The sequence below is a fragment of the Stenotrophomonas sp. GW821-FHT01H02A genome (assembly GCF_059422145.1).
On sequence record NZ_JBWKWI010000007.1, the window covers coordinates 1 to 55,955 of the forward strand.

Here is a 55,955-nt window from a genome sequence, read left to right on the forward strand (position 1 = left end):
GCACAGAGACCGCGATGTTCGGCGCATTGATGCGGAAGATCGGCAGAAAGCCTGCCTGGGTTCCCGCGTTGACGAAGTGAGTCGCCATTCCCCAGAGACACACGTACAGCACGCCGACGATGATCGCGAACCGGTACTGCCTTGCGATCAGCCCGCCAAACAGCGCGAACCACATGCCGGCAGCCGAGGACAGCACGTCGCTCGTGTCGAATGCAACATCGCTTCGAGCCACTACTGAGATGCCCAAGAAGTGCGCGGCCCCGAATACCAGTGCCAGCACCAGAAGCCCTGCCATGCCCCTGGTCCCCGCCTATCGAAGAAACGCGTGCCGCTCTATGAAGAGGTGGCCGAGCAGCTGCGCCAGAAGATCTACGACTACGAACTGCCGCCGGGCGAGTGGATCGACGAGCCGATGCTCGCCGAGGAACTGGGCATCAGCCGTACCCCGCTGCGCGAGAGCCTGAAGCTGCTCGCGGCCGAGGGCCTGGTGCAGCTCGATGCCGACCGCGGCAGTCGTGTCACCCGGCTCACCCTGGAAGACCTCAACCAGCTGTTCCCGGTGATGACCATGCTGGAAGGCCGCTGCGTGCACGAGGCGGTCAAGCGCATCGATGATGAGGGCGTGGTCCAGTTGCAGGCGCTGCACGATGCGATGGAATTGGCCGCAGCCGCGGGCGATCTGGCCGAGTACTACCGCAACAACTACCTCATTCACGAGAGCCTGCAGACGCACGCCGGCAACCCGCGGCTGATCCGTGTCACGCACGATCTGCACCGCATCCTGAAGATGCACCGCGGCCGTCAACTGCTGACGCCGGGCCGCATGGCGCAATCGCTGGCCGAGCATCGTGCCTTGATGGACTGCATCCGCAACCGCGATGCCGAAGCGGCCGAGCAGATGATGAACCGCCATCTGCTCAGCCAGGGCGAGGCATTGGCCGCTTATGTGGCGGCCGGCGGCCAATTGAATGTGCCCGCCCCGCTGCCACGGCAAGGCGGGATCTGAACCGCTAGGCCAGTTCCACCGTCAGCCGGGTCAGCGATTGCCCCAGCAGGTGCAGCCGGATCTGGTCCAGGCTGGTGAAGTAACACGCCGTGTCCGCGCCGGCCAGGCGATAGATGCCACGCTTGCCGCCGAGCAGAACGAATTTTTCCTGATCCACCAGGTACTGGGCGACCGGCGGCACGCCCTGTGCCTTGAGCCCATCGATATCGATGGGTTCAAGGGCATCCAGATCATGTAGTGCTGTGGTCATGGGGTGGGAAACGTCGTGACGGGAGCTCCAGCTTAGGGGTCGGCTGGACAGCAGCGCGTGGAACGATCGTGAGGACGGTGCGAGTGCGGGTCGCCTGCCGGTCAGCCGCGCAGCGTGGCGCCGCCGTCCACGTAGAGGTCGCTCATGGCGATATGTCCGGCCTGATCGGAGAGCAGGAACAGCACCGCCTGGGCAATGTCGTCCGGGGTGGCCAGCTTGCGCAGCGGTATTCCCGCCTTGTACGTGTCCGGGTTGCCATCAATGACGCGCTGGCCGCCATCCGCATCGACCCACATGCCGGTCTGCATCGGTGTCAGCGTGGAGCCCGGGGCCACGATGTTGCAGCGGATGCCAAGCGGCGCGAGTTCCAGTCCAAGGCAGCGGGTGAACATCGTCGCGGCGGCTTTGGAAGCGGCATAGGCGGCCATGCCGTGGCGGGGCACGCCAGCGGCGTTGGAACTGACGGTGACGATGGCACCGGCGCGCCGCGGCCCCATCACCCGCGCCAGTGCGCGCGAAAGATGGAATACACCATCGGTGTTGACGGCGAAGACGTGGCGCCACTGTGCGTCATCGATCTCGGTGACGGCGCCGACCTGCAGCACGCCGGCGACGTTGACGCCGAAGCCGACCGGGCCGATCTCCGCCTCGATCCAATGGACGAGTGCATCCACTGCCTGGGGATCGGTCACATCCAGGGCGCGCGCATGCGCCGGGGCCTGTCCGCCCCCCTGCTGCAACGCAGGCGCGGTGGTATCGGTGGCGATGACGATGCTGCCACTGTCACGCAACAGCTTGACCACTGCTGCCCCGATGCCGCCGCCGGCCCCGGTGACCAGTGCGATGGTGCCGTCGAATCCCGTGAGTTTCATGCGGATGTCCTGGGGGTGTCATGACGTTGAAGCAGTGCATCGAGCCAGGGCGCGATCTGCGCCACCGCATCGCGGCCGGTGAGTTCAGCGTGCAGGTAAGGAAGCTCCACCGACTCGACGCTGGCCGCATGCGCGTGCCACAGGGCAGACTGCAAGTGCGGGCGGGAAGCGTGATCGCGGCCGGCGCGGAGATGCAGCAGCGGACCGTCGTAACGTGCGTGGTGGTGACCACGGATCAGGCGGTTGGTACCGGTGACCGCGCGCACCACGCCATCGAGTACGACATCGGGCAGGTTGCCCAGTGCGCTCTCGCCGCGGCGCAGGAAGGACAGGATGCGCTCGCGGCTGTCCAGCTCGGGATGCGCGTCCGGATCGTGGCCGGCGATGGCAAGCAAGGCACGCAGTGCGGCAATCGGGTCCGGCTCGGGCTCTGCGCGCCAACACTCGCTGGGATACGCATCCAGCAGCGCCAGTACGCCGACCTCGTGGCCGAGCGCGCGCAGGTGCACGGCGATCGCCTGGGCGAGGATGCCGCCGACCGACCAGCCCAGCAGATGCACCGGGCCCGGCCGACCCAGCGCGAGGATGCGCCGGGCGTAGCTGGCTGCCAGGGCCTCGATGCTGGCCGGCAGTGGCTCGGCCGCATCGAGCACCGGTGATTGCAGGCCCTGCACATCGCGTGCGGGCGACAACGCCCGGGCCAGGTCGCGGTAGTTCCAGGCGATGCCACCGGCCGGATGGATCACGAACAGCGGCGCGAGCGCCGGGTCGCCGCTGGAGAGCTGGATCATCGGCGCCAGCCCGTGATCGGTCGCCGCCGGCGGTGCGTCGATCCGGGCGGCGAGCGCAGCCACGGTGGGTGCGGTGAATACCGCGCCGAGGCCAAGATCGCAGCGCCAGCGCTGCTGGATCGCCAGCAATAGATGGACGGCGCTGAGCGAGTCCCCGCCCAGGGCGAAGAAGTCGGCGTCGCCCCCGACGGGGCTGCCCAGCCCCAGCGCTCCGGCGAAAAGATGTGCCACGGCCTTTTCGGTATCGGTGCGCAGTGCCACGCCGGCGGATATCGCCTGCGCGGGTGCCGGCAATGCGGCGCGGTCCAGCTTGCCGTTGGCGGTGACCGGCCAGTGGTCCAGTTCCATGAAGGCGCCGGGCACCATGTAATCCGGCAGTCGGTTGGCCAGGTGGCTGCGGAGCGCCTGCAGCCGCGGTCCGCCCGCGTTGAGGTAGGCCACCAGCCGCGGCTCGCCCGGGCGATCCTCGCGCAGCAGCACCTCGGCCCGGGTGACGCCCGGTGCCGACTGCAGGGCGGCATCGATTTCACCGAGCTCGACGCGCAGACCCCGCAGCTTGACCTGATGATCATTGCGGCCGAGGTACTCCACCGCCCCGTCCTCGCGCCAGCGCGCAACGTCGCCGGTGCGATACAGGCGGTTGCCGGGTACGAACGGATCGCTCAGGAAACGCTCCGCGGTCAGATCGTCACGGCCGAGGTAGCCCCGCGCCAACTGCACCCCGCCCAGGTACAGATCGCCGGCAACACCGGGCGGCAGCGGCTGCATGCCGGCATCCAGCACGTACAGCCGGGTGTTCCAGACCGGGAAGCCGATCGGTACCGGCCGTGAGGTGTCGGTGCAGCTGGCCGGCCAGAAACTGACATCCACCGCGGCCTCGGTCGGTCCATACAGATTGTGCAGCTCGGCGTGGACCGTGGCATGGAAACGGTCACGCAGTGCGGCATCCAGCGCTTCGCCACTGGTGAACACCCGGCGCAGCTGCAGCCCCCGAGCCGCCGGTGCGGCAAGGAAGGCGGCCAGCATCGACGGCACGAAATGCAGCGTGGTGATCGCGTGGTCGCGGATCAATGCGGCCAGTGCCAGTGGATCGCGGTGCGCCTCGGGGGGCGCCACCACCAGTGTTGCGCCGGTGATCAACGGCAGGAAAAACTCCCAGACCGAGACATCGAAGGTGGCCGGGGTTTTCTGCAGGATGCGCTCGTCAGGCTGGAAGCTGTACTGCGTGCGCATCCATTCCAGGCGATTGACGATGGCGCGGTGCTCGATCAGCACGCCCTTGGGCTCACCGGTCGAGCCGGAGGTATAGATGACATACGCGGCATCGTCCGGCTGCGGCGCGTTGCCGAGCGCGGCGTCGCTGGTGGGCTGCCACTGCGTCGGGGTAAGCACGGCAATCCCGGGGAACCGGTCGCGGTCCTGCGCCAGCGTCAGCACGCAGACCGGTTCGGCCGAGCGCAGGATCCTCGCCAGGCGCTCATCCGGGTGGGCCAGGTCCACCGGCAGGTATGCGCCGCCCGCGCGCAGCACGGCGACCAGCGCGATGATCAGCTCCAGCGAGCGCGGCAGCGCCACCACCACCCTCGCCTCGCGGCAAACCCCCTGCGCCTGCAGCTGCAGCGCCAGCGCCCGGCTTCGCTGCTCAAGCTCCGCGAAGGTGAGCTGCTGCACGCCGTAGACCACCGCGACCGCCTCGGGCGTGCGGTCCATGCACGCGGTGATCAGCGCGGCGAGGCTGAGCTCCGGCACCGGGTGTGCGGTGGCGTTGACGTCATGCAGATAGCGTTGCGTTTCCTCTGGTGTGCACAACGGTACCGAGCCGATGTCGCCCCCAGCGGCCTGCACCTCGAGTGCGGCCGACACGAAATGCAGCAGGCGCGCCGCATGGGCCTGCACCTGGGCAGGCGTATACAGGGTCGGATTGGCCTCGATCTCCAGATCGAGCACGGCGCTGCCGTCGCCACGGAAGCCCAGCGTCACGTCGTCGACCGGACCGGTGGACAGCACCTCCAGTGACGCGCGTGCGTCACCCAGCTGCGGCGGTCGATAGAACGGCTGCACGTTGACCAGCGGCCCATGCAGGCGACGCTGGCCCCCGATCAAGCCGAGATCGCGACGCAGCTGCTCGCCACGGTAACGCCCGTGGCGGCGGCCGCGCATCAACCGCAGGGCGACATCGCGCACGTACGCATCCACGCTGCCCTGCGCGGCCGTGACCCGCAGCGGCAGCACGTTCATCACCATCGCCGGAACGCGGGCAGAGACGCTGCCAAGCCGACCCATGAACGGGACCCCGATCACCGCCTCCGTTTCACCACTGATCCGGCGGCAGTACTCGGCACCGAGCGCGGTAAGCACATCCGGCCAAGGCTGGCCGATGGCGGCGGCCGCGGTGTGCAGGCGTGCACGCAGTGCGGGATCGATCGGCTGGACGTATCGCAGGGCCTCGGGCGCGGCGGCGCCGAGTCCGGCCTGCAGGCCGGTGGCGGCCGGCGCGTCGGCCATCAGCTCGCGCCAGTACGCGGCGTCGCGTGTGCGGCGCTCGCTGCCACGATACTGCGCATCTTCGTCGAGCACCGGCGCCAGTGACGCGAGGCCGGCATGCTGCGCATTGCGCTCGTACAGCGCGCAGACGCGCTCGGTGAGCAGGCCCATGCCATAGCCATCGGTGGCCAGGTGATGCACGCGCAGGTACCAGACGCTGCGGGCCGGGCCGAGCAGGAACAGGCGCTGCTGGCTGAGGCGGTCGCGGGCGGGATCGACCGGGGTGAGCCGGTCGCGCTGCATCGCCTCGCGGGCGGCAGCGGCCGGCTCCGGATGGCCGGACAGATCCACCACCTGCAGCGTTGGCGTGTGCTGCCGATCCACCCACTGCCCGGGCAGCCCCCGGGGGTTTTCGACGATGCGCAACGCCAGCGCGTCGGATTCATGTGCGGCCTGATCCGCAGCGCGCACGAATGCAGCCACGTCCAGTTCGCCCTCGATCCACACCGCATGGGCGGTATTGAAGGCGGGATTGTCCGGCGCCAGGCGCTGGGCGTACCACAACCCGGCCTGGGCCTCGCTCAGCCCGCGAACGACGGCCGCGTCCGGACCCGGCACCGCACGCACGTTCATGCGCTGGCCGTGGCCTGGGCCTGCAGGCGCTGCACGACCGTCCACCAGCCGCCCAGCGTGGCGTGCTCGGCCAGATGGCTGAACTCCAGCGGGATGCCGGTGTTGCCCCAGGCCAGCACCAGGCCCAGCACCCGCATCGAATCCAGCCCGAGGTCCATCAGGTTCTCATCGTTGCCGATCGCCTCGGGCGCTTCGCCGATCGTCTCGGCTAGATCGGCGCGCATGCGCTCCAGGGTGAGTGCGGTCATGCGAGCGTCTCCAGCAGGTGATCGGTGGTCATCGGAACGCCGCAGGTGCGGGCGATCCAATGCAGGGCCAGGTCGTGGTCGGCGCGCGAGAAATCGGCGACGCCATCGGCAGCGATGAAGCTCTCGATGTCGCGCTGGAAGCCTTCGGCCACGGTGGCGGTGCAGCCGATGTGCGCGTACACACCGGTGACCAGCAGCTGGTCGCGGCCACGGGCGCGCATCATCGTCTCCAGGTTGCTGCGCTGGAAGGCGCTGTAGCGATGCTTGACCAGCACGTGGTCGCCCGGCGCGGGCGCCAGTGCCTCGATGATGGCTTCATGTTCGTCGGTGGCGGACATGCCTGGCCCCCACAGATCGGCCTGCAGGCCGCGATCGCGGCGGTCCTGGTTGCCGCGCTGGGCGGTGTAGAACACCGGAATGCCGCGTGCGCGGCAATGCGTGAGCAGGCGTGCGATGTTGGCCACGGCCGGCGCCAGGGGGGCAGCATCCGCCGCGAACGCGGCCAGGAAGTAACGCTGCATGTCATGCACCAGCAGCGCCAGGCGCTCGGTTCGTGGCTGCCACGCGCCACGCGGGCTGGGCAGCTCGGCGCGGGTCGGCAGCGGATACGGTTGGATCCTGGGCAGCGCCATCAGCGCGGTTCTCCTGTCTGTTGCATGAAACGTTCGCGCAGCTGGGCACGCAGCTCGCGGCGGCTGATCTTGCCGACCGCGGTGGTGCCGAAGGCATCGACGAACACGATCTGGTCGGGCACTTTGAATGCGGCCAGGCCGCGGCTGCGCACCCAGGCCTTGAGGCTGGCAGCCGTGGTCGGCTCGCCCTGGGCGATGATGAAGGCGCAGCTGCGCTCGCCCAGGTAGGCATCGGGAATCGAGACCACGGCCGCATCGAACACGCTGGGATGTGCCAGCAGATGGTCTTCGATCTCTTCGGCCGAGATTTTCTCACCGGCACGGTTGATGTGATCGCTCGCCCTGCCCTGCACCACCAGATAGCCGCCCGGCAGGCGCTGCACTACATCGCCGGTGCGGTAGAAGCCGTCTTCGGTGAAGGCGCGCGCATTCGCGGCCGGATCATTGTGGTAACCGCGGATGGTGTACGGGCCGCGGGTCAGTAGATGGCCGGTCTCACCTTCTGCGACCGGGTTGCCATGGTCATCCACCACCAGCACTTCGTCGTCCTCGCTGATCGGGCGCCCCTGGGTGGAGACGATGGTGTCTTCACTGTCATGCAGGCGGGTGTAGTTGACCAGCCCTTCGGCCATGCCGAACACCTGCTGAAGGGTGCAGCCCAACCCGGCGATCACGCGGCGCGCGGCTTCGGGCACCAGCTTGGCACCCCCGACCTGCACGACCTGCAGGCTGGACAGATCGTGCGGCGTCGTCGAGGCTGCCTGCGCCCACAGCAGCGCCAAGGGTGGCACCAGGCCGACACAAGTGACGCGCTCGCGTGCGATCAGAGCGAAGGCGGTCTCCGGGCCGGCGCCAGGACTGAGCACCACGCGTCCACCGGCGTACAGCGTGCCGAAAAACCCTGGCGAACTCATCGGGAAGTTGTGCGCGGCCGGCAGCGCGACCAGGTAGACGCTGTCCTGGGAGATGCCGCAGATCGCGTTGCTGGCGCGGAACGAGTACAGATAGTCGTCATGCGTGCGCGGGATCAGCTTGGACAGGCCGGTGCTGCCGCCGGAGATCTGCAGGAACGCGACCGACTGCGGGTCCGGATCCGGTGGCAACTGCTCAGGATCGCCGGCCAGCGTGTCCAGCGCGGTGAACCCGGCCGCATCACCGCTGATGATGACGTGCTGCACCTCGGGCACCTGCGCCTGTAGTTCGCGCGCGAGGGTGCGGTAATCGAAACTCTCGTAGCTGGAGGCGGCGATATAGGCACTGGCCTCGGCCTTGCGGGCGAAATGCGCGACTTCGGTGATGCGGTGCGCGGGCAAGGCGTAGACTGGGATCAGCCCGGCGCGGAACAGACCGCAGACCACGGTGACGAATTCGGGCACGTTGCCAAGCTGGACCACGACGCGGTCGCCCGGGATCAGCCCCTGGGCCAACAGACCGGCACCGATGCGACCGGCTTCCTGCCACAGCTGGGCGTAGCTCAGGCGGGCATCACCGCCGACCACGGCGATATCCCCGGCAAAGCGTTCGGCACGCTCGCGCAGGAAGCCCGGGAAGGTCTCGCCACACCAATGGCCGGCGGCGCGATAGCGCGCGACCAGGGCCGGCGGCCAGAACTGGCGCAGCGGCACCCGCGCGGAAGAGAAGGATGCGTTCATGGACAGCTCCCACACATCAGAAAGGACGAACGTCATGGACGCCGAGCGCGGTCAGCAGGGCCATGAACTTGGCGGCCGTTTCGGCCACCTCGAGATCGGGTTGCGAGTGCGCGACGATGCCGGCACCGGCGTACAGGCGCACCTCGGTGCCCTGCACCCGTGCGCAGCGGATCGCCACGTACCAGTCGCCATCACCCTGGGCATCGGTCCAGCCGACGGCGCCAGCATAGAAGCCGCGGGCGACCGGTTCGGCCTGGCGGATCAGGTCCAGCGCCTGCTGGCGCGGCGTGCCGCACACCGCCGGGGTGGGATGCAGCAATGCCACCAACGCGGCCGACGACACCGATGCATCCTTCAGCGCGCCGTGGATGCGCGTGCCCAGGTGCCACATGGTGGCGGTGGCATGCAGCGTCGGGCGCGGCTGTGCTTCGACGTGATGGCACAGCGGTGCCAGCGCTGCCACGATGGCCTCGACCACGTGGCGGTGCTCGTCGTGATCCTTGGCCGAGGCCAGCAGCGTTTCCGCGGCGCGTGCATCCTCGGCAGGATCGACTGATCGACGCGCCGACCCTGCGAGGGGATGGGAGAGCACGCGGTCACCTCGCTTGGAGACCAGCAGCTCCGGCGTCGCGCCGACCAGCCAGGCCGGTTCGGTCGCGCCCGTTGCCGCAACCGGCACCACGTAGGTGGCTACGCTGGGGTCCTTGCCCAGGCGCGCGGCCAACACGCGCGGGTGCAGCGGCTGCGCGGTGCTGACCCGCAGGCTGCGCGCCAGTACGACTTTTTCCAGCGCGTTGTCGGTGCGCTGCAACTGCGCGACTGCCGTCGCTACGGCCTGTGCATACGCATCGGCGGACGGCTCGGCGAGCACATCACCGACCAGCGTCGGTGTTTCCACACGCACCACGGCAGGCTGGCCGGAGACCTGATCCGGCTGGTACAGCGCATCGCCCTGCCCGGGATCGAACGGCACCGCGCCGACCAGCAGGCGCGGCCCGGAGCGCGGCGCGGCGAAGAACGCAGCTACACGTTCGGCCAGGGTGGCGGTGGCGCCGGATGGCAAGTGCGCGCGCACGCCCTGCGCTTCCAGTGCCTGCTGCGGGCTGCGCAGCAGGAAGTACGGGGCGTCGGCCGCATCAGGGGTGGAGGTGCCGGTCATCTCGTCGGCCACACGATGGATCAGCATCTCGTTCATGCCGCACCCCGCTCGCGTTGGATCGCGGCGGACATCGCCAGGACCAGCAGCACCACGCCGACCAGCAGATACGGTGCACTCGGTGACCACCGGTACAGCAGCGTGCCGATCATCGGCCCGACCACCATGCCCATGCCCTGTACCGAGGCCACGGTGCCCGCGGCGGCGCCCTGCTCGTGCGCCTGCACCGAATCGGCGGCCAGCGCCTGGAAGTTGGGGAACACGAAGCCCATGCCGAACGCCGCGAATGCATAGCTGGCCAGCAGCTGCCACGGCACGCTGACCAGCGCGACCGACGCAAAGCCAAGACCGGAGATCAGCGCGCCGACCAGGATCCAGCGCGTGGGGCGGATGTCCTTGAGCTTCATCACCAGGCCCTGGGCGAAGATCAGGCCCACCCCCACCGCGGTCAGCGCCAGCCCGGCCATGCGTGCGCCGTCTGCCGGTGAGAGCTGCAGGCGATCAATCGCGAAGAAGCCCACCGTCACCTGCGCGATGGTCACTGAAATCATCGCCGTGAACACCGCCAGCAACGGCAGCCGCAGGCGCGCATCGCCCAGCCCGAGGGTCGGCTTGGGGCCGGTATGCGTTGGCGCGACGGGAGGCGTATCGGGCAACCGCCACCAGATCATCAGCAACGACAGCAGCGGCAGCAACGCGGCCACATACAGAGTGAGCGAGAGATTCTGGTACGCGATCCAACCCGCGGCGGCGGGGCCCAGCACCATGCCAAGTGCATTGGCGGTGCCGAGCTTGGCCATCACGCTGCCGCGCTGCCCCGGGGCGGCCTGGTCGGCGATGATGGCGGCGGCGGTCGGCGGCACGGCAGCGTAGAACAGCCCGACCAGGGCGCGCGTGCCGACCAGGACCAGCACGGAGATCCAGATCGCCGGGGGCGAGGTCAGCGCGACATCCACGAACACCGCCAGCGTCACGTAGATCGCCGCGTAGGCGCCGAGTGCGATCAGCAACACGGGCTTGCGACCGATCCGATCGCTGAGCGCGCCCCAACGTCGCGCCGAGAGCATCCACAGCACACCCGCCGCGGTGACCGACAGGCCGGCGTGCCACTCGGCCAGGCCCAGCACCCGCACCACCGGGCCGATCACGGACACGAACGCCATCATCGCCATGATGCCGAGCAACGCGGCGGAAACGAGGGCGGGCAAACCGGAAACGACAGGACGTGCAGACATTGAACACCACAGCCAATAAGAAGTTGAACCACGCGGTGCGCCTTGGCGCGCGCGGTTCTGCCATCCGGTTGCGAACGCATCACCGCCCTGTGATCCATCAAATGATAACGGCTCGCATTTGCGTTTGATAGTGCAGCCTGTACGGGATGTTCATGTCCGCGACGTCCCGCCCTGCGACAAAAAAGCACTACATCTTCGGTTGACGACCCAATCAGACCACATTATGTTGTGCCCATCGGCTCCCCGCTTCCGCCAGGCCCGGTGCACCGTCGCAACGCCGCGTTGCCGTTGAACGCCCCGTTGCCCCACCTGACCGGCGCCTGGAAGCACGGCCCGTCGCCACCGATGTGAGCCTCTGGCGACGTATTCCTGCACACGCAGGGCCTGCCCACCAATCACGCCTTCTGTCCGGCTGCCGCACGGCTCTGCCGCGCCGCCTGCCGGCCACTGCGCCATGCATGGAGAACGCATGAACACCGACGACACCATCGCTTCCACCGTCACCCCGCCCATCGATGCCGTTGTTGATGCGGCAACCGCTACCGAAACGCTGTGGATCACCAAGGAGGGCGGCAACCGCCGCATGCCGTTCGACCGGGCGCGGCTCGAGCGCACCGTGCACAGCGTGCATGCCGAGTTCCCCCAGCTGGATGTGGCCGACTACCTGCGCAGCGTGCTCGGGCAGATCGCGCGGCGGCAGCAGCTCAGCGCCGATGAGATGGTGGACCTGCTGATCCGCGAGGCGGAATCGCGGATCGACCTGACCGCACCGGACTGGGAGCACTTCGCTGCCCGGCTCTACCTGCGCCGGCTGTACAAGCGCGCCAGCAAGAACCGCTTCTACGATGCTACGCTGAAGTACGGCTCCTACGTCGGACTGCAGGAGAGCCTGGCCGACCGCAACGTCTATTCCATCGACATCCTCAAGGCCTATTCCAAGGACGAACTGGAGGAAGCCGGGCAGATGATCGAGCCCGAGCGCGACACGCTGCTCGCCTACAACGGGCTGTACCTGCTGGCCACCCGCTACCTCGCCACCGATCACTCACGTGCGGTGTACGAACTGCCGCAGGAGCGCTGGCTGACCATCGCGCTGTACCTGATGCAGCACGAACATGAACATGGCGAACGCTCGCGCCGGCGACGCATGCTGCTGGTGCGCGAGGCCTACTGGGCGCTGTCCAACCTGTACATGACGGTGGCGACGCCGACCCTGGCCAATGCCGGCAAGGTCGGCGGCCAGCTGTCATCGTGCTTCATCGACACGGTGGACGACAGCCTGCAGGGGATCTACGACTCCAACACCGATGTGGCGCGCGTTTCCAAGCACGGCGGCGGCGTGGGCGCGTACCTGGGCTATGTGCGCTCGGCCGGCTCCTCCATCCGCGGCGTAGCCAATTCCTCCGGTGGCGTGGTGCCGTGGATCAAGCAGCTCAACAACACCGCGGTAAGCGTGGACCAGCTCGGCCAGCGCAAGGGCGCGATCGCGGTGTACCTGGACGTCTGGCACCGCGACATCGAAGCCTTCCTCGATCTGCGGCTGAACAACGGCGACCAGCGCCTGCGCGCGCACGATGTGTTCACCTCGGTGTGCCTGCCGGACCTGTTCATGGAAACGGTCGAACGGCGCGGCGACTGGTACCTGTTCGACCCGTATGAAGTGAAGCGGATCAAGGGCTGGTACCTGCAGGATTTCCACGATGAGCAGCGCGGCCAGGGCAGCTTCCGCGAAAAGTACGAGGAGGTCGTCGCCGACGAGCGCATCAGCGGGCGCACCCTCAAGGCCATCGACCTGTTCAAGCGGATCATGGTCAGCCAGCTGGAGACCGGCAATCCCTTCATGTTCTACCGGGACGAAGTGAACCGGATGAACCCGAACAAGCATGCCGGCACCATCTACTCCAGCAATCTCTGCACCGAAATCCTGCAGAACATGAGCCCCACCCGCATGATCCAGGAGATGATCAGCGGCGATCAGATCGTCACGACCAGGCAGGCCGGCGATTTCGTGGTGTGCAACCTGTCCTCGATCAACCTCGGCCGCGCGGTCACCGCCGCACCGGACCTGCTGACCAGTGACGTGCTGGAGCGACTGGTGCCGATCCAGGTGCGGATGCTGGACAACGTGATCGACCTCAACCAGCTGCCGGTGCCGCAGGCGACCATCACCAACCGCAAGTACCGCGCGATCGGGCTGGGCACCTTCGGCTGGCATCACCTGTTGGCCCTGCAGCAGATCGAGTGGAACTCCGCCCAGGCCGAGGACTATGCCGACACCCTGTACGAGCGCATCAACTACCTGACCATCCAGGCCAGCATGCGCCTGGCCAGGGAAAAGGGACGCTACAGCGCGTTCGTCGGCAGCGAGTGGCAGAACGGCGAGTACTTCCGCGCCCGTGGCTATGACAGCCCGGCCTGGCGCGAACTGGCCGCGCAGGTCGGCGTCAATGGACTGCGCAATGGCTGGCTGGTGGCGGTCGCGCCGAACATGAGTACCGCCCAGATCGCCGGCTCCACGGCTTCGATCGACCCGGTCTACGGTGCCTTCTACTACGAGGAAAAGAAGGACTTCCGCCGCCCGGTCGCCGCGCCGGGCCTGTCGCTGGAGACCTACCCGTACTACGAGAAGGGCGCCTACCGGGTGGACCAGTTCGCCAGCATCCGCCAGAACGCCCGCCGCCAGCGCCACGTGGACCAGTCGATCAGCTTCAACCTGTACGTGCCCAGCACCATCCGCGCCAGCACCCTGCTCGCGCTGCACATGAGCGCCTGGCGCGAAGGGCTGAAGACGACCTATTACGTGCGCTCGAACGACATCGACATAAGCGAGTGCGAATGGTGCAGCAGCTGAGCCGGTCAGCCCCTTGACCGGTAGTGCCGGCCGCTGGCCGGCAACCCCACACATGCCCCGGTAGTGCCGGCCGCTGGCCGGCAACTCGCACTGCCCGAAGAGAACCAAGGACACACCCCATGGCCATCCCCCTCGAACGCATCAAGATCCTCGAACCGCGGCACCCCAACCGCTCCACCGGCATCATCAATGGCCGCACCAGCGGCATCCTCAACTGGAACGACATCCCCTACCCGTCCTTCTACCGGGCGTACAAGGAGCTCTCGACCAACTTCTGGATTCCCGACGAAGTCGACATGAAGGGCGACGCCCGCCAGTACGGCGAGCTCAATGCCCGCGAGAAGAACGCCTATGATTCGATCATCGGCCTGCTGGCCACGCTGGATTCGCCGCAGACGCGCTTCATCTACAACGTCGCCGAGTACATCACCGACCCGGCCGCGCACGCCAACGCGGCGATCATCGGCCAGCAGGAGGTGATCCACAACGAAAGCTACAGCTATGTGCTGGCCTCGATCGCCGGCCTGGCCGACCAGAACCGCGTGTTCGAGATCGCCCGCACGCACCCGACCATCCTCGCCCGCAATGCGCCGATCATGCAGTCCTACGACGACTTCATGCGCGAGAAGACCGCCGAGACGCTGATCCGCGCCTTGATCCAGTCCTCGATCCTGGAGGGCATCAACTTCTACTCCGGCTTCGCGTTCTTCTACAACCTGGTCCGCCAGAACCGCATGACCGGCACCGGCAAGATCATCAGCTTCATCAACCGCGACGAGCTGGCCCACACCAAGTTCATCAGCGAGCTGATCCGCGCCATCATCGGCGAGAACCCGGCCCTGCAGGGCGAGCAGCTGACCGCCTACGTGCACGAGGCCTTCGAGCACGCCATCCAGCTGGAGACGCGCTGGACCGGTGAAGTGCTCGATGGCATCGACGGCATCGACGTGGACGAGATGATCCGCTACGTGAAGTATCGCGCCAACAAAATGGCCGGCATGCTCGGCATCGAGAAGCTGTACAGCGAGACCAACGTCAACGTGATGCCGTGGATCAAGGCGTACGCCGACAATTTCACCGAGACCAAGACCGACTTCTTCGAGATGCGTAATGCCAGCTACAAGAAGACCAATTCGGACAATGGTTTCGACGATCTGTAAGGCGCACGGGCAGATGAACATCCTGCTGGCTTTCGCCTCGCTGAGCGGCAATACCCGCGAGGTGGCGACGCTGATCCGGGCGCGCTGCGAAGCGCTGGGGCATCACGTTGACTGGCTCGACGTCGATGCCGGCGACGTGGCCTTGCCGCTGCCCGGTGAGGCACCGGCGCTGTGCCTGCTTGGCTCGTGGACCGACAACGCCGGGCGCACGCCGGCGGAGATGAAAGACTGCGTGGCCGCGCTGCGGGACCGTTTCGGCTTGCCCTTGCCGTTCCCGGTCGCGGTGTTCGGCACTGGCGAGACCCAATGGGGCGAGGAGTATTACTGCGGTGCCGCGCACCGCTTGGCGCGGTTCTTCGGCTCCCCCTGCGCGGTGCTGGAGATCGAGCAGATGCCGCACGGCGCCGAAGACACCCATGCCATCCACCACTGGACCGACACCGTGTCGGCCTTTATCGAGACATCAACGACATGCTGACGCTGCACGCACAGACCGCTGAGGATTACCACGCCGCCCTGCGCGAACACCCGGTCCTGCTGGTGGATTTCTACAAAGACGACTGCCCCGGGTGCCGGATGCTGGAGATGTCGCTGGCCAGCGTCTCTGCTGCCGTGGCGGACGCGGGGATGACGTTGTTGAAGGTCAAGCTGGAAACGGTGGGTGAAGGTCTGTTCCGGCAGCTCGGGCTGCGACAGACGCCGACGCTGATGGTGGTGCGCGACGGTCACGAAACAGCGCGGCTGGCCGGGTTCCAGTCGCCGAAGCAGATCCTGGCGGTGCTGGGGGCTGGGTGAAGGACCTCGAGTACGTCACCGCACCGGCGTGGACAGCAACCCGCGCCGCTTGAACCCCCCCTCCAGCGGCAGGGTCACCAGCGGCGGTACCGCCGCGGCCAGCGCCAGCAACGCCGCCCACCACGGCCAACGCAGCCGGATCGCCGCCAGCACGGAGACGACCACGTAGACCATGAAGGCGACCCCGTGCATCGGTCCGAAGATCCTGACGCCGAGCGGCGTCGGGTCGGCCGCCTGGTACTTGAAGTACATGCCGATCAACAGGCCTGCCCAGGTCAAGGCTTCAATGAAGGCCACCGTGGCGAACACGCGGCCCATGGGGCTGATTGGCAGTGCACTCTTCAAGGCGGGGCTCAAGCTCGTAACGGAAAGGACCCGCATCATAGCCAGCCAACGTACTTGCTGCGAATCATTCTCAGCCATGCACGATGGCGTCACGAGGGATGGCGTCACGAGGGAAGGCGTCGCGACCAACGGTCGCGACTTACCGTTGGCCGAGCGGCCACCAGCCCCTCAGACGAACATGCCGCCGGATGCTTCCACCCGTTGTGCATTGATCCACGCCGTCTGCGGCGACAGCAACGCCACCGCCACCGGGCCGATGTCATCCGGCTTGCCCGGGCGACCCATCGCGGTCACCGACGACACCATCGCGTTGACCTGCGCATCGTCGCGCACGCGGCCGCCGCCGAAGTCGGTCTCGATCGCGCCCGGAGCCAGCGTGTTGGCACTGATGCCGCGTGCGCCCAGCTCCTTGGCCAGGTAACGGGTAAACACTTCGATGCCGCCTTTCATCATCGCGTAGGCCGAACTGCCCGGCAGCGAGAACCGCGCCAGTCCGCTGGACACGTTGAGGATGCGCCCGCCGTCGGCCATCAGCGGCAACAGAGCCTGGGTCAGGAAGTACGGCCCCTTCAGATGCACGGCGACCAGTGCATCGAACTGCTCGACCGTGGTGTCGGCAATCATCGCGTGCAGGCCTTCGCCGGCGTTGTTGAGCAGCCCCTGCAGATGGGTCTCGCCCCAGCCCTCCAGCACGCTGCGGACGTCGCCGGCGAACGCCGCGAAGCCGGCGCTGGCGGCCATGTCCAGCGGAAGGGCCGCAGCGCGACGACCCAGGGCTTCGACCTGGGCGACCACCTCCTGGGCGGCCTCGGCCTGGCTGCGGTAGGTGAGGATGATGTCGGCGCCATCGGCCGCCAGTGCGAGGGCGGCGTTGCGGCCGAGGCCGCGGCTGCCGCCGGTGATCAGAACGACTCGGGTTGCCTTGCTCATGTCAGTGCACCTGCTTGGGAGTGGGAGACCAGCGTATTGGTGTTGCAGGGCTGCATAAATCGGCGGATGCTGATTTGACTGTCCATACATTACGAACAATCGATGGATCGCCTCGATCAACTGCGCCGCTTCCTGCGGGTCGCCGAACTGGGCTCGTTCACCGGCGCGGCCAACAGCCTCGGCCTGCCCAAGGCCAGCGTCTCGCTGGCGGTGCAGCGCCTGGAGGCCGAGGTTGGCGTGCAGCTGCTGCACCGGACCACGCGCCGGGTGCAGCTCACCGCCGATGGTGCCCAGTTCCAGGCCCGCGCCCACGATCTGCTGCAGGAGATGGATGACCTGCAGGGCATGTTCCGGGTCGATACCAGCCAGTTGAAGGGCCGCCTGCGCGTGGACATGTCCAGTGGACTGGCCCGGCAGCTGGTGATCCCACAGCTGCCTGGCTTCCTCGCCCAGCATCCCGGGGTGGAGATCGAGCTGAGCGGTACCGACCGCCGCGTCGATCTGATCCGCGAGGGGTTCGACTGCGTGCTGCGGGTCGGCCCGCTGGACGACAACACCCTGGTCGCCCGCCCGCTGGGGCAGCTGCCCATCATCAATTGCGCCAGTCCCGCCTATCTGGCAGCGCGCGGGACGCCGGTCACCCTGGATGATCTGCCCGGCCACGCGCTGATCCACTACGTCGGCACCCTGGGCCAGCGCTCGCCGGGATTTGAATACCGCGACGGCGAGGGGTATCGCAGCCTGCCGATGGGCGGCGCGGTGACCGTCAACAGCGGCGATGGGTATACCGCTGCTGCACTGGCCGGGTTGGGCATCATCCAGGTGCCCCGGCTAGGGGTCCGCCAGGCGCTGGCCAGCGGCGCCTTGGTGGAGATCCTGCCGGACTGCGTGGCCGAACCCATGCCGGTGACGCTCCTGTACGCCCAGCGCCGCCATCTGCCGCGCCGGGTCGCCGCTTTCATGGACTGGGCGGCAGCGGTGATCCGGCCGGAGCTGTTGCAGCGGACGTGACCGCATCGGCGACGTGATGTCGACTGAAACCGCACCTTCACGCTCATATCGGCATATATGCGCACGCAATCACTCACAATCTGGTACAGTCAGCGACCCATTCGGGCGCATCCGCGCAACTTCGTGCACTTCCTTGCATGTTGCGCCCTGCCTTTCCGCTCCAGACGTGAGGTTTCCCATGACGATCCAGGACGCCCTGCCGGGCGAGCGCCAACAGACCATCCTGCGCCTGCTGCGCGAACACGGCCGCGTCATGTCGGCCCAGTTGGCCGTCGAGTTGCAGGTCTCGGAGGACTCGATCCGCCGCGACCTGCGGGAACTGGCGGCGCAGGGCCTCTGCCGCAAGGTACATGGCGGCGCGCTGCCCGCCGCGCCTGCCTTTCCGGCACTGGCCGAGCGCCATGAGAAGGATCACGACCGCAAGCTCGCCCTGGCCAGGGTCGCAGCAACCCAGGTGTTGCCGGATGAACTGGTCTTTCTCGATGCCGGCTCCACCAATACCGTGATCGCGCGCTGCCTGCCCGAGCACCAAGGCCTGCGCGTGGTGACCAACGCCCCGGATATCGCCCTCGCGCTGATGGCCCGCCCGGGCATCGAAGTCAGCCTGGTCGGCGGTCGCATGGACCCACGCATCGGCGCGACCGTGGGCGCGCAGGCGCTGGAGGCGATCCGCGCGCTGCGGGTGGATGTCTGTTTCGTGGGTACGTGCGCGGTGGACGCCGAGGCCGGCATCTGGGCCGTGGACGGTGAGGAGGCAACGCTCAAGCGCGCGCTGCTCGCGGCGAGCAGCCGCTGCGTGGTGGTCGCCACGAACGACAAGCTGGGTGCGCAGGCCTCACACCGGATCGGTGATGTGGACCAGATCGATGTGCTGGTGGTCGAGGCCGACGCGCCGGCCGCACAGGTCGCGGCGTTCGAGCGTCGTGGTGTCGCTGTCCAGCGCACCGCCCAGCACTGAGGTCCCGATCCATGTCGACCGTTTCCGCCCCCTCGCCCTTCCTCGCCCGCGGCCAGCAGCACGCCACCCGCGCGGCCTTTTTCCTGCCCGGCTTCGCTACCGCCGCCTGGGCGCCATTGGTTCCGTTCGCCAAGAACCGCACCGGCCTGGATGAGGGCTCACTGGGCCTGGTGCTGCTGTGCCTGGGCGCCGGTTCGCTGCTGGCGATGCCGATCGCGGGCATGCTCGCCGCACGTCACGGCTGCCGTGCGGTCATGATCGCCACGCTGCTGATGGTGATCGCCAGCCTGCCCCTGCTGGCGATCGCGCCCTCGCCGCTGACCCTGGGCCTGGTGCTGTTCGTGTTCGGTGCCGGCGTGGGTGCCTGCGATTGTGTGATGAACATGCAGGCGATCATGGTGGAGCGCGATAGCAGCCGGCCGATGATGTCCGGCTTCCACGCCTTCTACAGCATCGGCGGCGCGGTGGGCGCCGGCGCGATGACCGGCCTGCTGGCGTTCCACCTGCCGCCATGGCTGGTGTGCCTGCTGGCCTCGGCGGTGATGGCCGCGCTGCTGGCGATCTCGCTGCCGTACTGGCGGACCGACAAGGCGCCCAGCGATGCGCCGATGTTCGCGGTGCCGCACGGCGTGGTGCTGGCGATCGGCGTGTTGTGTTTCGTGGCGTTCCTGGCCGAAGGCTCGGTGCTGGACTGGAGCGCGGTGTTCCTGCATGAAGTGCAGCAGGTCGATCCCTCGCGCGCCGGCCTGGGCTACCTGGCCTTCGCCATTGCGATGACCGTGACCCGGCTGGTCGGCGATGGCGTGGTGGCCAGGCTCGGCCGCCATCGCTCCATCCTGATCGGCAGCCTGGTCGCCGCGTCCGGTTTCGCTCTGGCCACCTTCGCGAGCTGGATGCCGCTGGCACTGTGCGGCTATGCCCTGGTCGGCCTGGGCTGCGCCAACATCGTCCCGGCCCTGTTCTCGATGGCCGGCAACCAGAAAGTCATGCCGGAGAGCCTGGCCATCCCGGCGATCACCACGCTTGGCTATGCCGGTGTGCTGGCCGGCCCGGCGCTGATCGGCTTCGTGGCGCAGGCCAGCAGCCTGGTGTTCGCCTTCAGCGCGGTGGCGGTGACGCTGGTGCTGGTGGGGCTGTGCGCGCGGTGGGTGCGGGCCTGAGGCAACACAGTGCAGCCCAGCCCCGCACTCCCTAGACTGTCGCCTTGCGCCATCCATGGAGTCCCCGCATGTCTGCCTCGCCCGTCGTCCCGCTTGTCCCATTCCGGCTGGCCAGTTGGCCCTCGCCACTGGAGCCGATGCCGCGTCTGGCCCGGCACCTTGGGCTGGCCGACGACGCGCTGTGGATCAAGCGCGACGATATCGGCGGGGTGGGCGGTGGCGGCAACAAACTGCGCAAGCTGGAGTACTCGTTGGCCGCCGCGCGCGCCCAAGGCGCACAGGCCCTGGTCACCGTCGGCGCCGCGCAGAGCAACCACGCACGGCTGACGGCCGCCGCCGGCGCGCGCGTGGGGTTGCCGGTCGTGCTGGTGCTGGCCGGCAACCCCGAGCCGGCCCCCGAGGGCAATCTGGTGCTGGATGCATTGTTCGGCGCGCGCCTGGTCTGGGCCGGTGACGCCGACGCCGCCACGCTGGAAGCGCGCGCGCTGGCGGAAGTGCAAGCGCTCGGCAACGAGGGGATCACCGCCGCCCTCATTCCCTTCGGCGGCTCCAGCGTGATCGCTGCACAGGGTTACGTGGAGGCCGGGCAGGAACTGCTCACGCAGGCACCGGACCTGGCCCAGGTCGTCGTCGCCGTCGGCTCGGGCGGCACCATGGCCGGGCTGGTGCATGCGCTGGGCGCGCCGCGGGTGCTGGGTGTGGATACCGGTGCGGTGCCCGATCCCGATGCCGCCGTGCGCGCGCTGCTGGACGGGCTGGGCGGCACCGCGTTCACCGCTCCGCTGCAGATCCGTCACGATCAGGTCGGAGCGGGCTACAGCCATCTCACGGAACCGGTCCGACGGGCACTGCAACTGATCGCACGCCAGGAAGGCATCGTGCTCGATCCGGTCTACACCGGTCGTGCCTTCGCCGGCCTGCTCGCGGCACTCGACGACGGCAGCCTGGCACGCGACCAACGCATCGTCTTCCTGCATTCGGGTGGCCTGCCAGGGCTGTTCGGCCACCCGCAACGGCGCACCTTGGGCGACTGAACCCGTCCATCGACCTCGCGCATGCCGCCTGCAGGGGCGCGTCGGTGATCGGCGAGGGCCAGACCTGCGCGCGGCAAGGCGTCCGGGTCATCGCCTCACCCTCGATAATGAATATGATTCGTATTTGCTGTACGATCCGCCGGCTTTTTCCCAGGCGCGCACGCGCGACCTGCCCTTGCCCGACCCGGACCGCCGTACGCATGCACACCCTCCCCGCACGCCCCACCCTCGCCGCGATCGCGGCCGCCATCGGCCTGGTTCTGGCCAGCGCCCCGCCCTTGGCGGCAGCCCAGACCGCCGCGCCCAGCGCCACGGACCTGGACACGGTCAAGGTCACCGGCAACTGGCTGGACAACCCCACCGAAGCCAAGTTGCTCGAGCACCCCGGTGCGCGCAGCATCGTGGAGGCGCAGCGCATCGCCGAGAGTGGCTCGACCAGCGTGCGTGACGTGCTGCGCCAGATTCCCGGTGTGCAGGTGCAGGAAAGCAATGGCACCGGCGGCAGCGATGTGTCGCTCAATGTGGGCGTGCGCGGCCTGACCTCGCGCCTGTCGCCCCGCTCCTACGTGTTGATGGACGGCGTGCCGATGTCGTATGCCCCGTATGGCCAGCCGCAGCTGTCGCTGGCCCCGGTCGCGCTGGGCAACCTGGAATCGGTGGACGTGGTGCGCGGTGCCGGCTCGGTCCGGTACGGGCCGCAGAACGTGGGCGGCATCATCAACTTCGTGACCCGCGCGATTCCGAAGGACTTCGCCGGCTCGCTGGGCTTCGCCTCGGAGATGTACGGCCAGGGTGGCAACGTCAAGACCGTCCCCAGCCTGTTCCTGGGCGGCACCAGCGACGGTGGGCTCGGCGCGGCGCTGCTGTACTCCGGCACCCACGGCGACGGTTGGCGCAGCAGCAACGACAAGACCGATATCGACGACGTCCTGCTCAAGGCGTCGTATGCGCTGGGCAGCGCGGGCGACCTGGCGATGTCGCTGCACCACTTCGAAGGCAGCGGGCGCATGCCCGGTGGCCTGACCACCGCCGAATACGCCGCCGATCCGTTCCAGTCCACCCGCCCGTATGACGTGTTCAACGGGCGCCGCAGCGATGGCTCGCTGAAATACAGCTACAGCGACGGCACCAACAATATCGAGGTGCTGGGCTACTACGTGGACTCCTTCCGCGGCAGCTACATCGAGCAGGACGGCACCGGCGCCACCAGCGGCCAGCGCCGCCTCACCGCCGCGCCGCGCAGCTACCACTACCTGGGCGTGGAGCCGCGCTATTCGCGCCTGTTCACCACCGGCACCGTGGTGCAGGAAGTGAGCGTGGGCTACCGCTACCTGAAGGAAGCCAGCAGCGAGATGGCCTCGCGCACCAGCTACTACCGCCCGGACGCTGCGGTGGCCGGCTTCGATCTGCCGCTGCTGCCGTACCAGACCAGCCGCGGTGGCACGACCGCGAATGCGTTCTACATCGATGACCGCATCGATATCGGCAACTGGACCATCACCCCCGGCGTGCGTGTGGAGGACATCCGCACCTTCAACACCGTGACCAACCTGGCCACCAGTGGCGCGGTCACCAGCGTGCTGACCCCGAGCATCGACTCGCGCGAGACCCTGCCCACGCTGTCGGTGCTGTACCGCCTGAGCGATCACTGGTCCCTGTTCGCCAATGGCGGCAAGTCGTTCGGCCCGCAGCAGTACAGCCAGCTGGCCTCGACCACCGAGGGCCTGCACCCGGAATCGGCGACCACCTATGAGCTGGGCACGCACTACAACGGCAGCGGTCTGAGCGGTGAGTTCACCCTGTTCAACGTCGACTTCGACAAGGAACTGCAGCTGGCCCGCTCGATCGTCGGCGAAGGCATGTGGACCGACCTGGGCGCGACCCGGCACCGCGGCGCGGAATCGGCGCTGCGTTACGACATGGGCCAGCTCAGCGACACACTCACCGGCCTGCAGCTGTCGATGACCTACACCTGGACCGAAGCCACCGCCCGCGCCGGTGCGTTCGCCGGCAAGGATCTGCCGCTGTACTCGCGCAATGTCGGCTCGTTCGGCGCGCGCTATGCGATCGACCGCTGGACCTTCAACGCCGATGTGTTCGCCCAGTCCGGCCAGCGCTCGCCGGGCACCCCGAACCCGAGCGCGACCTATGTGACCGAGGAAGACCCGACCGGTCGCCTCGGCGACATCCCCGGGTACTCCACCGTCGCCGTGCGCGCCGGCTACGACTTCGGGCCAGAGCTGCACGATCTGAAGCTGGCGATCGGGGTCAAGAACCTGTTCGACCGCCGCTACTACACGCGTTCCACCGACAACAACGGCGGCAAGTTCGTCGGTCAGCCACGCACGCTGTACCTGCAGGGCACCCTCGCGTTCTGAGAGACCTGACCTGCTGCGCGGACCGCACGGCCGCGCAGTCGCGCGGCGGCTGGCGTTACCATCGGGTGACTGCCTTGCCGGATGCGCACCATGACGGACCTGTCTTTCGACCCCCGCCCCCGCCGTGCGGCCTTCCGCGCGCTGCATGAAGACGGCTGCTTCGTGCTGCCCAATCCATGGGATACCGGCAGCGCACGCTACCTGCACAGCCTCGGCTTCCAGGCACTGGCCTCGACCAGCTCGGGCCATGCATGGAGCCAGGCCCAGGCCGATGGCACGCTGACGCTGGATGAGACGCTTGCGCACCTGCGCAGCCTCGCCGGCGCGACCCCACTGCCGTTGAATGCCGATTTCGGCGATGGCTTCGGGCTCCTGGAGGAGGTTGGCCGCAACGTCACGCTCGCCATCGACACCGGCGTGGCCGGCATCTCGATCGAAGATGCCAGCCCCGACCCGGCCCATCCGCTGCGCACGCTGGACGATGCCGTGGCCCGGGTGCGCGCCGCGCGCCGCGCGATCGACGACTCCGGTGAGGACGTGCTGCTGATCGGCCGCGCCGAGAACTTCTTCGTCGGCCGCCCCGACCTGGACGATGCGATCACCCGCCTGCGCGCCTATGCCGAGGCCGGCGCGGACTGTCTGTACGCACCGGGGATCAGCACCCGCGAGCAGATCGAGGCGGTCGTGGCGGCGGTGGCACCGCGGCCGGTCAACCTGCTGGTCGGCAGCGCGCTGCCGTTCACGCTGCAGGACATCGCGGCGATGGGGGTGCGCCGGGTCAGCGTCGGCGGTGCGATGGCGCGCACTGCCTGGGGCGGGATGATGCGCGCGGCGCAACTGTTGAGGGACGAAGGCCGCTTCGACGGTTTCGCCGATGCGGCCTCCGGGGCAGCGCTGAATCAACTGTTCCGCTGACCGCGGTCAGTGGCTGGACAGCACCACCACCGCGCCGGTGACCAGCGCGATGCCCACCCAGCCGATCGGGCGCAGGCGGTTGCCGAACAGCACGCGCCCACAGAGGGCGGTACCGATCACCCCGATGGCGCCCCACATCGCATAGGCCGTGGCCAGATCCAGGGTCTTGACCGCCTGGCCGAGCATTGCGAAGGCGATCCAGACCAGCACGATCGCGGCGACGCCCCAGGCCGGCTTACGGAAACCATCGGACCTGGCAACCATCATGTTGGCCGCGATGTCGATCAGGGCCGAGCAGACCACGAACAGGAAGGCGGTGAGATTCATGACGTGTGCTCCTCGCCGAGGGTGACGCAGACGATGCCGACCGCCGCCATCGCCAGCCCGATCATCTGCTGCACCGAGAAACTGTCCTTGAACACGAAAACACCGACCAGGGTCAGCAGGGTCAGGCCGAGGCCTTCCCAGACCGCGTAGGCGACCCCGACCGCGATGCCGCGCACCGACAGCGCCAGGAAGTAGTACGAAATGGCCAGGGCCGCGGCCATCACCGCATAGCCGAGGTAGCCGCCATGACGGGCGGCATCGGCCATGAACGAAGTGCCGACCACCTCGGCGACGATCGCCACGGTCAGGCAGGCCCAGGCGATCAGGCCGCCGCGGGCACGGGGTTGCGAATGCACCTGTGTGTGCATGGAAAGCTCCTTGATTGCGGCCGGTGCGCGCCGACGGAACGCCGGGCACCGGGGCATCGGCCGGGATGGCGGATGCGCGTGCGTCGCTGCACCCAAGCGACGCGCCCATTATCATCGTCGTTTCCATCATTCCCAAGATGGAATCCATCGACAAAGGCGATACATCCATGCGCTATGGCCCGGAATCCCTGCACGCCTTCGTCGAAGCTGCGGCACTTGGCTCATTTTCCGCCGCGGCACGCCGCCTGAAGAAAACCCAGTCGACGATCAGTACGGCGATCGCCACGCTGGAGGCCGACCTGGGCCTGCCCCTGTTCGACCGCAGCGGCCGTTATCCGGTGCTGACCGAAGACGGCCGCAAAGTGCTCGGCCATGCCCAGGAGATCCTGGCCGCCGCCGACCGCCTGGAGCAGCTCAGCATCCGCCTGGCCGATGAGGTGGAGCCGCGCCTGAGCCTGGTGTTCTCGGACATCTACCAGCTCAACCCCGACCAGCACCTGCTGCGTCGGTTCGAACAGCGCTTTCCGGATATCGAACTGGAGTGGCTGGATGCCGAAGGCAGCGATGTGCTTGATGTCGTGCAGCGCGGGCGCGCACATCTCGGGCTGATCCCGCATCAGTCCTCCTACCCGTCCGGACTGGCGGTGCGCGCCCTGCCCCTGCGTGCGGAAATGGCGGTGTTCGTTGCCGGCGATCACCCGCTGGCGGCGCTGGCCGCGCCGGAGGAATCACACCTGGCCAGCCACCGGCAGATCTGCCTGAGCGGCGATGCCTGCCGTGAGGGCCACGCGCGCGGGCGTACCTGGTCAGCCTCGGACTATCTGATGGTGCTGGAGATGACCGAAGACGGCTTCGGCTGGGCCGAACTGCCGCGCGCCCTGGTGCAGCGGTACGGCAGGGGCATGCTGGTGGAGCTGCCCCTGCCCGGCTGGCCGCGGCTGGTCTCCACCGATGCGGTGTGGCGCAAGGGCGCGCCGCTGGGCCCAGCGGCGCTGTGGTTGCTGGATCAGTTCCTGGGTGCCGCCAACGCGTAATCGATCGCCGCGCAGATCGCCGCTACCTGGGCGTCATTGCACTGCTGCGGGGTGGCGCGCGGGCTGTCCGGATACACCTCGGTGGTGGTGGTGTACGTGGCACCGCTGACGCTGGCGCACAGGCCGAGCTTTTCCAGTGGATATTCGATCACGCCCGGGGCCACCACCGGCGAGCCGATGATCTCGCCCTTGTCGTCGGCCGGGGCGATGTGGGTCACCCGCTCGACGGCCGCGTTCACCGCGGTCTGGAACGCCGGCTGCGGATTTTCGGTGTCATCCACCAGATAGAAGCCATCCGGAATCAGACCCGGTTCGAACGGCTTGCCGTCGCGCGCGGCCAAGGCCGGGCGGAACTCGGTTTCATCGGTGTCGGTGGTTTCGTGCAGATCGATATGCATCACGATGCTGCCGCGCAGCGGCGCGACCAGGGCGATCAGCGCGGCCGATTCGGCGGCGGGGCTGTTGGCCATGAAGGAACGGTTCGGATCGATGGCATCGGCGTTCCAGCGCTGGATGCGCTCATAACCCCACGGGCTGACGCAGGGCACGACCAGCAGATTCGCACGGCCGGCATAGTCGGCCGCGCGGGTCTGCAGGAACTGCAGCGCGCCCTGCACGCCGCTGGTTTCGTAGCCGTGGATGCCACCGGTGACCAGCATCGTCGGCAGCGCCGGGTTCCAGTCGCGACTGCGCACGGCGAACAGCGGGTACTGGTCCGGGGCGTAATCGAGCGTGCCGTACTGGCTCACATCGAAGCGGCTGCGCAATGCCTCCAGCACCGGCAGCACGTCATCGGCATAGCGCCGCTGCGGCACCTGTCGCGCACGCCACTGCACCTTCTCCGCAGCGCCCCAGGGCTGGCCAGGGATACCGATGGGATAGAAGGAGGCGTCGTTCATGGCGTGCTCGTCTGTGTTGCGGTGTGGAAGCGCGATTTTACCACTGCCGCACCGGGCGGCCCCGCTTACGCGTGGGCAAGCGCTGCGATCGCTTCATCGACACGCTGATTGCCTTCGGTCAGCTCGATGATCGTGCGCCGCACCTCCGGCTGCTCCACCAGCGCGACCAGCGTGGCGGCGACATCGGCGCGCGGGATGTCGCCGTAGGCGATCGCCGGGCCTGCGGCGACGCGGCCGGTGCCTGCTGCATCGTTCAAGGTGCCCGGGCGCAGGATCACCCAGTCCAGATCGGTCGCGGCCAGATACACATCGGCGCGCTTCTTGACCGTCATGTAGTTCTCGAAGCCCTCGCCCATCGCCTTGTCGCGGCCGGCTTCCGGGAATGCCGAGACCAGCAGGAAACGACGCACGCCTGCCTGCCGGGCGGCATCCACGGCCAGCGCCAGGCCACGACCATCGATGGCGTTGGTCACCTCCACACCGGCGCCGCCCGCACCAGCGGTGAAGACCACCACATCGCTGCCCGCCATGCTGCGGGCGAGCGTATCCACGTCGATGGCGCTGAGGTCGCCAGAGATCGGCGCAGCCCCCAGCGCGCTGAGCTCATCGCCCTGCCCGGCGCGGCGATGCAGCGCGAGCACGCGATGCTGTCTGTCGGCCAGCTGCGTGACGAGATGACGGCCAACCTTGCCGGCGGCGCCGACGATGAAGACATTGCTCAAGACGGTTCTCCTCTTACGCGCGGACAGGTAGAGCCGACCGTTGGTCGGCTATCGCGATATCCGATCAACGGCAGCCGACCACCGGTCGGCTCTACCGTGTACATCAGGGGCGCAGCAGCACCTTGCCGTTACGGCCCGGCTCCAGGCTGGCCTTGGCGGCATCGGCCACCTCATCCAGCCCGAACACACCGTCCACCGGCAGGCTGAGCCCACCACGCGCGGCCAGCTGCAGCAGTTCCCCGACCAGGCGGCGCTTGTCGTCCGGCGCCATGGCCTGGCTGACCTTGCTGCCCCAGAAGCCTTTCACCGTGGCCTGCTTGAAGATCACATCGCCCGAACTGAGCTGCATCGGCTCGCCGGTCATCGAGCCGAACGACACCAGCGTGCCGCCGTCGCCCAGCAGCGTCATCAACTCGCTGCTGGCGCGCCCGCCGACCGAATCCACGGCCGCGGCGATCGATGCCTTGCCGACCGTGGCCTGCACCTGTGCCATCCAGTCGGACTGCGCGGTGGACAGGGTGTGGTCGATGCCGAGTCCGGCCATCTCGGCCACACCGGCGTCGCGCCGCACCAGGTTGATGCAGTGCACGTCACGCGCCTTGGCCAGCATCGCCAGCGCTTTGCCGACCGCGCCATTGGCGGCGTTCTGGAGGATCCACTGGCCTTCCTTCACCTGCAGGAACTCCAGCAGCATCAGGGCACTGAGCGGCATCGCGATCAGCTGCGCGGCGGTGTTGTCATCGATGCTGTCCGGCATCGGGATGACCATGCGCGCCGGCGCGATGAAGTACTCAGCCCAGGTGCCATGCACCGAGGCAGCGCTGACCCGCTGGCCGACCTTCAGGCCGTCGACACCCTCGCCCAGTGCATCGATCACGCCGGTGCCTTCGCTGCCACCGACCGCGGGCAGCTCGGGCTTGTAGCCGTACTGACCGCGCACGGTCCACAGGTCGTGGTTGTGGATGGGCGCCAGCACGGTGCGGATACGCACCTCGCCGGCTGCCGGGGCCGGCTGCGGCACGTCGCCGCCGTGCAGGACCTGGGTCGGGTCACCGAAGGTGGTGTGTATTGCAGCGCGCATCAGCCGCGCTCCTTCATCAACATGTTCATGAGGGGTCTCCTACAAAAAAGAATCAACGGCGATGACGGTGCGCGGCAACGATGGCGCGCGGCTGGCGCCAGGCGCGCACGCGCAGCCACACGGTCTGGATCACCACGATGATGATCAGCACCAGCGCCAGGGTGGCGATGTTGGCTGCGCCGGGCAGATCCCAGCCGGACTGCTTGACGTACATGCCGGCCAGCGCCCAGATGACCGCGGCCGGATACGCGAAGTGCCCGCGCAGCAGCTGGTTGACCACCAGCACCAGCAGCGTGGCCAGGACCAGCAGCACCAGGCTCCAGCCGAGCATGTTGTCGGTCGGCAGCCAGCCGTAGGCGACGATGACCTGGGCGGTGTTGAGGTAGGCCGCCAACGACAGCCAGCCAGCGTGGAGGCCCAGCGGGTACGCGGCCCACGCTCGCTGGCCGCCCGGGGCGGTGACCGGCGAGGCGCGGTAGGCGGCCACGATCAGGCAGAGCAAGGCCGCCCAGATGATCGCCAGCGCGGGCAGGAACCACTGGTTGGAGAACACCGGCATCCAGGCGGCGGTCAGCGCGAAGCCGGCGGCAGCCCACGGGCGAACCCGGGTGATGTCCGGCTTGCGCAGGCGCAGCTGCCAGAACCCGAACAGCACATCCCACAGGAAGATCAGGCCCCAGATCGCGAAGGCGTACCCGGCGGCGACCAGCAGCGTCGGGTACTGGTCGGAGACTGCACCGTTGGTCGGGCCGAACATGCCGGACTGGGACAACCACGCCACCACGGGCATGGCCAATGCGGCCAACAACACGATCCAACGCATGCACCCACTCCATCTGAAAAGAGCGGTGACGATACGCGGTTCAGGGTTAAGGCGTTGGGAGGCCGCAGATTGCAAAGCCTTACTAACATAGCCTCTGCTATATTGTGCCCGTGGACATCCAACGCCGCCCCGAGAATTCCCCCGCCTGGCCGTCCTCGGCCGGGCACACGCCCAGCCTGGGCGAGATGAACGCCAGCGTCGCGGTCCCGAGCGGCGGCCACTGGTGGTTCCGCTTGCTGGCCTTCCTTGGCCCGGGCTACATGATCTCGGTCGGCTACATGGACCCGGGCAACTGGGCCACCGACATCGCCGGCGGCGCGCAGTTCGGTTATCTGCTGCTCTCGGTGATCCTGCTCTCCAACCTGATGGCGATCGTGCTGCAGGGGCTGTCGGCGCGGCTGGGCATCGCGACCGGGCGCGATCTGGCCCAGGCCTGCCGCGACCACTATTCGCGTCCGGTGAACCTCGGCCTGTGGCTGCTGTGCGAGATCGCGATCATTGCCTGCGACCTGGCCGAGGTGATCGGCACGGCGATCGCCCTGAAGCTGCTGTTCGGCATCCCGCTGCTGGCCGGCGCGATCATCACCGCGGTGGACGTGGTGCTGGTCCTGCTGCTGATGAACCGTGGGTTCCGCGCGCTGGAGGCGTTCGTGATCGCGTTGCTGCTGGTGATCTTCGGCTGCTTCGCGATCCAGATCTTGATCGCCGCACCGCCGCTGCAGGCGGTGCTGGCCGGTTTCATACCGCACGCGCAGGTGGTGACCGATCCGAAGGCGCTGTACCTGGCGATCGGCATCATCGGCGCCACCGTGATGCCACACAATCTGTACCTTCACTCCTCCATCGTGCAGACCCGCGCCTACCCGCGCACGGATGCCGGGCGCCGCAGTGCGCTGCGCTGGGCGGTGACCGACAGCACCATCGCGCTGATGCTGGCGTTGTTCATCAACGCCTCGATCCTGATCCTGGCCGCTGCGGTATTCCATGCGCACGGCCGTACCGACGTGCAGGAGATCGAACAGGCCTACGAGCTGCTGGCACCGATGCTGGGCGTTGGCCTGGCCTCGACGTTGTTCGCGGTCGCCCTGCTCGCCTCGGGCATCAATTCCACCGTGACCGCGACGCTGGCTGGCCAGATCGTGATGGAAGGCTTCCTGCGTCTGCGGATCGCGCCATGGGCGCGGCGGCTGATTACCCGCGGCATCGCGATCGTGCCGGTGGTGGTAGTCACGGCCATCTATGGCGAGCAAGGCACCGCACGCTTGCTGGTGTTGAGCCAGGTGCTGCTCTCGATGCAGCTGCCGTTCGCGGTGGTGCCGCTGGTGCGGTTCGTCTCGGACAAGGCCAAGATGGGCGCGCTGGTGGCGCCGCGCTGGCTGATCGTGCTGTCGTGGCTGATCGGCGGGCTGATCATCGTGTTGAACGTGAAGCTGCTGGTGGATGTGTGGCGGGGCTGAGCCCTGCGCACTTGACCTCAACGTTGGTTGAGGTGGCACAGTGCATCCTCCCTCTCCCACTGGCAAGCCCAGACCGAGCCATGCAATGACCGACACCTCGCAGCACGCGTTATGGAATGGCCCGGCCGGTGAGGCCTGGGTGGACGCGCAGCGGATTCTCGACCAGATGTTCGCGCCGCTGACCACCCACCTGCTCGACAGCCTCGTGCCGGCCCTCAGCGCGCAGGTGCTGGATGTGGGCTGCGGCACCGGCGCGGTCGCGCTGGGCATGGCCGGACGGCTGGGTCCGGATGCACACGTCACCGGCATCGACATCTCCGCCCCGATGATCGCGCTGGCGCGTGAGCGCGCGCAGCGTGCCGGACTGGCCGTGGAGTTCATCGTCGCCGACGCGCAGCAGCACGTGTTCGCCCCGGGAAGCCTGGACCGGATCGTGTCGCGCTTCGGGGTGATGTTCTTCGATGACCCGGTGCAGGCGTTCGGCCAGCTGCAGCGCGCCGCCAGACGCGGCGGGGTGCTGCAGGCGCTGGCCTGGCGCGGGCAGGACGAGAACGCCTTCATGACCACGGCCGAGCGCGCCGCGGCCCCCTGGCTGAGCTTGCCACCGCGCCAGCCGGGCGCACCGGGTCAGTTTGCGTTTGCCGACCAGGCCCGGGTCGAGCAGATCCTGAGGGCGGGCGGCTGGGAGGAGATCGAAGTGCTGCCGCTGGATGCCGTGTGCCGCATCGACCGCGCGGATCTGGCGACGTACGTCTCCCTGCTGGGCCCGGTCGGGAGCGCACTGCGCAACGGCGACCTTGCTGCGGACGTCCGAACGAAGGTGCTCGACGCAGTGCTGCATGCCTTCGAGCCGTTCGTCGAGGGCGATTCGGTGACGTTTACCGCCGCCTGCTGGGACGTGCGCGCCCGCGCGTGGTGACCGCCGGCCGGCTCCGCGCCATGCGCGGACGTCGACTTTGGGCCTTCTAGCGCCTGGCCATCAGCGTGCGGGTCAGCAGCATCGCCACCAGTGCCATCGCCGCCGCGGTCACGAACGCATACCCGGCGCCGTCTGCGTAGGCCTGCCGCGCCAGCAGCGTCAGGCTGTCGTGGGCCGCCCCCGGCACCGACAGTTCACCGACCACCACGCGCTCGATCAGTGCGGGCGAGCCTGCCTGCCCAGCCTCGCTGAGCGCGCCGCGGGCGGCCTCGCGCACATGGCTGGACAGCACCGCGCCCAGCGTGGCGAAGCCGATCAGGATGCCGGAGAAGCGCGCGGTGGTGCTGATGCCCGAGGCCATGCCGGCGCGGTCCGGCGGGATCACGCTCATGATCGCCTTCTGGGTTTCGCCATTGAGCAGGCCGCCCCCACTGCCGAGCACCGCCATCGCCAGCAGCAGGCCGAGCTGACTGTGCTGCCACAGCGCCGCCGCGATGCCGAGATTGCCGATCACGGCAACGCCCAGCCCCAGCGCCAGGATCCGACCGGACGCCCATCGCGTGCCGAGCCGGCGGCCCACGAACGGCAGCAGCAGCATCGCCAGCGCGAACGGCAGCATGTGCACGCCGGCCTGCAGCACGCTGTCACCGCGGGCGTTCTGCAGCAGCAACGGCAGCAACGAGGCCATCACCTGTACGCAGGCGGCGTAGGCGAACATTGCCAGCACCGCACCGACCAATGCCGGCGCGCGGAACAGGCGCAGATCCAGCATGGGCTGGGCACGGCGCTGCTCGACCCCGGTGAAGCCGGCGCCCAATGCGGTGCCGGCCAACAGCCACGGCAGCACCGCGGCGCTGCCCCAGCCCTCCACCGGCCCGCGGATCAAAGCCCAGGTCCAGCACAGCATGCTGCCGGCGAACAGCAACACGCCCGGCACATCGATGCGGCGGCTGACCGGATCGCGTGATTCGGGCACGAAGACCACGCTCAGGCCGGCCAGCAACAGGCACAGGGGAAGATTGATATGGAACGCCCAACGCCACCCTGCCCAGGTGGCGATGGCACCGCCGATCAGTGGCGCGAGCACCATGGTCAGCCCCATGATCGCGCCCCAGATCGCCCAGGCACGCGCGCGCGATGCCGGGCTCTGGTGTGCGTGGCCGATCAGCGACAGCGCCGGTGCCAGCATGAAGGCGGCCGCCGCGCCCTGCCCGGCCCGTGCCAGGTACAGGGCCATGGCGGTGCCGGCGAGCCCGCAGGCCACCGAGGTCAGTGCGAACAGGCTCAAGCCGATCAGGAACAGGCGGCGACGCCCGATCCGGTCGGCCAGGGTGCCGGCGGGCAACAGCAGCGAGGCGAAGCACAGGACGTAAGCGCTGACCACCCACTCGATGTCCGCGAAGGTGGCCGACAGATCGCGGGCGATGGTCGGCAACACCACGCCGACCACATTGGTATCGAGCACGGTCAGTGCACACCCGGCCGAACCGAGCAGCAGGACAGCGTCCGCGCGGTGCGCGCCTGCACGGTTCATGGCAGCGCAATCCCCCGGGTCGTGGCGGTCAGCCAGCTCATCCGCCGGCCACCGCCAGCCGCATCCGCAGTTTCTCAACGATGGCCTGCTCGCTCATCGCATAGCCATAGACGTCCTGCAGCTGCCCGTCGGCACCGAGCAGGAACCACGAGGCGGTGTGCTCGAAGGTTGCCGTGTCGCCCTCGCCGACCCGGCGATAGCTCACGCCCAGGCTCTCGGCAATGGCGCGGGTACCCGCCTCGTCGCCGGCCAGGCCCAGGAACGTCGTATCGAAAGCCGCCAGGTACTCGCGCAGGTGCGCGGGCGTATCGCGCTGCGGGTCGACGGTGACGAAAGCCACCTGCAGCTGCCCTGCCGCTGGACCCAGCAGCCGCTTGATCTGCACCGCCTTGACCAGGCTCAGCGGGCACACTTCGGGGCAATGAGTGAAGCCGAAGAACAGCAGCGTGGGCTTGCCCTGCAGATCACGAATCGCCAGCGTGCGGCCGTCGCTGCTCTCCAGTCTGACGGCGCCGAGCGCTGCCTGGCCCATCACCGGCGCCTGATCGTCGGTGCAGCCGGCCAGCAACGCCAGGATGACGATGCCGGCGCCCAACCAGCGGGTCACTTCGCTGCTCCGTGCGGCGCCAGGCGATCACGCACGCTGAAGTCCACCACCTGTGGTGCGCTGCGGGCGAACTGCAGCGTCACCCGCACGGTCTGCCCGGCCGACAGCGGCCGCTTCGGCTTGAGCAGCATCAGGTGGTAGCCGCCGGGCTGCAGCCCGACGGTCTGGCCCTCCGGCAAGGCCAGGCCATCGGGCAGCGCCTGCATGCGCATCACGTCACCGTCCGTGCGCATGGCATGGATCTGCACGTCGGCAAATGCCGAGGACGCGGCCGAGAGCAGCCGGTCCGCCCCGCCGCCGTTATGCAGCTGTACATACCCGGCCGCCACGCTTGCCGCCGGCGGTGGCACGCGGACCCACGCCTCGCTGACCGACACCGTTGCCGCGGTGTGGCCCTGCGGGGCCGCAGCCACCACCGGCATCACGGGAGAGGACAGCAGCAGCCCGACCAGCATGGCAGCGCAGGATGACCGGCTCATGGCGTGCCCGACATCTGCATCGGCATCATGTTGAGGTTGGCGTTGTGCATCACCCACAGCGAACCGGCCACCACGATGGCGATCAGGAACGCGGTGCACAGGAAAATGCCGGTGTTCTCACGCTGGCTGCGCCCTGCCCCGATATGCAGGAACAGCACCAGCTGGGCAACCAGCTGCACCACGCACAGCACCACGATGGCGGTCAGCCGCAGTGGCTGCGGCACCAGATCGGTCATGACCACGCCGAACGAGGCGCCGGTCAGGACCAGGCACAGCAGCAGGCCGAGGATGTAGCCCGTCAGGGTGGCGTGGCTGCCACCGTGATCGGCATCAGGCGCGTTCGCGCTCATACAAACTCCCTCAGGTAGACGAAGGTGAACACACAGATCCAGATCAGATCCAGGAAGTGCCAGAACAGGCTCAGGCACGCCAGGCGGCGGCGCACGATGCCGTCCAGGCCGAACTTCAGTACCTGGTGGATCATGATCGCCAGCCACAGCAGGCCGAAGGTGACGTGCAGGCCGTGGGTGGCCACCAGCGTGAAGTACGCCGAGAGGTAGGCACTCACATCCGGCGTCGCGCCTTCATGGATCAGCTCGGCGAACTCATACAGCTCCATGCCGATGAAGACCGCACCGAGCACGCCGGTCACGGCCAGCCAGCCCACCACCTGGTTGCGCCTGCCGGCCTGCATGCCGAGCATCGCCAGGCCGAAGGTGAAGCTGCTCAGCAGCAGCACCACCGTTTCGGAGAGCACGAAACCGAGCTTGAACAGTTCCTTGCCGCTGGGGCCGTCGGCCGTTCCGTTGAGCAGCACGCCGAAGGTGGCGAACAGCACCGCGAAGATCAGGCAGTCGCCCATCAGGTACATCCAAAACCCGACGACGGTCTTGCTGCCATCGTCGTGGTGCGCGTGGGCGGGGTCGTGATGACCGGCCGCGAGCTGCCCGTGCTGCGTGGCAGCGGTCAGGGTATCGCCGCTCATGCCTTGGCTCCTTCCATCTGCGCGAAGTGCGCGTCTTCAATGCGCTTCACCTCGGCGGCGGGCACGTAGTAGTCCACATCACGGTCGTACGAGCGCAGCACGAAGGTCGCGATCACGCCGATCAGGCCGATGCCGGCCAGCACCCACATGTGCCAGACCAGAGCGAAGCACAGCACCAGGCTGAACACCGAGATCACCACGCCCGAGGCGGTGTTGCGCGGCATGTGGATGTCCTCGTAGCTGTCCTGGCGCTGCCAGGCCCGGCCGTGCTGCTTGTCGTCCCAGTGCTGTTCCAGCGAGGTGATCGCAGGCAGCGTGGCGAAGTTGTAGAACGGCGGCGGCGAAGAGGTGGCCCACTCCAGGCTGCGCGCGTTCCACGGGTCGCCGGTGCGGTCCATGTTGGCCTTGCGGTCACGCACGCTGACATAAAACTGGATGAACATCGCGGCGATGCCGGCCGCGATCACCAGCGCACCGATGGCGGCCACGATCAGCCACGGCTGGTAACCTTCCACGCCGTAGTGGTTCATGCGACGGGTCATGCCCTTGAAGCCGAGCACGTACAGCGGCATGAAGGCCAGGTAGAAGCCGACCAGCCAGCACCAGAACGAAATCTTGCCCCAGCGCTCGTTGAGGGTGAAACCAAAGGCCTTCGGGAACCAGAAGCTGATGCCGGCCAGGCAGCCGAACACCACGCCACCGATGATCACGTTGTGGAAGTGCGCGATCAGGAACAGGCTGTTGTGCAGCACGAAATCCGCGCCCGGGATCGCCAGCATCACGCCGGTCATGCCGCCCAGGGCGAAGGTGACCATGAAGCCGATCGTCCACATCGTCGAGGAGTGGTAGCGGATCCGCCCGCGGTACATGGTGAACAGCCAGTTGAACAGCTTCACGCCGGTGGGGATCGAGATGATCGAGGTCATGATGCCGAAGAAGGCATTCACGTTTGCACCCGAGCCCATGGTGAAGAAGTGGTGCAGCCATACGAAGAACGACAGGATGCCGATCGACGAGGTCGCATAGACCATCGAGCGGTAGCCGAACAGCGGCTTGCCCGAGAACGTGGCGATGATCTCCGAGAACGCACCGAAGCACGGCAGGATCAGCACGTAGACTTCCGGATGGCCCCAGATCCAGATCAGGTTGACGTACATCATGGCGTTGCCGCCGGCGTCGTTGGTGAAGAAGTGCATCCCGAAATAGCGATCCATGGTCAACAGCGCCAGGGTCGCGGTCAGCACCGGGAAGATCGCCACGATCAGGATGTTGGTGATCAGCGCGGTCCAGGTGAACACCGGCATCTTCATCAGGTCCATGCCCGGTGCACGCATCTTGAGGATGGTGACGATGAAGTTCAGGCCGGTCAGCGTGGTGCCGATGCCGGAGACCTGCAGTGACCAGATGTAGTAGTCCACGCCCACCGTGGGGCTGTACTCGATCCCGGACAGTGGCGGATACGCCACCCAGCCGGTCGCCGCGAAGTCACCGACGAACATCGACAGCATCACCAGCACCGCGCCCACCGCCGACAGCCAGAAGCTGAGCGAGTTGACGAACGGGAAGGCGACGTCGCGCGCGCCGATCTGCAGCGGCACCACGATGTTCATCAGGCCCACGATGAGCGGGGTGGCCACGAAGAAGATCATGATCACGCCATGCGCGGTGAAGATCTGGTCGTAGTGTTCCGGCGGCAGGTAGCCGGCGCTGTCATTGGCGGCGATGGCCTGCTGGGCACGCATCATCAGCGCATCGGCGAAGCCGCGCACCAGCATGACCAGGGCCAGGATGATGTACATCACGCCGATCTTCTTGTGGTCCACCGAGGTGATCCACTCGGTCCAGATATAGCCCCACTTCCTGTAGTACGTGATGGCCGCGACGATCGCCACGCCCAGCAGCAGCGAGCCCACCAGCGCCGACATGATGATCGGGTCGTGGTAGGGAATCGCTTCGAGGTTCAACTTTCCAAGCACAATCAGTTCTCCGCGGTACGGCTGGCAGACGCGGCCAGGCTTACGAGTTGGGATGTCGCGCCGGGTTCTTCGCCGGGCAGGCAGATTTCGTCGTCGGGCATGCCGCCGTAGCGGCGCAGGATGCTGTCGAACAGGCCGGTATCCACGCTGGCGAAGCGCTGCATCGGCGCGCCGTGGGTCGGCTTCTCCAGCTCGGCCAGGCGGGCCTGGTCCAGATGGACGGCAGTGCCACGCGACTGCGCCAGCCACTGGTCGAAGTCCGCCGCCGTCACCACCCGCGCATCGAACTTCATGTCCGAGAAGCCCGAGCCGCTGTACGCCGAAGACATGCCGGCGTAGGTGCCGGGCGTATGCCCGATCAGGTGCAGGCGGGTCTGCATCGCCGGCATGGTGTAGACCATGCTGCCCAGCTGGGGCACGAAGAAGGCATTCATCATCGACTCGGAAGTCAGCTTGAAGGCGACCGGCGTATCGACCGGCATCACCAGCTCATTGACCGTGGCTACGTTGTGGTCCGGGTAGATGAACAGCCATTTCCAGTTGAGCGAGACCACTTCCACGCGCAGCGGTGCCTTGTCCGATTCGATCGGCCGGTACGGGTCCAGCGCGTGGGTGCTCTTCCAGATCAGCACGCCGAGCACGACCACGATCAGGCACGGAATCGTCCACACCACCACTTCGATCGCGGTGGAGTGCGACCAAGTGGGTGCGTAGGTGGCTTTCTTGTTGGACTCGCGGTAGTGCCACGCGAAGTACAGCGTGAGGATGATCACCGGGATCACCACCAGCAGCATCAGGCCCGTGCAGACCAGGATCAGCTGCATTTCCTGCTCGGCGATGCTGCCCATGGGATTGAACAGTTCCAGGTTCCTGCACCCGGCGAGCAGTGGCAGCAGCGCTGCAAGGCCGAACCAGCGTCCGGCGCGGGCTCGACCGGCCAGCGTGGCGCGGCGAGCGGAGTGTGTAGCGGGGTTCATGCGTGACGGCCCTTCCAACGCAGTGCCGGGCCGGGCGGCCCGGATCATGAAAAGTGGCGAACACCCCCCTGCATGACCGATATGCATGGGGGGTGCCCGCCGCAGCCGCGTACGTTAGGCAACGACATGATCCATACATGATGCGACACACTGTCGCAGCCCTGTCCCGCCGCGCGCGTACCATGCGCGCATGGAATGGAACGCCCTCATCGCCGACGGCCACGGGCCGGTCTACCTGCGCATCGTGCAGGGCCTGGAACGGGCGGTCTGGTCGGGTGCGCTTCGCCCCGGTCAACGCCTGCCTGCGCAGCGCGCGCTGGCCAGCGGACTCGGGGTGGACCTGACCACGATCACCCGTGCCTTCACCGAAGCCCGCAAGCGCGGGCTGATCGATGCACGCGGCCCGCTGGGTACGTTCGTCGCACCGCCACAGGTGGAGCTCACCCAGCTGGTGGACCTGAGCATGAACCTGCCGCCCAGCCCCGGCGGCGGCGAGGTCGCGGACATGCTGCAGCGTGGCTTGTCATCGGTACTGACCCGCAGCGACGTCGGCAACCTGATGACGTATCACGTGGGCGGCGGAAGCCGGGCGGATCATCGGGCCGCGCAACAGTGGCTCAAGCCGATCCTCGGCAAGGTCGATGCCGGCACATTGATCGTCACGGAAGGCGCGCAGGCCGCGCTGTCGGCCCTGCTGCTGGCCTTGACCGATGCCGGTGACACGATTCTGTGCGAGCCGCTGGTCTACCCCGGCCTGCTGCACGCGGCGCGGGTGCTGCAGCGGCGACTGCAGGTGGTCGAGTGCGACGAACACGGGATGCGCCCGGATGCGTTGGCGCGTATCGCGAAGAAACAGGGCGCGCGCGTGGTCTATCTCAACCCGAGCGCACAGAATCCCACCGCCCATACGATGCCGCCGGCACGCCGCGAGGCAGTGGCCGAGGTGATCCGCGCGCAGGACCTGCAGCTGATCGAAGACGATCCGTACTGGCTGCTGCTGGACGATGCCCCTGCCCCGCTCGCGCTGCTGGCGCCACGGCACACCTGCTACATCTCGACGCTGTCCAAGTGCCTGAGCCCCGGGTTGCACACCGGATTCGTGCGCCTGCCCGAGGGCATGGACCGGCAGCCGGTGCTGGACGCGCTGCGGGCGGTCAACCTGATGGCACCGCCGCTGATGAACGCCCTGGTGACGCAGCTGATCCTGGATGGCTCGGCGCAGGCCCTGTTGAAACTGGTGCAGGAGGAGGCGGCCGAGCGCCGCTATCTGGCGCGGTCGGCGTTGTCGCCACGGTTCCTGCAGCACTGCGCGGGTGTGCATGCCTGGTGCCGTCTTCCCGCCCACTGGACCGATGCCAGCCTCACCCACGCCGCGCGCCTGCACGGCCTGGGCATCGCACCGTCGTCGGCATTCACGCCTGAAGGCGTGGCGATCAACGATGCGGTGCGGATCTCACTCGGCGCGGCCGCCAATCGGCAGGAACTGCATCGGGCGCTGCGTCAGCTGGATCAGCTGATGCATGTGGCGGCGACAGAACACCCCGGCTGGACGGTCTGACGCCAGCCTTCCGGCCCGCTCAGCCGGAAACGGCCTTGGCCTGCTTCCAGACCGCTTCAAACTGGCCGGCGGTGATGGCGTCATCCGAATCCAGGTCCAGCCAGGACAGCGGCTGATCGGACAGCGGGAAGCGCTCGTCGGCCTGCCCCGACTTGTCGGCCCAGACCAGCACGCTGCGGTAGCTCTCGACCTGGCGGACGATCACATCGCCCTGCGCTTCGAGGTAAATGGTGCCGTTGCCGATCTCGGATTCCGCGGGGTGCTTGTAGTGTTTCCGGGTCGTGCTCATGGCAGTTCGGGATCTGGCGGTAAAAGGGGCCGGGGAATATACCCTGATCCTGCGCCGCTGGCCGACCGCATGCGCCTCTTCCTGGTAGTGCCGGGCGCTGGCGGATCCCCATGAAGCCAGCGCAACCGCTACTAGACGACCGGTCTAATGCGGCGTAGAGTGCGTCCCATGAACACGGCCACGCCCCCTTCCACCACCGACGTCCGCGACACGATCCTGGCCACTGGCCAGCGGATCATGGGCGCGAAGGGGTTTTCGGCGGTGGGTCTGAACGAGGTACTGACCGCGGCGGGCGTGCCCAAGGGTTCGTTCTACCACTACTTCGCCTCCAAGGAAGCCTTCGGCGAGGCGCTGCTGGCGGACTATTTCAGTGCCTATCTCGCCGAGATGGACCGCCTCTTCCGCCAGCCCGGCAAGACCAAGGCGCAGCAGTTGCACGCCTACTTCAGCGCCTGGCAGGAGAGCCAGTCATTCGAGGACTGCCAGGGCAAGTGCCTGGCGGTCAAGCTCGGCGCGGAGGTGGCGGACCTGTCAGCCAGCATGCGCGCCGCGTTGAAACACGGCACCGCCGGGATCATCGATCGCCTGGCGCGGGCGCTCCGGGGCGGTGCCGAGGATGGCTCGCTCTCGTTCACCGGCACGCCGGAAGCACTCGCCCAGAGCCTGTATCAGCTTTGGCTGGGCGCCAGCATCATGGTCAAGATCGTGCGCAACGCCCAACCGTTCGAGACCGCGCTGCAGACCACCCGGCAGTTGCTCCACCCTTCGCGCTGACCCGCGGAAGATCACCGGCACGCCAGCCCGGCCTGTCTTTTTCACGGCCCGTCACTAGACGACCGGTCTACTGTTAATCCCCACCCTCTGGAGTCTCCCATGAAAGTCCTCATCGTTCTGACCTCCCACGACCAGCTCGGCAACACCGGCAAGAAAACCGGCTTCTGGCTGGAAGAACTGGCCGCGCCCTACTACACCTTCAAGGATGCAGGTGCCGAGATCGTGCTGGCCTCGCCCAACGGCGGCCAGCCGCCGCTGGATCCCAAGAGCAACGAACCCGATTTCAAAACCGACGCCACCCGCCGCTTCGAGGCTGACGTGGATGCCAACGCGCAGTTGGCCGGCACCGTCCGCCTGGACAGCGTCTCGCAGGCCGACTTCGATGCCGTGTTCTATCCCGGCGGCCACGGCCCGCTGTGGGACCTGGCCGAAGACACGCATTCCATCGCGTTGATCGAAGCCTTCATCGCCGCCGGCAAGCCGGTGGCGCTGGTCTGCCATGCGCCGGGCGTGCTGCGTCACGTCAAGACGGCCGAGGGTGCCCCGCTGGTCCAGGGCAGGAAGGTCACTGGGTTCGCCAACACCGAAGAAGACGCCGTCGGCCTGACCGAGGTGGTGCCCTTCCTGGTGGAGGACATGCTCAAGGCGGCGGGCGGGCACTATGCCAAGGGACCGGACTGGGGCTCGTACGTGGTCAGCGATGGCTTGCTGATCACGGGCCAGAATCCGGCCTCCTCTTCAGAGGCCGCGGCGGTGCTGGTGCGGACGCTGGCCGCCAACAAGAACTGACCCGCCCCGCGCCGGGTCAACCCGCGACCCGTACCGGCGGTGGCGTCCAGCTGCCGTCGGTCACCGCGGGCTGCGGCCAATAGGCACGGATGTACAGCGAAAACGCTTCGCCTTCGGGTGCCGGCAGCCAGTTCGCCTTCTGCACGAGATCACTGGGTGCGTCGGCCTGCACGTAGATCGTCAGCGAGCCGTCGGGATTGGCGATCAAGGTCTTGTTCTTGGTCCCGACCGAATAGCGCTCGATCGCGTTGGGCGAAAAGAAGTGATGCTGGTTGTAGAGCGTCAGCGACCAGAAGCCCTGCACCGGCGGCAGCTGGCCGGCCGGGAAGGTCACCGTGTAGCGGCTGGATCCCTCCAGCCGCTGCCCGGCATCATCGAGGTCCTGATAGAAGTACTTCGTCTCGTTCGGCTTGTTCACGAAGATGTTGGATTTGGCCACGGCGGTGCGGGTGTAGTAATCCGTACCGAACGCCGCGCCATTGCGCTGCGTGGTCCAGTGGTGCGGCAGCGGCAGGCCGTAGTTGCGGAACTGCAGCAGCGGACCGACCAGGTCTTCTTCGGCCTTGCCCACTTCATCGGTCATCGCACGCTTGAGCTCGGGGTTCTGGCGTGCTGCCTCGACCACTGCCCGCAGCTCGGCATACAGGGCCTGCTCACCCGGCAATGGGCTGGCATCGTCCAGCACCAGCGGAAGCTCATCGACGAAGGTGGCAGGGATGACCCATTGCGCTTCGCCGCCGCTGTTGCCCTGGCTCTCGTCCGCCGGGAACTTGGCCACCCGGGCCCAGTCGCGCTGCTTGGGCGTGCCGTCGAAGGCCGACAAGGGATACATGTCGATCTGGTTGATCAGCGGCAGGATCGCCTGCCGGTCCTGCGGGGTATCGTCCAGGAACACGCGTGGAATGACGAAACCGGTCTTGCTGCTGGAACGGAACACCCGGGTGATGCCGGCGGGAACGTCGCCGTCCCAGTCCGGGCCCACCAGCAGGTAGAAGCCAGGTGCCGTACCGTACATCTTGCCGATATCGGCGAAGCTGTCGCTGCGCAGGTCGACCACCTGGTAGACCCAGAAGCGCTTGCCGAAATCCGGCACCTGCAGCACCACCGGCTCCACATCCAGGCCGATGCTGCCGGCACCGTAGACCACGTCCTGGTTGGGGCACGCCACCATCCGCTCCTGCGGACCGATGTAATCGCTGAGCATGCACACATGATTCAGCGGCGCCACCGGCACGAAGCCACCCATCAGGCCCGGCTCGGGCAGATCCTTGAACTTCAGCCGCCGGTTGTAGATGTTGACCATCGGCCACGCCCAGAAATAGGCGTTGCGCGCGACCATCCGCAGATACGCTTCAGTCAGCCGGGTCCCCCTGACCGGACCCGCTATCTCGACCTGCGTGGACGTGTGCGCGACGTTGTGCATGGTGTCAGCTCCGAGTGGCCAGGGAGGCCTTGGGAGACTGATCCTCGCCGTGGCCGGTCCTGCGCACCAGCGAACATCTGCGTGGGCGGCCTCAGTAAAACTACTGCCGCTGCTGCGTGCGGTGCCGTCACCGCTGCCGCCAGCGACGGCAGAATCGTCAGAAGATGCTTGTTGCACATGGGTGGCCCTCCGGGCAGGCATGCAGGATCGCGTGCTCAACGCGTCGCGGGAAATCCGGCCTCGGCCAGTGCGGCAAGAAACGCCTCCGGCCCGTGGGCGCTGCCCACACGCACCTCGCGCGCCGGCGGATCGGTCTCGATGCGTGCGTCTGGATCGACGCTCTGCAGGGCCTTGGTGACCGAGCGCGCGCAGCCGCCGCAGGTCATGGTGGGGATATTGAAACGATGCATGGCGACCTCGCCGTGGTGGGTGTAAGCCCACTGTCAGGGATGACAACGTGGCAAGGTCAAGCCCTTGTTCTGGCGCGCTGCCGGGTATTCATGCCCGCGTTATCCGCCGCGCGATACGCGACGCGTCCACGCCCGGTGCGGGGCATGGGCGCGGCCGGGTCGATCAGGAACGTGGCCTGCGGGGCGCACGCCCGCGCGAGGACACCGGCGTATCGGCCCCGAACAATGGCGTCTTGCGCGGCGTCGAGGCCGCAGCGGTCTCCGCCGGCGCGGCCACGGGCTGGGCCAGGTCGGCGATGATCGGGCAATCCGGCCGGTCATTGCCGTGGCAGTGCGCGGCCAGGTGCTCCAGCGTCTGCACCATCGCCTGCAGCTCCGCGATTTTCGCCTTCAGCCCACCCACGTGCGACAGCGCCACCGCCTTGACGTCGGCACTGGCACGTTCGCGGTCCTGCCACAGCACCAGCAGTTCGCCGATCTGCTCGACTGAAAAACCGAGATCGCGCGCACGCCGGATGAAACGCAGGCTGTGCGCGTCCTGCGGGCTGTAATGCCGGTAGCCCGCCTCCGAGCGCGCGGCCGGGGGAATCAGGCCGATCTGCTCGTAGTAGCGGATCATCTTCGCCGATACCCCCGAGAACGTTGCGGCTTCACCAATGTTCATCGTCCGCTCCTCATCGCGCCTTGCTCCACGCCGGTGCCCAGCGTATCGGCCTGCATCGGTGCATGGAAGCGCTTGAGCCGCAGCGCGTTGCCGAGCACGAACACACTGGACAATGCCATCGCTGCGGCAGCGAAGACCGGCGAGAGCAGCGTGCCGTTCAACGGGTACAGCAGGCCCGCCGCGACCGGAATCAGCACTGCGTTATAGGCGAAGGCCCAGAACAGGTTGTGTTTGATGTTGCGGAGGGTCGCCTGGCTCAGCGCGATCGCATTGGGCACACCGCGCAGGTCGCCAGACATCAGCACCACATCGGCGGCTTCGATCGCCACGTCCGTGCCGGTGCCGATCGCCAGCCCGACATCGGCCTCGGCCAGCGCCGGTGCGTCGTTGATGCCGTCCCCGACGAACGCCACCTTCGCGCCGCCCGCGCGGAAACGCTTGAGCGCGGCGACCTTGCCATCGGGCAGCACCTCGGCGGCCACTTCATCGATGCCCAGCTGGCGCGCGATCGCGGCCGCCGTGGCCGCGTTGTCACCGGTGATCATCGCCACCTTCAGGCCCAGCGCGTGCAGGGCCTGGATCGCTGCGGGGGTGCTTTCCTTGATCGGGTCGGCCACCGCGATCACCGCCGCCAGGCGACCATCGATGGCGGCATACAGCGGGCTCCTCCCCTGCTCGCCCAGCCGCTGCGCGGTCGGCCGGAAGGCGCTCACATCCAGACCCAGCCGGGTCATGTAGCGGTCCGCGCCCACGGCCACGGTGCGGCCGCCGACCTGCGCGGACACACCGAAGCCGGGCACCGCCTCGAAGCGCTCGAGGGGCGCCAGTGCAAGCCCACGCGTTCTGGCGGCAGCCACGATGGCCTCGGCGATGGGATGCTCGGAGCGGGTCTCCACCGCGGCAACCAGCGCCAGCACCTCATCGGCCTGGAAACCGTCGGCCGGCTCCAGGTCGGTCAGTTCGGGGCGGCCCTTGGTCAGCGTGCCGGTCTTGTCCAGCGCGATCACACTCACATCGCGCAGGGCCTGCAGCGCTTCACCCTTGCGGAACAGCACGCCCAGCTCGGCCGCGCGGCCGGTGCCGACCATGATCGAGGTGGGCGTGGCCAGGCCCATCGCGCAGGGGCACGCGATGATGAGCACCGCCACGGCATTGACCAGCGCAAAGGTCAGCGCCGGCGCCGGGCCGAGCATCAGCCAGACCAGGAAGGTCAGCGTGGCCGCGGCCATCACCGCCGGCACGAACCACATCGTCACCGTGTCGACCAGCGCCTGGATCGGCAGCTTCGAGCCCTGCGCCTGTTCGACCAGACGGATGATCTGCGCAAGCACCGTGTCCCCGCCCACCTTGGTGACGCGGAAACTGAAGGCACCGGTGGTGTTGAGCGTACCGCCCACCACCTCCGCGCCCACGGCCTTGGCCACCGGTACCGGCTCACCGGTGATCATGCTTTTGTCGACATAGGAGGAACCCTCCACCACCGCGCCATCGACCGGCACCTTCTCGCCCGGGCGTACCAGTACGATGTCGTCCAGGGTGACATGTTCAAGCGGCACTTCGACGGTCTCCCCACCGCGCTGCACGCGCGCGGTCCGCGCCTGCAGCCCCACCAGACGCTTGATCGCCTGCGAGGTACGGCCCTTGGCCCGCGCCTCGAGCGTGCGCCCGAGCAGGATCAGGGTCACGATGACGACCGCCGCTTCGAAGTAGACATTCGCGGTGCCCGGCGGCAATACGCCTGGCGCGAAGGTCGCGACCACGGAATAGCCATAGGCTGCCGCGGTACCGAGCGAGACCAGCGAATTCATGTCGGGGGCGCCGCGCAGCAATGCCGGCACGCCCTTGCGGAAGAAGCGCAGGCCCGGCCCGAACAGCACCAGCGTGGCCAGCGCGAACTGCAGGTACCAGCTGGTCTGCAACCCGACGGTATGCATGACCCAGTGATGCATGGCCGGGACCAGGTGCGAGCCCATTTCCAGGATGAAGACCGGCAGGGTCAGCAGCGCCGCCAGCAGCAGGGAGCGGCGCAGCGCGCGTGCTTCGACTTCGCGGCGTTCCTCCTCCTGGTCAGCGGCCGCAGCCGTGCTCACGCTGACCGGGCGCGCGGTGTAGCCGGCGTTCTCCACGGCGGCCTGAAGATCGGCGACGGACACCGTGCCGGCCAGGTGACGTACCTGCGCCCGCTCGGTGGCCAGGTTGACGCTGGCCGCGATCACGCCCGGCAGCTGCGCAAGACCCCGCTCCACGCGACCGACGCAGGACGCACACGTCATCCCCTCGATGCTCAGCTCGGTGGTCTCTTCGCGGACGCTGTAGCCCGCGCTTTCGATGGCGCGCACCGCAGCCTGCGGGTCGGGCGTGCCGATGAAGCTGAGATCGGCCCGCTCGGTGGCAAGGTTGACCGAGGCGGTCTGCACGCCGGGGACGGCGGTCAGCGCACGCTCCACCCGGCCCACGCAGGAAGCACAGGTCATGCCCTCGATGGGCAGGCTCAGGCGGCTGATCGGCGCGCCGGACCGGGAAGCAACAGAAGACATGGGACAGTCCTTGGGGTGAGGTTACCTGCCACCCTAAAGATTCCCATCATGGGAAGGTCAACCCCCTCTTAATGGGGACGGGGGCGATTATTAACCCCCTCCGTCCCCGTTAAGAGAGCCTTACGGCTGGGGCCGCGGTGCCGTCGCGGGTGACCCGCCAGACCGTGTTGGAGAGGTCGTCGGCGACGATCAGCGCGCCGCGCGGATCGACGGTGACGCCCACCGGGCGGCCGCGGGTCTTGCCGTCTTCGCCGAAGAAGCCGGTCACGAAATCGATCGGCTCGCCGGCCGGACGGCCGTTGCTGAAGGGTACGAACACGACCTTGTAGCCCACCGGCGGATTACGGTTCCAGCTGCCGTGCTCGCCGACGAAGACACCCTCGGCAAACTGCGTGCCCATCACCGGGGACGAGAAGGCCACGCCGAGTGCAGCCACATGCGAGCCCAGCGCGTAATCCGGTGCGATCGCCGAGGCGACCTTCTCCGGATTCTGCGGCATCACCCGGCGATCCACGTTCTTGCCCCAGTAGCTGTAGGGCCAGCCATAGAAGCCGCCCTCCTTCACCGAGGTGAGGTAATCGGGCACCAGGTTCGGGCCGATCTCATCGCGCTCGTTGACCACCGCCCACAGCGTGCCGGTGCTCGGCTGGATCGCCAGCGCGGTGGGATTGCGGATGCCGGTGGCGTAATCCTTGTGCGCGCCGGTGACCGCATCGATCTGCCAGATCCGCGCGCGGTCGATCTCCACCGCCATGCCACGTTCGGTGATGTTGCTGTTGGAGCCGATGCCCACATAGAGATAGCGGCCATCGGCGCTGGCGGTCATCGCCTTGGTCCAATGATGGTTGATCGCCGCCGGAAGGTCGGTCAGCTTCACCGGTGCGCCGCTCGCCTTGGTCTGGCCTTCCTGGTAATCAAAACGGACCACCGCGTCCTGGTTGGCCACGAAGATCGCATTGCCGATCATCGCCAGCCCATAAGGCGCGTTGAGCTTGTCGGCGAACACCGTTTTCAGTTCGTAGACGCCGTCGCCATCGGCGTCGCGCAGCAGGGTCAGGCGGTTGCCGCTCTTGACCGCGGTATTGCCCTTGGCCTTGATCTTGCCGGCGATGACATCCTTCGGCTTGAGGTTCGGCGCGCTGCCGCCGCGGCCTTCGGCCACCAGAATGTCGCCGTTGGGCAGCACCAGGGTCTGCCGCGGAATGCCCAGATCGGTGGCGATCGCCGAGATGCGGTAGCCCTTGGGCACGGTGGGAAGCGTGTCGCCCCACTGCGCCGGCTTGGCGATGGTCATGTCCGGCATCAACCCGCGATGCGGCTTGGGCATCTCCGGGTTGCCGCCATACTGCTCGAGCTCGGGCGCTTTGCCGCTGCAGGCAGCGAGTGCGACCGCAAGCGCGGACACCGAAAGAATGCGGAGCGTCGTCTGGCGGCTCATCGCACACCTCCCACGCGCAGGCTGGACAGTCCCACCCAGGTGGCGATCAGCGCCAGCACGGTCAGGATCACCGAGAGCACCAGGCCCGCCGGCATCACCGCCCACGCGTCACGTGCATGATGCAGGCAGTTGATGAAGCCCACGCCCCAGGTTACTGCCAGAATCACCACGTAAGCGAGGTTGCGACTGCCACGGACGAGGCCAACGATCCCGCACAGCAGCGCCAGCGTGGTCATCACCATCGCCCCGATCAGCAACCAGGACGCGAAGTTGGCCCACTGGATCTCGTACGAACTCCAATACGCATAGTCCGCCAGCAGTGCGCCGAGGAACAACGGCAGCACGCCGCCCAATACAGCGGCGTGGAACGGATGGATGACCCACGATCGGGTCAGGACAACGGTCGAAGCCATGGTGGTCTCCTGGTGAGGGGGCGAATCTCTCCCGATCCTGCCACCCCCGGCGTGATGGGGGTGCCGATGGCTTACGCATCAGCCAGGTCCCAATACGGCGGCGAGCCGATCGCATCGGTCAGGAAGGCCGAGACCTCGCGGACCTTGCGCGAGCGCAGCTTGTTCTCCGGTGAGAGCAGCTGCAGATGCACGCGCTCGGACTGCGGCGAGAACTCCCACGCGTCGAGCAGCTTGACCATGCCGCCGCCCTGGAGGGTGTCCGCGTTGAACAGCCAGGTCGGGAACAGCACCACGCCGCGCCCGGCGATGGCAGCGGCCAGCAGCGCTTCGGCATTGTTGCTGCGCAGTGGTCCGGTCACGTTCAAGGCCTTGAACGGGGCCTCCGGAGTGGATCTGAAGTACCACTTCTGGATGCCCAACTGTCCCTTGTAGACCAGGCAGTGATGCTGCAGCAGGTCCTCGGGGCGGGTCGGCGTGCCATGTGCGGCCAGATAGGCGGGGCTGGCGGCGAGGATGTTCCGGTGCGGGGCGATGACCTTGCCGATCAGCCCGGAGTCGACCAGCGGCCCGACCCGGATGGTGATGTCCACGCCCTCCTGCACCGGGTCGATCAGCGTGTCGGTCAGGGTGAGTTCCACGATCAGCTCGGGGTATCTGGCCTGCAGCGAGTTGACGATATGCGCGATGTGCAGCCGCCCCAGCGATTCCGGCGCGTTGATGCGGATCAGGCCGCGCAGGTCCGCGTCGCGGCCTTCCAACTGCTCGACCGCCTCGTCCAGCAGGTCGACGGCGTCGCGCACCTGCAGGTGGAACTGCTCGCCGGCTTCGGTCAGCCGGACCGCGCGCGTGCTGCGATAGAACAACTGCTGACCCACGTCATGCTCCAGCGCGGCGATGAAACGCGATACCGACGAGGCCGGCACCCGGTAGTGCCGTGCCGTGGCCAGGAAACTGCCGGTGGCGGCGACGGTAAAAAAATAGCGGAGCGCTTTGAGCTGCATGGGGAGGCCTCGGCATCTGTAATTGCGATTCCAGCAATAGTTATTTGCCGGATGGCCCGATTGTGACGGATATCGCACGCCCATAGGATGACATCAGGCGTCTGGCATGCATGCCATGCCCCCTTCACTCCCCTCCCCAGGATTCACCATGAGCTCCCTGTTCGACACCTTCGGCCTCGCTGGCGTGCCGCTGCGCAACCGCGTGGTCATGGCCCCACTGACACGCGCCCGCGCTCCGCATGACGCGGCCGATGAGCGCACCGCGCTGTACTACGCCCAACGTGCCACCGCCGGCCTGATCGTCAGCGAAGGCACGCCCATTTCCCGCGAGGGCCAGGGCTACCTGTTCAACCCCGGCATTTTCACCGCCGAGCAGATCGCCGGCTGGCGCCTCACCACGGATTCGGTCCACGCCCTGGGCAGCCGCATGTTCGCGCAGCTCTGGCATGTCGGTCGCGTCTCCCACCCGACCATCCAGGCCGATGCTGCGCGCCCGGTCAGCGCCAGTTCGAAGCTGCCGGTCGGCGCGCAGGCGTTCGGCTATGACGACACCGGCACACCGGCGCTGGTCGCCTCACCGGCGCCGCGCCAGCTGGAGACCGATGAGATCCCGCGCATCGTGGCCGACTTCGCACAGGCGGCCGCCAATGCCATCGAGGCCGGCTTCGACGGCGTCGAGATCCACGGCGCCAACGGCTACCTGCATGAGCAGTTCATCAACCCGCTGGTGAATGATCGCACCGACGCGTATGGCCCGCAGACGCTCGACAACCGCCTGCGCTTCACGCTGGAGGTGATCGACGCGGTAGTCGCCCGCATCGGTGCGTCGCGCACCGCGATCCGTCTGTCGCCCTATGGCCAGCTGTTCGACATGCCGCTGTACCCGGAGATCGACGCCACCTACACCGCCCTGATCCAGGCCATCGGGCAGCGCGGCCTGGCCTACGTCCACCTGATGGACCAGTCCGGTTTCAAGGTCGGCCAGAAGTCGGTCGATGGCGCGGGCGATTCGGGCTTCGGTGGCCTGCTGCGCACGCTCAAGCCGCATCTGCCCGGGACGGCCCTCATCCTCGCCGGTGGCATGACCCGCGAGCGCGCCGAGCAGATGATCGCGGCCGGCATGATCGATCTGGCCGCGTTCGGCGCCGCCTTCATCAGCAATCCGGATCTGGTGGCGCGCCTGCAGCATGGCTGGCCGCTGGCACCTGCCGATCGCGACACCTTCTACGGTGGCGGCGCCACCGGCTACATCGACTACCCAGCGTACGTTCCCGCGCGCGGGCACACGACGTCCCAGGCCGCCTGATCGAAAAGGGCCGGCAATGGCGGCCCTTTCCTTACCCTCCCCAGCTCACGCCTTTGGGCGCACTGGAAAATCCTGCGGCGCGCAGGGCCTCCATCAGTGCATCGCGCTTCACCACCGCGTCGTTGATCAGTTCCAGCGTGAACGGACTGCGCCGGCCACGTCTGAGCGCGCTGGCCAGTGCCTGCGCGGCCGCGGCAAGCGACGGATCATCCGTCTCCACATACACCTGCAGGCTGCGCCCCCCCTGGGCCAGATACATCAGCAAGCGCCCGCCGCCGATCACCACGAACGCGCCGGCTCGCCGCAGCGGACGCTGTCCCGTGCGATGCACCGGCCACGGCAGCACCGTACCGAACGGATTGGCCGGGTCCACTGCGGAGAGGCCGATCGCGATCTCGACAGCCCCCGGCCGCAGCGCCTCGGCAATCCCGCGCAGGCGGTCCACCAGCAGGCGGTCAGCGAACTGCGCGCCGCCCAGCCCCTCCACGAAACGCCCGCGCAGCACGCGACCGGTGTCCTCCATCCCGCGATAGACCTGCTGCAACGCCGGGAAGCCGCCGGCAATCCCTTCCGCGACGGCCGCGCCACGGGTCACGATGCCGTGGCGATCCAGCAGGCCCTCGGCCAGCGCCACCGCACGCACGGTGTCACTCACCGCCTCACGCTGCAGCAGCGACCAGCGGCCGGCCAGGGTCGGCGCGGCGAAGCTGGCAGCGCCCGACGGCGATCCTTCAACGATGGCGGGCGTGTCGTGCATCGGGATGCCGCGGAAGCCCCGGCTGCGCCGCGAGGTCCTGGCCACGCGGGGTCGTGGCGGGCGCGTGCCGGACAGCGCGCGCAGCGGCGCCCACAGGTCGGTGGTCACCTGGCCCGACCAGGCCAGGTCCCACAGGGCGCTCTGCAGCTGGTCCGGGGTGATCTCCGGGCTGGCCGTGCCGGCCTGCTGCCACTGGCTGCGCACCGCCGCGGCCAATTGGCGGGCGAAGTACGCACCACCGTCGGCCAGCACCTGCAGGATGCCGGTCTGCAACGGGGAGAGCTCCGCGTTGGCCGGCAACGCCGGCAAGGTTTCGGCAGCGAGCTCCTGCAGGTGCAACGCGACCAGGCCGTCGTCCTCGCCGATGCGGCCATGGCCTGACCACAGCACCGTGCCGGTCGCAAGCAGCTCATCCAGCAGGCCGGGCGCGTAGTCCACCACCCGCGCGGGCAGGATCTGCTGCTCCCATACCGACGCGGGCAGCGGCACGCCGGCCAGCCGTTCGACCACCCGTGCCACGCCGTCGATGCCCTCCAGCGCGCTGCGCGCCGGGGTCTGCATGCCGCGCGCGGCCTGGGCGGCATCGGCAATCAGGCCATGCCGCTCCAGCACCAGCAGCGCGTAGGCCTCGCGGGGCACCGGGCGGGTCGCCTCGCGCGCCGCCTGCAGCGAGCGCACCCGCAGCAGCCGGAACACGTCTTCGCTCACCCATTCGTGGCGGGCCAATGGCACCGGTGCCGACATCGCGCCGGCACCTTCCGCCTGGCGGCGGACCACGCCGAAATTCCCCTTCAGCAGCTTGCCCTGTGTTTCCAGCCGGGTCAGCGCGGCATCGGCCACGGCCACGCCCAGCCCGAACGCCGCCGCGGCGTCGGCCGTGGTGAACGGTGGGTGGCTGCGGGCATAGCGCGCCAGCAACTCGCCCAGCGGATCGGCAGCGGGCTGCAGGAACGCCGCGGGTACGTCCGCCGGCACGGCGACACCGAGCGCATCACGCAGACGTGCGGCATCTTCGATGGCGGCCCACTGCTCGCCACCGGCGGTCAGGATCCGGATCGCCCGGCGCTCCTGCTGCAATGCCTGCAGCAGCGGCAGCGGCTCGGCGTCGATGAGGCGCGCGGCCAACGCTGCAGCCGTGAGCGGGCCCAGCTCGCGCAGGAGATCGGTAACGCCCTCTTTGCCTTTGGCGCGGCGGTCCGGCGCACGGCGCTGCAGCGCCTCGCCCACCTCGTCGACCACCGCGGGATCCAGCAGCTCGCCCAGATCGACCTGGCCGAGCAGATCGCCGAGCAGGCCGCTGTCCAGCGAAAGGACCGACGCGCGGCGCTCGGCCAGCGGCACGTCGGTGCCGTACATGAACTCGGCGACATAGCCGAACAGCAGGTTCGCCGCGAACGGTGACGGCACCTCGGTGGTGACCTCGGCCATCGCCACGCGCCCGTCGGCCAGCCGCTGCATCAACCCGTCCAGTGCGTCCAGATCGTAGACGTCCTGCAGGCATTCGCGCGCGGTTTCGATCAGGATCGGAAATTCGGGGTAGCCCTGCGCGATCCCGAGCAGTTCGCCCGCGCGCAGGCGCTGCTGCCACAGCGGGGAGCGACGGCCCGGCGTACGCCGCGGCAACAACAGCGCACGCGCCGCGCATTCGCGGAAGCGGGCGGCGAACAAGGCCGAGCCACCCACCGCACGGGTCACCTCGCTGCGCAGCCGCTCCGGCTCGAACAGGAACAGCTCTGCCCCGGGCAGGCGGCCGGCAGCGTCGGGCAGCCGCGCGATGATGCCGTCGTCGCTGGCCACCACCGCCGGATCGATGCCCCAGCGCTCGCGGATGCGCGCGGCCATCGCCAGCGCCCACGGGTCATGCACGCGCCGGCCATACGGGGAATGCAGCATCAGCCGCCAGTCGCCGGACTCGTCGCGGCAGCGTTCCACCACCAGGGTGCGATCGGTGGGCAGCCGGCCGGTCGCCTCACGCTGTTCGCCCAGCAGGCCGACGATGTTGGCGATCGCGTTGTCGGCCAGCCCATCGGCCTGCAGGCGCGCCCGCAGGGTGTGAGGCACGTCGCCCTCGCCGACCGCCGCTTCCAGCGCGCCGATGAACGCGCCGACCGCTTCGCCCAGTTCGGCCGGCCGCCCCACTCCCTCTCCACGCCAGAACGGCAGCCGCGCCGAGCGGCCCGGTGCCGGGGTCACCACCACCTGGTCATGGGTGATCTGCTCGATACGCCACGAGGTCGCGCCGAGGGTGATCACATCATTGACCCGCGACTCATGGACCATTTCCTCGTCCAGCTCGCCGACCCGACGCGACCCCGCGCGTTCCTCGCCTTCGGGCAGGACCACGCTGAACATGCCGCGGTCCGGAATGGTGCCGCCGCTGGTGACCGCCAGCTGCTTCGCTCCGGGTCGCGCGCTCAGCTCACCGGTCTCACGGTTCCAGACCAGTCGAGGGCGGAACCCGGCGAAATCATCGGACGGATAACGTCCGGCCAGCATGTCCAACGTGGCATCGAAGGCGCTGCGCGGCAGCGACCGGTAGGGTGCCGCGCGACGCACGCAGGCAAACCACGCCTCCACCTGCAGCGTATCCATCGCCGCGGCGGCCACGGTCTGCTGGGCCAGCACGTCCAGCGGATTGCGCGGTGGGTCGATCGCCTCGATCTGTCCGGCGAGCATCCGCTCCACCGCGACCGTCGCATCGATCAGATCGCGGCGGGTGCGTGGATAGACCAGGCCGGTGGAGATGCCGCCCACCTGATGACTGGCGCGCCCCACCCGCTGCAGCGCGCTGGCCACCGAAGGCGGCGCGGCGACCTGGATCACCAGATCGACCAAGCCCATGTCGATCCCCAGTTCCAGACTGGAGGTGGCGACCACGCAGCGCAACGCACCGGACTTGAGCGCCTGCTCGATCTCGCGGCGCTGCTCTTTGGACACCGAGCCATGGTGTGAACGTGCGATCAGCGGCTCTGCCCCGGCCGAGCGCGCGGCGGTGCCGCCAGTGAAGGAACCAAGGTGCTCTGGCGCCGGACCAGGCGTTGGCCGCTGCGCGAGGCGCTCGGCGTACAGCTCGTTGAGCCGCGCCGTCAGCTTCTCGGCCACCCCGCGCGCGTTGGCGAACACGATGGTGGAGCGCCGGGCCAGCACCTGGTCGAGAATGCTGGCCTCCACGTGCGGCCAGATCGACCCCAGACGCCCGGACGACGGCGAAGCCTCCGATGCGCCGGGATGGGGCGGCAGGTCGGCCATGTCCTCCACCGGCACGACGATGCGCACATCCAGCGCCCGTTGCGACGGTGGATGGATCACGCTGACCGGGCGGTCGCCACCGAGGAACCGCGCGACCTCCTCGACCGGCCGCACCGTGGCCGACAGCCCGATGCGCTGCGCCGGCACCGCCAGCAGCGCCTCCAGCCGTTCCAGGCTCAGCGCCAGATGGGTGCCGCGCTTGCTGCCGGCCACCGCATGGATCTCATCGATGATCACGGTGTGCACGTCGCGCAGCGTTTCGCGCGCCTGCGAAGTCAGCATCAGGAACAGCGATTCGGGCGTGGTGATCAGGATGTCGGGCGGACGCCGGACCAGCCGCGCCCGCTCCGCGGCCGTGGTGTCACCGGTGCGGATCGCCACGGACAGGTTGACCGCCGGATCACCGCGCCGCTCACGCTCGGCGCTGACCCCCTGCAAGGGAATCTGCAGGTTGCGCTGCACGTCGGCACCGAGCGCCTTGATCGGCGAGAGGTACAGCACCCCGGTGCCGCGCTTTTTCACGGGCGCCGCACCGGACGACGCAGCGTCCGATTGCTCGCCGCCGCGGAACAACTGGTCGATCGCGTGCAGGAAGGCGGCCAGGGTCTTGCCCGAGCCGGTCAGGGCGATCACCAGCGTGTGCTGGCCGGCGCTGATCGCGGC

Annotated in this window: 51 protein-coding genes (1 of these 51 running past the window's edge); 18 read left to right on the forward strand and 33 right to left on the reverse strand. The window is 68.0% G+C overall.

All coding sequences use genetic code 11. The annotated features are described in order from the left end of the window. A partial coding sequence (locus AC07WC_RS11770; protein ID WP_495210363.1) for a hypothetical protein occupies positions 1–295 on the reverse strand: 295 nt, incomplete at its 3' end. Here AC07WC_RS11770 and AC07WC_RS11775 point away from each other — a divergent pair. Continuing rightward, positions 251–1,006, forward strand: a complete 756-nt coding sequence (locus tag AC07WC_RS11775; RefSeq protein ID WP_495210154.1) for a GntR family transcriptional regulator — start codon at positions 251–253, stop codon at positions 1,004–1,006. The two genes, AC07WC_RS11770 and AC07WC_RS11775, sit on opposite strands and share 45 nt — an antisense overlap. A gap of 4 nt (positions 1,007–1,010) precedes the next feature. Here AC07WC_RS11775 and AC07WC_RS11780 read toward each other — a convergent pair whose 3' ends face one another. The 8 genes from AC07WC_RS11780 to AC07WC_RS11815 all read right to left on the reverse strand — a co-directional run bounded on the left by AC07WC_RS11780 (position 1,011) and on the right by AC07WC_RS11815 (position 10,959). Beyond that, the gene (locus tag AC07WC_RS11780; RefSeq protein WP_088434254.1) at positions 1,011–1,256 is read right to left on the reverse strand and encodes a hypothetical protein; all 246 of its coding nucleotides are present in this window, start codon (positions 1,254–1,256) and stop codon (positions 1,011–1,013) included. A 101-nt stretch (positions 1,257–1,357) separates the two neighbouring features. Further along, positions 1,358–2,128, reverse strand: coding sequence for a 2,3-dihydro-2,3-dihydroxybenzoate dehydrogenase (locus AC07WC_RS11785; RefSeq protein WP_495210155.1), 771 nt, complete (start codon positions 2,126–2,128; stop codon positions 1,358–1,360). Further along, entirely contained in the window at positions 2,125–6,036 is a 3,912-nt protein-coding gene (locus tag AC07WC_RS11790; protein WP_495210156.1) for an amino acid adenylation domain-containing protein, read from the reverse strand. The genes AC07WC_RS11785 and AC07WC_RS11790 overlap by 4 nt, the downstream gene beginning before the upstream one ends. After that, a complete protein-coding gene (locus tag AC07WC_RS11795; protein WP_495210157.1) occupies positions 6,033–6,284 on the reverse strand; it encodes a phosphopantetheine-binding protein in 252 nt (83 codons plus the stop codon). Before AC07WC_RS11795 ends, AC07WC_RS11790 begins: the two co-directional genes overlap by 4 nt. Continuing rightward, positions 6,281–6,916, reverse strand: coding sequence for an isochorismatase family protein (locus tag AC07WC_RS11800; protein ID WP_495210158.1), 636 nt, complete (start codon positions 6,914–6,916; stop codon positions 6,281–6,283). The genes AC07WC_RS11795 and AC07WC_RS11800 overlap by 4 nt, the downstream gene beginning before the upstream one ends. Beyond that, positions 6,916–8,568, reverse strand: coding sequence for a (2,3-dihydroxybenzoyl)adenylate synthase (locus AC07WC_RS11805; RefSeq protein ID WP_495210159.1), 1,653 nt, complete (start codon positions 8,566–8,568; stop codon positions 6,916–6,918). Before AC07WC_RS11805 ends, AC07WC_RS11800 begins: the two co-directional genes overlap by 1 nt. 16 nt (positions 8,569–8,584) lie before the next feature. Continuing rightward, complete coding sequence (locus tag AC07WC_RS11810; RefSeq protein WP_495210160.1) at positions 8,585–9,763, reverse strand: isochorismate synthase; 1,179 nt, start codon at positions 9,761–9,763, stop codon at positions 8,585–8,587. Next, positions 9,760–10,959 carry an MFS transporter gene (locus tag AC07WC_RS11815; RefSeq protein ID WP_495210161.1) on the reverse strand — a complete coding sequence of 400 codons (1,200 nt, stop codon included), beginning with the start codon at positions 10,957–10,959 and terminating at the stop codon, positions 9,760–9,762. Before AC07WC_RS11815 ends, AC07WC_RS11810 begins: the two co-directional genes overlap by 4 nt. A gap of 469 nt (positions 10,960–11,428) precedes the next feature. On the opposite strand from AC07WC_RS11815, the gene AC07WC_RS11820 reads away from it, so the two are divergent. From AC07WC_RS11820 to AC07WC_RS11835, 4 genes are all read left to right on the forward strand, one after another. Continuing rightward, positions 11,429–13,810: a ribonucleoside-diphosphate reductase subunit alpha gene (locus AC07WC_RS11820; protein WP_495210162.1), complete on the forward strand. Its 2,382-nt coding sequence runs from the start codon at positions 11,429–11,431 to the stop codon at positions 13,808–13,810. Between the two features lie 119 nt (positions 13,811–13,929). Continuing rightward, positions 13,930–14,970, forward strand: a complete 1,041-nt coding sequence (locus tag AC07WC_RS11825; protein ID WP_070425230.1) for a ribonucleotide-diphosphate reductase subunit beta — start codon at positions 13,930–13,932, stop codon at positions 14,968–14,970. 13 nt (positions 14,971–14,983) lie between these two features. Then, on the forward strand, positions 14,984–15,448 hold the full coding sequence (locus tag AC07WC_RS11830; RefSeq protein WP_495210163.1) for a flavodoxin: 465 nt from the start codon (positions 14,984–14,986) through the stop codon (positions 15,446–15,448). Beyond that, the gene (locus AC07WC_RS11835; protein ID WP_495210164.1) at positions 15,442–15,765 is read left to right on the forward strand and encodes a thioredoxin family protein; all 324 of its coding nucleotides are present in this window, start codon (positions 15,442–15,444) and stop codon (positions 15,763–15,765) included. The genes AC07WC_RS11830 and AC07WC_RS11835 overlap by 7 nt, the downstream gene beginning before the upstream one ends. A 15-nt stretch (positions 15,766–15,780) precedes the next feature. Here AC07WC_RS11835 and AC07WC_RS11840 read toward each other — a convergent pair whose 3' ends face one another. Together AC07WC_RS11840 and AC07WC_RS11845 are read right to left on the reverse strand one after the other, a co-directional pair. Continuing rightward, positions 15,781–16,083: a DUF3817 domain-containing protein gene (locus AC07WC_RS11840; RefSeq protein ID WP_495210357.1), complete on the reverse strand. Its 303-nt coding sequence runs from the start codon at positions 16,081–16,083 to the stop codon at positions 15,781–15,783. Positions 16,084–16,278: 195 nt separating this feature from the next. Further along, positions 16,279–17,040 carry an SDR family NAD(P)-dependent oxidoreductase gene (locus tag AC07WC_RS11845; RefSeq protein WP_495210165.1) on the reverse strand — a complete coding sequence of 254 codons (762 nt, stop codon included), beginning with the start codon at positions 17,038–17,040 and terminating at the stop codon, positions 16,279–16,281. A 102-nt stretch (positions 17,041–17,142) separates the two neighbouring features. Between AC07WC_RS11845 and AC07WC_RS11850 the strand changes: the two genes are divergently transcribed. The 6 genes from AC07WC_RS11850 to AC07WC_RS11875 all read left to right on the forward strand — a co-directional run bounded on the left by AC07WC_RS11850 (position 17,143) and on the right by AC07WC_RS11875 (position 24,496). Next, positions 17,143–18,051, forward strand: a complete 909-nt coding sequence (locus AC07WC_RS11850) for a LysR family transcriptional regulator (protein WP_495210166.1) — start codon at positions 17,143–17,145, stop codon at positions 18,049–18,051. Positions 18,052–18,229: 178 nt separating this feature from the next. Continuing rightward, the gene (locus tag AC07WC_RS11855) at positions 18,230–19,009 is read left to right on the forward strand and encodes a DeoR/GlpR family DNA-binding transcription regulator (RefSeq protein WP_495210167.1); all 780 of its coding nucleotides are present in this window, start codon (positions 18,230–18,232) and stop codon (positions 19,007–19,009) included. An 11-nt stretch (positions 19,010–19,020) separates the two neighbouring features. Further along, positions 19,021–20,169 carry an MFS transporter gene (locus AC07WC_RS11860; protein ID WP_495210168.1) on the forward strand — a complete coding sequence of 383 codons (1,149 nt, stop codon included), beginning with the start codon at positions 19,021–19,023 and terminating at the stop codon, positions 20,167–20,169. A 68-nt stretch (positions 20,170–20,237) separates the two neighbouring features. Continuing rightward, positions 20,238–21,203, forward strand: a complete 966-nt coding sequence (locus AC07WC_RS11865; RefSeq protein WP_495210169.1) for a pyridoxal-phosphate dependent enzyme — start codon at positions 20,238–20,240, stop codon at positions 21,201–21,203. Between the two features lie 200 nt (positions 21,204–21,403). Further along, positions 21,404–23,581: a TonB-dependent receptor family protein gene (locus tag AC07WC_RS11870; RefSeq protein WP_495210170.1), complete on the forward strand. Its 2,178-nt coding sequence runs from the start codon at positions 21,404–21,406 to the stop codon at positions 23,579–23,581. A 90-nt stretch (positions 23,582–23,671) separates the two neighbouring features. Beyond that, positions 23,672–24,496: an isocitrate lyase/PEP mutase family protein gene (locus tag AC07WC_RS11875; RefSeq protein WP_495210171.1), complete on the forward strand. Its 825-nt coding sequence runs from the start codon at positions 23,672–23,674 to the stop codon at positions 24,494–24,496. A gap of 6 nt (positions 24,497–24,502) precedes the next feature. On the opposite strand, the gene AC07WC_RS11880 is transcribed toward AC07WC_RS11875, so the two are convergent. Continuing rightward, a complete protein-coding gene (locus tag AC07WC_RS11880) occupies positions 24,503–24,823 on the reverse strand; it encodes an SMR family transporter (protein ID WP_495210172.1) in 321 nt (106 codons plus the stop codon). Continuing rightward, positions 24,820–25,191, reverse strand: coding sequence for a DMT family transporter (locus AC07WC_RS11885; RefSeq protein WP_495210173.1), 372 nt, complete (start codon positions 25,189–25,191; stop codon positions 24,820–24,822). Before AC07WC_RS11885 ends, AC07WC_RS11880 begins: the two co-directional genes overlap by 4 nt. Before the next feature lie 167 nt (positions 25,192–25,358). Between AC07WC_RS11885 and AC07WC_RS11890 the strand changes: the two genes are divergently transcribed. Then, on the forward strand, positions 25,359–26,225 hold the full coding sequence (locus AC07WC_RS11890) for a LysR family transcriptional regulator (protein WP_495210174.1): 867 nt from the start codon (positions 25,359–25,361) through the stop codon (positions 26,223–26,225). On the opposite strand, the gene AC07WC_RS11895 is transcribed toward AC07WC_RS11890, so the two are convergent. From AC07WC_RS11895 to AC07WC_RS11910, 4 genes are all read right to left on the reverse strand, one after another. Continuing rightward, positions 26,198–27,124 (reverse strand): M14 family metallopeptidase, encoded by a 927-nt coding sequence (locus tag AC07WC_RS11895; protein WP_495210175.1) that lies wholly within the window; start codon positions 27,122–27,124, stop codon positions 26,198–26,200. The two genes, AC07WC_RS11890 and AC07WC_RS11895, sit on opposite strands and share 28 nt — an antisense overlap. A gap of 65 nt (positions 27,125–27,189) precedes the next feature. Continuing rightward, positions 27,190–27,846 carry an SDR family oxidoreductase gene (locus tag AC07WC_RS11900; RefSeq protein ID WP_495210176.1) on the reverse strand — a complete coding sequence of 219 codons (657 nt, stop codon included), beginning with the start codon at positions 27,844–27,846 and terminating at the stop codon, positions 27,190–27,192. A 103-nt stretch (positions 27,847–27,949) separates the two neighbouring features. After that, positions 27,950–28,927, reverse strand: a complete 978-nt coding sequence (locus AC07WC_RS11905) for a zinc-binding dehydrogenase (RefSeq protein WP_495210177.1) — start codon at positions 28,925–28,927, stop codon at positions 27,950–27,952. 52 nt (positions 28,928–28,979) lie between these two features. Beyond that, positions 28,980–29,750 carry a TspO-related membrane protein gene (locus tag AC07WC_RS11910; RefSeq protein WP_495210178.1) on the reverse strand — a complete coding sequence of 257 codons (771 nt, stop codon included), beginning with the start codon at positions 29,748–29,750 and terminating at the stop codon, positions 28,980–28,982. 116 nt (positions 29,751–29,866) lie between these two features. On the opposite strand from AC07WC_RS11910, the gene AC07WC_RS11915 reads away from it, so the two are divergent. Then, positions 29,867–31,207 (forward strand): Nramp family divalent metal transporter, encoded by a 1,341-nt coding sequence (locus AC07WC_RS11915; RefSeq protein ID WP_495210358.1) that lies wholly within the window; start codon positions 29,867–29,869, stop codon positions 31,205–31,207. A gap of 85 nt (positions 31,208–31,292) precedes the next feature. Further along, entirely contained in the window at positions 31,293–32,126 is an 834-nt protein-coding gene (locus tag AC07WC_RS11920) for a class I SAM-dependent methyltransferase (RefSeq protein ID WP_495210179.1), read from the forward strand. A 46-nt stretch (positions 32,127–32,172) separates the two neighbouring features. Here the strand turns inward: AC07WC_RS11920 and AC07WC_RS11925 are convergent, their stop codons facing one another. Genes AC07WC_RS11925 through cyoA form a run of 7 tightly spaced genes read right to left on the reverse strand, consistent with a single transcriptional unit; the run spans position 32,173 to position 38,684 of the window. Next, positions 32,173–33,660 (reverse strand): MFS transporter, encoded by a 1,488-nt coding sequence (locus AC07WC_RS11925; protein WP_495210180.1) that lies wholly within the window; start codon positions 33,658–33,660, stop codon positions 32,173–32,175. Between the two features lie 37 nt (positions 33,661–33,697). Further along, positions 33,698–34,267 (reverse strand): SCO family protein, encoded by a 570-nt coding sequence (locus tag AC07WC_RS11930; protein ID WP_495210181.1) that lies wholly within the window; start codon positions 34,265–34,267, stop codon positions 33,698–33,700. Continuing rightward, positions 34,264–34,746, reverse strand: coding sequence for a copper chaperone PCu(A)C (locus tag AC07WC_RS11935; RefSeq protein ID WP_495210182.1), 483 nt, complete (start codon positions 34,744–34,746; stop codon positions 34,264–34,266). Before AC07WC_RS11935 ends, AC07WC_RS11930 begins: the two co-directional genes overlap by 4 nt. Then, a complete protein-coding gene (gene cyoD / locus AC07WC_RS11940) occupies positions 34,743–35,096 on the reverse strand; it encodes a cytochrome o ubiquinol oxidase subunit IV (RefSeq protein ID WP_495210183.1) in 354 nt (117 codons plus the stop codon). The genes AC07WC_RS11935 and cyoD overlap by 4 nt, the downstream gene beginning before the upstream one ends. After that, complete coding sequence (gene cyoC / locus AC07WC_RS11945) at positions 35,093–35,731, reverse strand: cytochrome o ubiquinol oxidase subunit III (protein ID WP_495210184.1); 639 nt, start codon at positions 35,729–35,731, stop codon at positions 35,093–35,095. The genes cyoD and cyoC overlap by 4 nt, the downstream gene beginning before the upstream one ends. After that, positions 35,728–37,707: a cytochrome o ubiquinol oxidase subunit I gene (cyoB, locus tag AC07WC_RS11950; protein WP_495210185.1), complete on the reverse strand. Its 1,980-nt coding sequence runs from the start codon at positions 37,705–37,707 to the stop codon at positions 35,728–35,730. Before cyoB ends, cyoC begins: the two co-directional genes overlap by 4 nt. Before the next feature lie 2 nt (positions 37,708–37,709). Further along, positions 37,710–38,684, reverse strand: a complete 975-nt coding sequence (cyoA, locus tag AC07WC_RS11955; RefSeq protein WP_495210186.1) for a ubiquinol oxidase subunit II — start codon at positions 38,682–38,684, stop codon at positions 37,710–37,712. 190 nt (positions 38,685–38,874) lie between these two features. Here cyoA and AC07WC_RS11960 point away from each other — a divergent pair, with 190 nt between their 5' ends. Continuing rightward, a complete protein-coding gene (locus AC07WC_RS11960; protein ID WP_495210187.1) occupies positions 38,875–40,242 on the forward strand; it encodes an aminotransferase-like domain-containing protein in 1,368 nt (455 codons plus the stop codon). Positions 40,243–40,261: 19 nt separating this feature from the next. Here the strand turns inward: AC07WC_RS11960 and AC07WC_RS11965 are convergent, their stop codons facing one another. Further along, on the reverse strand, positions 40,262–40,531 hold the full coding sequence (locus AC07WC_RS11965) for a hypothetical protein (protein ID WP_495210188.1): 270 nt from the start codon (positions 40,529–40,531) through the stop codon (positions 40,262–40,264). 168 nt (positions 40,532–40,699) lie between these two features. On the opposite strand from AC07WC_RS11965, the gene AC07WC_RS11970 reads away from it, so the two are divergent. After that, entirely contained in the window at positions 40,700–41,305 is a 606-nt protein-coding gene (locus AC07WC_RS11970; RefSeq protein WP_495210189.1) for a TetR/AcrR family transcriptional regulator, read from the forward strand. A 99-nt stretch (positions 41,306–41,404) separates the two neighbouring features. Then, positions 41,405–42,094: a type 1 glutamine amidotransferase domain-containing protein gene (locus AC07WC_RS11975; RefSeq protein ID WP_495210190.1), complete on the forward strand. Its 690-nt coding sequence runs from the start codon at positions 41,405–41,407 to the stop codon at positions 42,092–42,094. Positions 42,095–42,110: 16 nt separating this feature from the next. Here AC07WC_RS11975 and AC07WC_RS11980 read toward each other — a convergent pair whose 3' ends face one another. The 7 genes from AC07WC_RS11980 to AC07WC_RS12010 form a co-directional block, all read right to left on the reverse strand. Continuing rightward, positions 42,111–43,517, reverse strand: coding sequence for a DUF1254 domain-containing protein (locus AC07WC_RS11980; protein WP_495210191.1), 1,407 nt, complete (start codon positions 43,515–43,517; stop codon positions 42,111–42,113). Positions 43,518–43,732: 215 nt separating this feature from the next. Beyond that, on the reverse strand, positions 43,733–43,927 hold the full coding sequence (locus AC07WC_RS11985; protein WP_495210192.1) for a heavy-metal-associated domain-containing protein: 195 nt from the start codon (positions 43,925–43,927) through the stop codon (positions 43,733–43,735). A gap of 163 nt (positions 43,928–44,090) precedes the next feature. After that, positions 44,091–44,591 carry a Cu(I)-responsive transcriptional regulator gene (gene cueR, locus AC07WC_RS11990; protein ID WP_495210193.1) on the reverse strand — a complete coding sequence of 167 codons (501 nt, stop codon included), beginning with the start codon at positions 44,589–44,591 and terminating at the stop codon, positions 44,091–44,093. Beyond that, a complete protein-coding gene (locus tag AC07WC_RS11995; RefSeq protein WP_495210194.1) occupies positions 44,588–47,128 on the reverse strand; it encodes a heavy metal translocating P-type ATPase in 2,541 nt (846 codons plus the stop codon). Before AC07WC_RS11995 ends, cueR begins: the two co-directional genes overlap by 4 nt. 109 nt (positions 47,129–47,237) lie before the next feature. After that, entirely contained in the window at positions 47,238–48,566 is a 1,329-nt protein-coding gene (locus tag AC07WC_RS12000; protein ID WP_495210195.1) for a PQQ-dependent sugar dehydrogenase, read from the reverse strand. After that, on the reverse strand, positions 48,563–48,979 hold the full coding sequence (locus AC07WC_RS12005; protein ID WP_495210196.1) for a DUF2231 domain-containing protein: 417 nt from the start codon (positions 48,977–48,979) through the stop codon (positions 48,563–48,565). The genes AC07WC_RS12000 and AC07WC_RS12005 overlap by 4 nt, the downstream gene beginning before the upstream one ends. Positions 48,980–49,050: 71 nt before the next feature. Continuing rightward, positions 49,051–49,980, reverse strand: coding sequence for a LysR family transcriptional regulator (locus AC07WC_RS12010; RefSeq protein ID WP_495210197.1), 930 nt, complete (start codon positions 49,978–49,980; stop codon positions 49,051–49,053). Positions 49,981–50,128: 148 nt separating this feature from the next. Between AC07WC_RS12010 and AC07WC_RS12015 the strand changes: the two genes are divergently transcribed. Next, positions 50,129–51,286 (forward strand): alkene reductase, encoded by a 1,158-nt coding sequence (locus AC07WC_RS12015; RefSeq protein ID WP_495210198.1) that lies wholly within the window; start codon positions 50,129–50,131, stop codon positions 51,284–51,286. Between the two features lie 31 nt (positions 51,287–51,317). Here AC07WC_RS12015 and AC07WC_RS12020 read toward each other — a convergent pair whose 3' ends face one another. Then, on the reverse strand, positions 51,318–55,955 hold the 3' portion of the coding sequence (locus AC07WC_RS12020) for an ATP-dependent helicase (RefSeq protein WP_495210199.1). 111 nt of this gene lie beyond the right edge of the window; only the last 4,638 of its 4,749 coding nucleotides appear in the window; its start codon lies off the right edge, out of view; it ends in the stop codon at positions 51,318–51,320.

What these genes read in the sequence shown, in the direction of transcription:
- AC07WC_RS11780 (WP_088434254.1), bottom strand. Translation starts at nt 1,256, where the DNA reads ATGACCACAGCACTACATGATCTGGATGCCCTTGAACCCATCGATATC.
- AC07WC_RS11785 (WP_495210155.1), bottom strand. Translation starts at nt 2,128, where the DNA reads ATGAAACTCACGGGATTCGACGGCACCATCGCACTGGTCACCGGGGCC.
- AC07WC_RS11790 (WP_495210156.1), bottom strand. Translation starts at nt 6,036, where the DNA reads ATGAACGTGCGTGCGGTGCCGGGTCCGGACGCGGCCGTCGTTCGCGGG.
- AC07WC_RS11795 (WP_495210157.1), bottom strand. Translation starts at nt 6,284, where the DNA reads ATGACCGCACTCACCCTGGAGCGCATGCGCGCCGATCTAGCCGAGACG.
- AC07WC_RS11800 (WP_495210158.1), bottom strand. Translation starts at nt 6,916, where the DNA reads ATGGCGCTGCCCAGGATCCAACCGTATCCGCTGCCGACCCGCGCCGAG.
- AC07WC_RS11805 (WP_495210159.1), bottom strand. Translation starts at nt 8,568, where the DNA reads ATGAACGCATCCTTCTCTTCCGCGCGGGTGCCGCTGCGCCAGTTCTGG.
- AC07WC_RS11810 (WP_495210160.1), bottom strand. Translation starts at nt 9,763, where the DNA reads ATGAACGAGATGCTGATCCATCGTGTGGCCGACGAGATGACCGGCACC.
- AC07WC_RS11815 (WP_495210161.1), bottom strand. Translation starts at nt 10,959, where the DNA reads ATGTCTGCACGTCCTGTCGTTTCCGGTTTGCCCGCCCTCGTTTCCGCC.
- AC07WC_RS11820 (WP_495210162.1), top strand. Translation starts at nt 11,429, where the DNA reads ATGAACACCGACGACACCATCGCTTCCACCGTCACCCCGCCCATCGAT.
- AC07WC_RS11825 (WP_070425230.1), top strand. Translation starts at nt 13,930, where the DNA reads ATGGCCATCCCCCTCGAACGCATCAAGATCCTCGAACCGCGGCACCCC.
- AC07WC_RS11830 (WP_495210163.1), top strand. Translation starts at nt 14,984, where the DNA reads ATGAACATCCTGCTGGCTTTCGCCTCGCTGAGCGGCAATACCCGCGAG.
- AC07WC_RS11835 (WP_495210164.1), top strand. Translation starts at nt 15,442, where the DNA reads ATGCTGACGCTGCACGCACAGACCGCTGAGGATTACCACGCCGCCCTG.
- AC07WC_RS11840 (WP_495210357.1), bottom strand. Translation starts at nt 16,083, where the DNA reads ATGGGCCGCGTGTTCGCCACGGTGGCCTTCATTGAAGCCTTGACCTGG.
- AC07WC_RS11845 (WP_495210165.1), bottom strand. Translation starts at nt 17,040, where the DNA reads ATGAGCAAGGCAACCCGAGTCGTTCTGATCACCGGCGGCAGCCGCGGC.
- AC07WC_RS11850 (WP_495210166.1), top strand. Translation starts at nt 17,143, where the DNA reads ATGGATCGCCTCGATCAACTGCGCCGCTTCCTGCGGGTCGCCGAACTG.
- AC07WC_RS11855 (WP_495210167.1), top strand. Translation starts at nt 18,230, where the DNA reads ATGACGATCCAGGACGCCCTGCCGGGCGAGCGCCAACAGACCATCCTG.
- AC07WC_RS11860 (WP_495210168.1), top strand. Translation starts at nt 19,021, where the DNA reads ATGTCGACCGTTTCCGCCCCCTCGCCCTTCCTCGCCCGCGGCCAGCAG.
- AC07WC_RS11865 (WP_495210169.1), top strand. Translation starts at nt 20,238, where the DNA reads ATGTCTGCCTCGCCCGTCGTCCCGCTTGTCCCATTCCGGCTGGCCAGT.
- AC07WC_RS11870 (WP_495210170.1), top strand. Translation starts at nt 21,404, where the DNA reads ATGCACACCCTCCCCGCACGCCCCACCCTCGCCGCGATCGCGGCCGCC.
- AC07WC_RS11875 (WP_495210171.1), top strand. Translation starts at nt 23,672, where the DNA reads ATGACGGACCTGTCTTTCGACCCCCGCCCCCGCCGTGCGGCCTTCCGC.
- AC07WC_RS11880 (WP_495210172.1), bottom strand. Translation starts at nt 24,823, where the DNA reads ATGAATCTCACCGCCTTCCTGTTCGTGGTCTGCTCGGCCCTGATCGAC.
- AC07WC_RS11885 (WP_495210173.1), bottom strand. Translation starts at nt 25,191, where the DNA reads ATGCACACACAGGTGCATTCGCAACCCCGTGCCCGCGGCGGCCTGATC.
- AC07WC_RS11890 (WP_495210174.1), top strand. Translation starts at nt 25,359, where the DNA reads ATGCGCTATGGCCCGGAATCCCTGCACGCCTTCGTCGAAGCTGCGGCA.
- AC07WC_RS11895 (WP_495210175.1), bottom strand. Translation starts at nt 27,124, where the DNA reads ATGAACGACGCCTCCTTCTATCCCATCGGTATCCCTGGCCAGCCCTGG.
- AC07WC_RS11905 (WP_495210177.1), bottom strand. Translation starts at nt 28,927, where the DNA reads ATGCGCGCTGCAATACACACCACCTTCGGTGACCCGACCCAGGTCCTG.
- AC07WC_RS11910 (WP_495210178.1), bottom strand. Translation starts at nt 29,750, where the DNA reads ATGCGTTGGATCGTGTTGTTGGCCGCATTGGCCATGCCCGTGGTGGCG.
- AC07WC_RS11920 (WP_495210179.1), top strand. Translation starts at nt 31,293, where the DNA reads ATGACCGACACCTCGCAGCACGCGTTATGGAATGGCCCGGCCGGTGAG.
- AC07WC_RS11925 (WP_495210180.1), bottom strand. Translation starts at nt 33,660, where the DNA reads ATGAACCGTGCAGGCGCGCACCGCGCGGACGCTGTCCTGCTGCTCGGT.
- AC07WC_RS11935 (WP_495210182.1), bottom strand. Translation starts at nt 34,746, where the DNA reads ATGAGCCGGTCATCCTGCGCTGCCATGCTGGTCGGGCTGCTGCTGTCC.
- cyoD (WP_495210183.1), bottom strand. Translation starts at nt 35,096, where the DNA reads ATGAGCGCGAACGCGCCTGATGCCGATCACGGTGGCAGCCACGCCACC.
- cyoC (WP_495210184.1), bottom strand. Translation starts at nt 35,731, where the DNA reads ATGAGCGGCGATACCCTGACCGCTGCCACGCAGCACGGGCAGCTCGCG.
- cyoA (WP_495210186.1), bottom strand. Translation starts at nt 38,684, where the DNA reads ATGAACCCCGCTACACACTCCGCTCGCCGCGCCACGCTGGCCGGTCGA.
- AC07WC_RS11960 (WP_495210187.1), top strand. Translation starts at nt 38,875, where the DNA reads ATGGAATGGAACGCCCTCATCGCCGACGGCCACGGGCCGGTCTACCTG.
- AC07WC_RS11965 (WP_495210188.1), bottom strand. Translation starts at nt 40,531, where the DNA reads ATGAGCACGACCCGGAAACACTACAAGCACCCCGCGGAATCCGAGATC.
- AC07WC_RS11970 (WP_495210189.1), top strand. Translation starts at nt 40,700, where the DNA reads ATGAACACGGCCACGCCCCCTTCCACCACCGACGTCCGCGACACGATC.
- AC07WC_RS11975 (WP_495210190.1), top strand. Translation starts at nt 41,405, where the DNA reads ATGAAAGTCCTCATCGTTCTGACCTCCCACGACCAGCTCGGCAACACC.
- AC07WC_RS11980 (WP_495210191.1), bottom strand. Translation starts at nt 43,517, where the DNA reads ATGCACAACGTCGCGCACACGTCCACGCAGGTCGAGATAGCGGGTCCG.
- AC07WC_RS11985 (WP_495210192.1), bottom strand. Translation starts at nt 43,927, where the DNA reads ATGCATCGTTTCAATATCCCCACCATGACCTGCGGCGGCTGCGCGCGC.
- cueR (WP_495210193.1), bottom strand. Translation starts at nt 44,591, where the DNA reads ATGAACATTGGTGAAGCCGCAACGTTCTCGGGGGTATCGGCGAAGATG.
- AC07WC_RS11995 (WP_495210194.1), bottom strand. Translation starts at nt 47,128, where the DNA reads ATGTCTTCTGTTGCTTCCCGGTCCGGCGCGCCGATCAGCCGCCTGAGC.
- AC07WC_RS12000 (WP_495210195.1), bottom strand. Translation starts at nt 48,566, where the DNA reads ATGAGCCGCCAGACGACGCTCCGCATTCTTTCGGTGTCCGCGCTTGCG.
- AC07WC_RS12005 (WP_495210196.1), bottom strand. Translation starts at nt 48,979, where the DNA reads ATGGCTTCGACCGTTGTCCTGACCCGATCGTGGGTCATCCATCCGTTC.
- AC07WC_RS12010 (WP_495210197.1), bottom strand. Translation starts at nt 49,980, where the DNA reads ATGCAGCTCAAAGCGCTCCGCTATTTTTTTACCGTCGCCGCCACCGGC.
- AC07WC_RS12015 (WP_495210198.1), top strand. Translation starts at nt 50,129, where the DNA reads ATGAGCTCCCTGTTCGACACCTTCGGCCTCGCTGGCGTGCCGCTGCGC.